At 62.8% G+C, this 56,102-nt stretch carries 54 protein-coding genes (2 of these 54 running past the window's edge); 32 read left to right on the forward strand and 22 right to left on the reverse strand.

Going from position 1 to position 56,102, the window contains the following annotated elements; all coding sequences use genetic code 11:
- A protein-coding gene (locus tag ACLEJW_RS02895; RefSeq protein ID WP_313455799.1) for an FdhF/YdeP family oxidoreductase crosses the window boundary here: on the forward strand, window positions 1–1,609 show its 3' portion. 722 nt of this gene lie to the left of the window's left edge; the window shows 1,609 of its 2,331 coding nt (coding positions 723–2,331); its start codon lies beyond the left edge, outside the window; the stop codon is at window positions 1,607–1,609.
- A gap of 52 nt (window positions 1,610–1,661) precedes the next feature.
- On the opposite strand, the gene ACLEJW_RS02900 is transcribed toward ACLEJW_RS02895, so the two are convergent.
- Entirely contained in the window at window positions 1,662–2,123 is a 462-nt protein-coding gene (locus ACLEJW_RS02900) for an Lrp/AsnC family transcriptional regulator (RefSeq protein ID WP_313296859.1), read from the reverse strand.
- 135 nt (window positions 2,124–2,258) lie between these two features.
- Between ACLEJW_RS02900 and ACLEJW_RS02905 the strand changes: the two genes are divergently transcribed.
- Complete coding sequence (locus ACLEJW_RS02905; RefSeq protein WP_313296990.1) at window positions 2,259–3,443, forward strand: trans-sulfuration enzyme family protein; 1,185 nt, start codon at window positions 2,259–2,261, stop codon at window positions 3,441–3,443.
- 72 nt (window positions 3,444–3,515) lie between these two features.
- Here the strand turns inward: ACLEJW_RS02905 and ACLEJW_RS02910 are convergent, their stop codons facing one another.
- Window positions 3,516–3,752 (reverse strand): YdcH family protein, encoded by a 237-nt coding sequence (locus ACLEJW_RS02910; protein ID WP_313296861.1) that lies wholly within the window; start codon window positions 3,750–3,752, stop codon window positions 3,516–3,518.
- A 262-nt stretch (window positions 3,753–4,014) separates the two neighbouring features.
- Between ACLEJW_RS02910 and ACLEJW_RS02915 the strand changes: the two genes are divergently transcribed.
- From ACLEJW_RS02915 to ACLEJW_RS02940, 6 genes are all read left to right on the forward strand, one after another.
- Entirely contained in the window at window positions 4,015–5,652 is a 1,638-nt protein-coding gene (locus tag ACLEJW_RS02915) for a phosphoethanolamine transferase (RefSeq protein ID WP_313296863.1), read from the forward strand.
- An 89-nt stretch (window positions 5,653–5,741) separates the two neighbouring features.
- Window positions 5,742–6,875: a ribonuclease D gene (gene rnd, locus ACLEJW_RS02920; protein WP_145186205.1), complete on the forward strand. Its 1,134-nt coding sequence runs from the start codon at window positions 5,742–5,744 to the stop codon at window positions 6,873–6,875.
- The gene (locus tag ACLEJW_RS02925; RefSeq protein ID WP_145186208.1) at window positions 6,872–7,165 is read left to right on the forward strand and encodes a YcgL domain-containing protein; all 294 of its coding nucleotides are present in this window, start codon (window positions 6,872–6,874) and stop codon (window positions 7,163–7,165) included. Before rnd ends, ACLEJW_RS02925 begins: the two co-directional genes overlap by 4 nt.
- A 2-nt stretch (window positions 7,166–7,167) precedes the next feature.
- Window positions 7,168–8,100 (forward strand): D-2-hydroxyacid dehydrogenase, encoded by a 933-nt coding sequence (locus ACLEJW_RS02930; RefSeq protein WP_313296872.1) that lies wholly within the window; start codon window positions 7,168–7,170, stop codon window positions 8,098–8,100.
- A 106-nt stretch (window positions 8,101–8,206) separates the two neighbouring features.
- Window positions 8,207–8,656 (forward strand): YcgN family cysteine cluster protein, encoded by a 450-nt coding sequence (locus ACLEJW_RS02935; protein ID WP_145186214.1) that lies wholly within the window; start codon window positions 8,207–8,209, stop codon window positions 8,654–8,656.
- 40 nt (window positions 8,657–8,696) lie between these two features.
- Complete coding sequence (locus tag ACLEJW_RS02940) at window positions 8,697–9,905, forward strand: hypothetical protein (protein ID WP_313296877.1); 1,209 nt, start codon at window positions 8,697–8,699, stop codon at window positions 9,903–9,905.
- 20 nt (window positions 9,906–9,925) lie between these two features.
- Here the strand turns inward: ACLEJW_RS02940 and ACLEJW_RS02945 are convergent, their stop codons facing one another.
- From ACLEJW_RS02945 to ACLEJW_RS02955, 3 genes are all read right to left on the reverse strand, one after another.
- Window positions 9,926–10,267, reverse strand: coding sequence for a DUF2892 domain-containing protein (locus ACLEJW_RS02945; protein ID WP_440776953.1), 342 nt, complete (start codon window positions 10,265–10,267; stop codon window positions 9,926–9,928).
- Window positions 10,268–10,360: 93 nt separating this feature from the next.
- Entirely contained in the window at window positions 10,361–10,831 is a 471-nt protein-coding gene (locus ACLEJW_RS02950) for an RNA methyltransferase (protein WP_145186223.1), read from the reverse strand.
- A 71-nt stretch (window positions 10,832–10,902) separates the two neighbouring features.
- Window positions 10,903–11,274 (reverse strand): YajD family HNH nuclease, encoded by a 372-nt coding sequence (locus ACLEJW_RS02955; protein WP_313296885.1) that lies wholly within the window; start codon window positions 11,272–11,274, stop codon window positions 10,903–10,905.
- Window positions 11,275–11,406: 132 nt separating this feature from the next.
- On the opposite strand from ACLEJW_RS02955, the gene ACLEJW_RS02960 reads away from it, so the two are divergent.
- The gene (locus ACLEJW_RS02960; RefSeq protein ID WP_313296888.1) at window positions 11,407–11,685 is read left to right on the forward strand and encodes a hypothetical protein; all 279 of its coding nucleotides are present in this window, start codon (window positions 11,407–11,409) and stop codon (window positions 11,683–11,685) included.
- Here the strand turns inward: ACLEJW_RS02960 and ACLEJW_RS02965 are convergent.
- Window positions 11,682–13,721 carry a S9 family peptidase gene (locus ACLEJW_RS02965; protein ID WP_313296891.1) on the reverse strand — a complete coding sequence of 680 codons (2,040 nt, stop codon included), beginning with the start codon at window positions 13,719–13,721 and terminating at the stop codon, window positions 11,682–11,684. The two genes, ACLEJW_RS02960 and ACLEJW_RS02965, sit on opposite strands and share 4 nt — an antisense overlap.
- 90 nt (window positions 13,722–13,811) lie before the next feature.
- Here ACLEJW_RS02965 and ACLEJW_RS02970 point away from each other — a divergent pair, with 90 nt between their 5' ends.
- The 6 genes from ACLEJW_RS02970 to ACLEJW_RS02995 all read left to right on the forward strand — a co-directional run bounded on the left by ACLEJW_RS02970 (window position 13,812) and on the right by ACLEJW_RS02995 (window position 18,006).
- Window positions 13,812–14,297 (forward strand): MFS transporter, encoded by a 486-nt coding sequence (locus ACLEJW_RS02970; protein WP_145186235.1) that lies wholly within the window; start codon window positions 13,812–13,814, stop codon window positions 14,295–14,297.
- 13 nt (window positions 14,298–14,310) lie between these two features.
- A complete protein-coding gene (locus ACLEJW_RS02975; protein ID WP_145186238.1) occupies window positions 14,311–15,084 on the forward strand; it encodes a class II glutamine amidotransferase in 774 nt (257 codons plus the stop codon).
- 9 nt (window positions 15,085–15,093) lie between these two features.
- Complete coding sequence (locus ACLEJW_RS02980; RefSeq protein WP_313296898.1) at window positions 15,094–15,615, forward strand: DUF2937 family protein; 522 nt, start codon at window positions 15,094–15,096, stop codon at window positions 15,613–15,615.
- 68 nt (window positions 15,616–15,683) lie between these two features.
- Complete coding sequence (locus ACLEJW_RS02985) at window positions 15,684–16,406, forward strand: 5-oxoprolinase subunit PxpA (protein ID WP_409520946.1); 723 nt, start codon at window positions 15,684–15,686, stop codon at window positions 16,404–16,406.
- A complete protein-coding gene (gene pxpB / locus ACLEJW_RS02990) occupies window positions 16,406–17,092 on the forward strand; it encodes a 5-oxoprolinase subunit PxpB (RefSeq protein WP_313296903.1) in 687 nt (228 codons plus the stop codon). The genes ACLEJW_RS02985 and pxpB overlap by 1 nt, the downstream gene beginning before the upstream one ends.
- Entirely contained in the window at window positions 17,089–18,006 is a 918-nt protein-coding gene (locus ACLEJW_RS02995) for a biotin-dependent carboxyltransferase family protein (RefSeq protein WP_313296906.1), read from the forward strand. Before pxpB ends, ACLEJW_RS02995 begins: the two co-directional genes overlap by 4 nt.
- 49 nt (window positions 18,007–18,055) lie before the next feature.
- Here the strand turns inward: ACLEJW_RS02995 and ACLEJW_RS03000 are convergent, their stop codons facing one another.
- From ACLEJW_RS03000 to ACLEJW_RS03010, 3 genes are all read right to left on the reverse strand, one after another.
- On the reverse strand, window positions 18,056–19,234 hold the full coding sequence (locus tag ACLEJW_RS03000; protein ID WP_145186253.1) for a vWA domain-containing protein: 1,179 nt from the start codon (window positions 19,232–19,234) through the stop codon (window positions 18,056–18,058).
- A gap of 13 nt (window positions 19,235–19,247) precedes the next feature.
- A complete protein-coding gene (locus ACLEJW_RS03005) occupies window positions 19,248–20,093 on the reverse strand; it encodes an AAA family ATPase (RefSeq protein WP_145186256.1) in 846 nt (281 codons plus the stop codon).
- A gap of 172 nt (window positions 20,094–20,265) precedes the next feature.
- A complete protein-coding gene (locus ACLEJW_RS03010; protein ID WP_313296913.1) occupies window positions 20,266–21,339 on the reverse strand; it encodes a DUF748 domain-containing protein in 1,074 nt (357 codons plus the stop codon).
- Window positions 21,340–21,470: 131 nt separating this feature from the next.
- Here ACLEJW_RS03010 and cysK point away from each other — a divergent pair, with 131 nt between their 5' ends.
- Together cysK and ACLEJW_RS03020 are read left to right on the forward strand one after the other, a co-directional pair.
- Complete coding sequence (cysK, locus tag ACLEJW_RS03015; protein ID WP_145186260.1) at window positions 21,471–22,445, forward strand: cysteine synthase A; 975 nt, start codon at window positions 21,471–21,473, stop codon at window positions 22,443–22,445.
- Window positions 22,446–22,629: 184 nt separating this feature from the next.
- On the forward strand, window positions 22,630–23,565 hold the full coding sequence (locus tag ACLEJW_RS03020; protein WP_145186263.1) for an aspartyl/asparaginyl beta-hydroxylase domain-containing protein: 936 nt from the start codon (window positions 22,630–22,632) through the stop codon (window positions 23,563–23,565).
- Window positions 23,566–23,583: 18 nt separating this feature from the next.
- Here the strand turns inward: ACLEJW_RS03020 and ACLEJW_RS03025 are convergent, their stop codons facing one another.
- The gene (locus ACLEJW_RS03025; RefSeq protein WP_440776954.1) at window positions 23,584–24,045 is read right to left on the reverse strand and encodes a DUF4265 domain-containing protein; all 462 of its coding nucleotides are present in this window, start codon (window positions 24,043–24,045) and stop codon (window positions 23,584–23,586) included.
- A 10-nt stretch (window positions 24,046–24,055) separates the two neighbouring features.
- Window positions 24,056–24,931 (reverse strand): DMT family transporter, encoded by an 876-nt coding sequence (locus ACLEJW_RS03030; RefSeq protein WP_313645297.1) that lies wholly within the window; start codon window positions 24,929–24,931, stop codon window positions 24,056–24,058.
- Window positions 24,932–25,042: 111 nt separating this feature from the next.
- Here ACLEJW_RS03030 and aceK point away from each other — a divergent pair, with 111 nt between their 5' ends.
- Window positions 25,043–26,758, forward strand: a complete 1,716-nt coding sequence (gene aceK / locus ACLEJW_RS03035; protein WP_440776955.1) for a bifunctional isocitrate dehydrogenase kinase/phosphatase — start codon at window positions 25,043–25,045, stop codon at window positions 26,756–26,758.
- Between the two features lie 25 nt (window positions 26,759–26,783).
- On the opposite strand, the gene ACLEJW_RS03040 is transcribed toward aceK, so the two are convergent.
- Window positions 26,784–27,644 (reverse strand): DUF6279 family lipoprotein, encoded by an 861-nt coding sequence (locus ACLEJW_RS03040; protein ID WP_440776956.1) that lies wholly within the window; start codon window positions 27,642–27,644, stop codon window positions 26,784–26,786.
- A gap of 131 nt (window positions 27,645–27,775) precedes the next feature.
- Between ACLEJW_RS03040 and ACLEJW_RS03045 the strand changes: the two genes are divergently transcribed.
- On the forward strand, window positions 27,776–28,612 hold the full coding sequence (locus ACLEJW_RS03045) for a CvfB family protein (RefSeq protein ID WP_440776957.1): 837 nt from the start codon (window positions 27,776–27,778) through the stop codon (window positions 28,610–28,612).
- Here the strand turns inward: ACLEJW_RS03045 and ACLEJW_RS03050 are convergent, their stop codons facing one another.
- On the reverse strand, window positions 28,613–28,993 hold the full coding sequence (locus ACLEJW_RS03050; protein WP_313296935.1) for a hypothetical protein: 381 nt from the start codon (window positions 28,991–28,993) through the stop codon (window positions 28,613–28,615).
- Between the two features lie 229 nt (window positions 28,994–29,222).
- On the opposite strand from ACLEJW_RS03050, the gene ACLEJW_RS03055 reads away from it, so the two are divergent.
- The 3 genes from ACLEJW_RS03055 to def all read left to right on the forward strand — a co-directional run bounded on the left by ACLEJW_RS03055 (window position 29,223) and on the right by def (window position 31,028).
- Window positions 29,223–29,402, forward strand: a complete 180-nt coding sequence (locus tag ACLEJW_RS03055) for a CsbD family protein (RefSeq protein WP_145186283.1) — start codon at window positions 29,223–29,225, stop codon at window positions 29,400–29,402.
- Between the two features lie 139 nt (window positions 29,403–29,541).
- Entirely contained in the window at window positions 29,542–30,495 is a 954-nt protein-coding gene (locus ACLEJW_RS03060; RefSeq protein WP_145186286.1) for a YihY/virulence factor BrkB family protein, read from the forward strand.
- Window positions 30,492–31,028, forward strand: a complete 537-nt coding sequence (gene def / locus ACLEJW_RS03065) for a peptide deformylase (RefSeq protein ID WP_145186288.1) — start codon at window positions 30,492–30,494, stop codon at window positions 31,026–31,028. Before ACLEJW_RS03060 ends, def begins: the two co-directional genes overlap by 4 nt.
- Here the strand turns inward: def and ACLEJW_RS03070 are convergent.
- Window positions 30,983–31,432, reverse strand: coding sequence for a GNAT family N-acetyltransferase (locus ACLEJW_RS03070; protein ID WP_440776974.1), 450 nt, complete (start codon window positions 31,430–31,432; stop codon window positions 30,983–30,985). The genes def and ACLEJW_RS03070 overlap by 46 nt on opposite strands.
- Before the next feature lie 275 nt (window positions 31,433–31,707).
- Between ACLEJW_RS03070 and ACLEJW_RS03075 the strand changes: the two genes are divergently transcribed.
- Both ACLEJW_RS03075 and ACLEJW_RS03080 read left to right on the forward strand, forming a co-directional pair.
- Entirely contained in the window at window positions 31,708–31,965 is a 258-nt protein-coding gene (locus tag ACLEJW_RS03075) for a DUF2790 domain-containing protein (protein ID WP_145186294.1), read from the forward strand.
- Window positions 31,966–32,075: 110 nt separating this feature from the next.
- Entirely contained in the window at window positions 32,076–33,032 is a 957-nt protein-coding gene (locus ACLEJW_RS03080) for a threonine dehydratase (protein ID WP_145186297.1), read from the forward strand.
- Window positions 33,033–33,045: 13 nt separating this feature from the next.
- On the opposite strand, the gene ACLEJW_RS03085 is transcribed toward ACLEJW_RS03080, so the two are convergent.
- Window positions 33,046–33,516, reverse strand: coding sequence for a MaoC family dehydratase (locus tag ACLEJW_RS03085; protein WP_145186300.1), 471 nt, complete (start codon window positions 33,514–33,516; stop codon window positions 33,046–33,048).
- A gap of 304 nt (window positions 33,517–33,820) precedes the next feature.
- Between ACLEJW_RS03085 and fadD2 the strand changes: the two genes are divergently transcribed.
- Window positions 33,821–35,509, forward strand: coding sequence for a long-chain-fatty-acid--CoA ligase FadD2 (fadD2, locus tag ACLEJW_RS03090; protein WP_313455766.1), 1,689 nt, complete (start codon window positions 33,821–33,823; stop codon window positions 35,507–35,509).
- Window positions 35,510–35,809: 300 nt separating this feature from the next.
- Window positions 35,810–37,507 carry a long-chain-fatty-acid--CoA ligase FadD1 gene (fadD1, locus tag ACLEJW_RS03095; RefSeq protein ID WP_145186306.1) on the forward strand — a complete coding sequence of 566 codons (1,698 nt, stop codon included), beginning with the start codon at window positions 35,810–35,812 and terminating at the stop codon, window positions 37,505–37,507.
- Between the two features lie 66 nt (window positions 37,508–37,573).
- Here the strand turns inward: fadD1 and ACLEJW_RS03100 are convergent, their stop codons facing one another.
- Both ACLEJW_RS03100 and ACLEJW_RS03105 read right to left on the reverse strand, forming a co-directional pair.
- Window positions 37,574–38,881, reverse strand: a complete 1,308-nt coding sequence (locus tag ACLEJW_RS03100) for an NAD(P)/FAD-dependent oxidoreductase (RefSeq protein WP_313296952.1) — start codon at window positions 38,879–38,881, stop codon at window positions 37,574–37,576.
- Between the two features lie 29 nt (window positions 38,882–38,910).
- The gene (locus tag ACLEJW_RS03105; protein ID WP_440776958.1) at window positions 38,911–40,275 is read right to left on the reverse strand and encodes a glutamine synthetase family protein; all 1,365 of its coding nucleotides are present in this window, start codon (window positions 40,273–40,275) and stop codon (window positions 38,911–38,913) included.
- 456 nt (window positions 40,276–40,731) lie between these two features.
- Here ACLEJW_RS03105 and hrpA point away from each other — a divergent pair, with 456 nt between their 5' ends.
- Together hrpA and ACLEJW_RS03115 are read left to right on the forward strand one after the other, a co-directional pair.
- The gene (gene hrpA / locus ACLEJW_RS03110) at window positions 40,732–44,637 is read left to right on the forward strand and encodes an ATP-dependent RNA helicase HrpA (RefSeq protein WP_313455761.1); all 3,906 of its coding nucleotides are present in this window, start codon (window positions 40,732–40,734) and stop codon (window positions 44,635–44,637) included.
- A gap of 175 nt (window positions 44,638–44,812) precedes the next feature.
- Entirely contained in the window at window positions 44,813–45,934 is a 1,122-nt protein-coding gene (locus ACLEJW_RS03115) for a beta-ketoacyl-ACP synthase III (RefSeq protein WP_440776959.1), read from the forward strand.
- A gap of 103 nt (window positions 45,935–46,037) precedes the next feature.
- Here ACLEJW_RS03115 and ACLEJW_RS03120 read toward each other — a convergent pair whose 3' ends face one another.
- Window positions 46,038–47,282, reverse strand: a complete 1,245-nt coding sequence (locus ACLEJW_RS03120; protein ID WP_145186321.1) for a putative porin — start codon at window positions 47,280–47,282, stop codon at window positions 46,038–46,040.
- A 260-nt stretch (window positions 47,283–47,542) separates the two neighbouring features.
- Here ACLEJW_RS03120 and ACLEJW_RS03125 point away from each other — a divergent pair, with 260 nt between their 5' ends.
- Window positions 47,543–48,670, forward strand: a complete 1,128-nt coding sequence (locus ACLEJW_RS03125; protein ID WP_145186435.1) for a GNAT family N-acetyltransferase — start codon at window positions 47,543–47,545, stop codon at window positions 48,668–48,670.
- Window positions 48,671–48,721: 51 nt separating this feature from the next.
- Here the strand turns inward: ACLEJW_RS03125 and ACLEJW_RS03130 are convergent, their stop codons facing one another.
- From ACLEJW_RS03130 to ACLEJW_RS03145, 4 genes are all read right to left on the reverse strand, one after another.
- Window positions 48,722–50,554 carry an ABC transporter ATP-binding protein gene (locus ACLEJW_RS03130; protein ID WP_313296964.1) on the reverse strand — a complete coding sequence of 611 codons (1,833 nt, stop codon included), beginning with the start codon at window positions 50,552–50,554 and terminating at the stop codon, window positions 48,722–48,724.
- A gap of 62 nt (window positions 50,555–50,616) precedes the next feature.
- Window positions 50,617–51,174 carry a peptidylprolyl isomerase gene (locus ACLEJW_RS03135; RefSeq protein ID WP_145186327.1) on the reverse strand — a complete coding sequence of 186 codons (558 nt, stop codon included), beginning with the start codon at window positions 51,172–51,174 and terminating at the stop codon, window positions 50,617–50,619.
- Window positions 51,168–51,980, reverse strand: a complete 813-nt coding sequence (locus ACLEJW_RS03140; RefSeq protein ID WP_145186330.1) for an alpha/beta fold hydrolase — start codon at window positions 51,978–51,980, stop codon at window positions 51,168–51,170. The genes ACLEJW_RS03135 and ACLEJW_RS03140 overlap by 7 nt, the downstream gene beginning before the upstream one ends.
- Before the next feature lie 13 nt (window positions 51,981–51,993).
- Window positions 51,994–52,917, reverse strand: coding sequence for a LysR family transcriptional regulator (locus tag ACLEJW_RS03145; protein WP_440776960.1), 924 nt, complete (start codon window positions 52,915–52,917; stop codon window positions 51,994–51,996).
- Window positions 52,918–52,965: 48 nt separating this feature from the next.
- Here ACLEJW_RS03145 and ACLEJW_RS03150 point away from each other — a divergent pair, with 48 nt between their 5' ends.
- The 3 genes from ACLEJW_RS03150 to ACLEJW_RS03160 all read left to right on the forward strand — a co-directional run.
- Window positions 52,966–53,280, forward strand: coding sequence for a 3-phosphoglycerate kinase (locus tag ACLEJW_RS03150; protein WP_145186336.1), 315 nt, complete (start codon window positions 52,966–52,968; stop codon window positions 53,278–53,280).
- Between the two features lie 1,339 nt (window positions 53,281–54,619).
- The gene (locus ACLEJW_RS03155) at window positions 54,620–55,495 is read left to right on the forward strand and encodes a carboxylate/amino acid/amine transporter (protein WP_145186339.1); all 876 of its coding nucleotides are present in this window, start codon (window positions 54,620–54,622) and stop codon (window positions 55,493–55,495) included.
- Between the two features lies 1 nt (window position 55,496).
- On the forward strand, window positions 55,497–56,102 hold the 5' portion of the coding sequence (locus ACLEJW_RS03160) for an AEC family transporter (protein WP_440776961.1). The gene runs 330 nt beyond the window's last position; the window shows 606 of its 936 coding nt (coding positions 1–606); it begins with the start codon at window positions 55,497–55,499; its stop codon lies beyond the right edge, outside the window.

Consider the following 56,102-nt stretch of genomic DNA (forward strand, 5'->3'; position numbering starts at 1 on the left):
GGTGGTGTGTTTCAACCCGCTCAAGGAGCGCGGCCTGGAGCGTTTCCAGCACCCTCAGCACCCGCTGGAAATGCTCAGCAACGGCTCCGAACCGACCTCCAGTGCCTACTTCCGCCCAGCGTTGGGCGGCGATCTTGCTGCCATGCGCGGTATCGCCAAGTATCTGCTGCAGTGGGAACGCGAGGCCCAGGCCAACGGCGAACCTGCGGTGTTCGACCACGCTTTCATCGCCGAGCACACCAGTGGCCTGGACGATTACCTGGCGGCGCTGGATGCCACCTCGTGGGCGCACATCGTCGAACAGTCGGGGCTGACCCTGGCCGAGATCGAGTTGGCGGCGCGCATGTATCGCAAGGCCGAGCGGGTCATCATGTGCTGGGCCATGGGCGTTACCCAACACCGTCATTCGGTGGCGATCGTGCAGGAGATCGTCAACCTGCAGTTGCTGCGTGGCAATGTCGGCAAACCCGGGGCCGGGTTGTCGCCGGTGCGCGGCCACAGCAATGTGCAGGGCGATCGCACCATGGGCATCGATGAAAAGCCCAAGCCGGCGCTGCTCGATGCCCTGGAAAAACGCTTCAAGTTTCGCGTACCGCGTGCCGAGGGGCACAACGCGGTGCTGGCGATCAAGGCCATGGAGCAAGGCTTGGCCAAGGTGTTCATCGCCTTGGGCGGCAACTTCGCCCAAGCCACGCCTGACACGCCACGCACCCATGCGGCGCTGCGTAACTGCGCGCTGACGGTGCAAATCTCCACCAAGCTCAACCGCTCGCACCTGGTCACCGGCCGCGATGCGCTGATACTGCCGTGCCTGGGCCGTACCGAGATCGATCTGCAAGCCGAGGGGCCGCAGGGCGTCACCGTCGAAGACACCTTCAGCATGGTGCACATTTCCAATGGCCAGCTGCGCCCGCGCTCGCCGCACATGCGTTCGGAGCCATGGATCGTTGCCGGCATGGCCAAGGCGGTGCTGGGTAACCAGCCGATCGACTGGGAGTACGCGGTGGCCGACTACGACCGCATCCGCAGCATGATCGCCGATGTCATTCCCGGCTTCGCCGACTTCAACCAGCGCCTGCAACAGCCCGGTGGCTTCCACCTGGGCAACAGCGCCGCCGATCGGCAGTTCCGCACCGCCACCGGCAAAGCTCGGTTCATGCCGCTGACGCTGCCGGACACGCTGATCAATGCCAAGGTGCTGGAGCGCGGCGACAAGCCGGATCTAATCTTGCAGACCATGCGTTCGCACGATCAGTACAACACCACCTTGTATGGGCTCGATGACCGCTATCGTGGCGTGTTCGGCCTGCGTGAGGTGGTGTTCGTGAGCGCAGCCGACATCCGTCGCCTGGGCTTCGAACCTGATGAGCTGGTGGACATCGTGTCGTTGTGGGAAGACGGTATCGAACGGCGCGTCTCAGGCTTTCGTCTGGTCGCCTACGACATTCCGGACGGGCAAGCGGCAGCCTATTACCCGGAAACCAATCCGCTGGTGCCGTTGGAGAGTTATGGCGAAGGGACGTACACGCCGACATCCAAATTCATCGCCATCAAGTTACAGAAAGCCAAAGCCGGCAACCGCATCCAGGCGGTGCAGGCTGGCGATTGAGCCGCAGCGGGGCTGGTCCTGGGTAGTCAATGCCAGCCATGTCCAGCCCCGCTCAGGTTCGATGCACCGGAAACGCCGTGGTGTATTTCATTTGCTCCATGGCGAAACTCGAGGTGATGTTCGATAACCCTTCTGTTCGGGTGATGAGCTTCTTGTAGAAGCGGTCGTAAGCGGCGATGTCAGCGACTACCACCCGCAGCATGTAGTCCCAATCGCCCGACATGCGATAGAACTCCATGACTTCTTCGAATCCGTTGACCGTCGCGGCAAATTGCTCGAGCCACGTGCTGTCGTGGCGCTGGGTTTTCAGCTGGACGAAAACCGTCAGCCCCAGGCCCAGCCTTACGGGGTCCAGTAGGGCCACCCGGCCGATGATGTAGCCGTCTTCTTCGAGGCGTTTGACCCGTTTCCAGCACGGCGTGGTCGAGAGATTCACGGCTTCAGCCAGGTCTTTGAGCGACATTGAGGCATCGCGCTGCAGCAGGGTAAGGATGTGCTGGTCGAAGGTGTCCATCGAGAGGCGAACCGTTTGGAAAAATCTTCTCCGGACTATACCTCTTTTAGAAAACTATTCCTTCATGGCCAGACATTGCCGCCGCGCAGGGTTTATTGCCATAGTGGCAGGCCCAAACCCCGCGCTATCCTGCCCATAGGCCCGCCCATGTCCGACAAGCCGCGTAACTTCGCCACCCGCACCATCCACGCTGGCGAGCAGTTCGGTGTCGCCGATAACGCCATCTTTCCTCCCATCTACACCGCCAGCTCGTATATCAAGCGCAGCCTCGACGATCATCCGGAATATGCCTACAGCCGTGTCGGCAACCCGACCCGACATGCCTACGAGAGCTGCGTGGCTGCGCTGGAGGAGGGGGTCGGCGCAGTCGCCTGTGCCTCGGGGGTCAATGCCACGGCCACGGTGCTGGAGCTGCTGCCCAAGGACGCCCACGTGGTGGTGATGAACGGGGTGTATGGCGGCACGTTTCGTCTCCTCGAGGACTACCGCTCACGGACCTCGGGCCTGACCACCACCTACGTCGACCTCAATGATACCGAGGCCGTGGCGGCAGCGATCACCGCCCAGACCCAATTGATCTGGATCGAATCGCCGACCAATCCCTTGCTGCACCTGGTCGATATCAAGGCAGTGTGCGACTTGGCGCGCGAGCGCGGCATTCTCACCTGTATCGACAACACCTTCTGCTCGCCTTGGAATCAACGCCCGATCACCCTCGGGGTTGACCTGGTGATGCACTCGGCGAGCAAGTACATCGGCGGCCATTCGGACTTGACCGGTGGCGTGGTGGTGGCGGCCAACGAGGCGTTGCTGGCGCGCCTGCGCAAGATCAGCATGGCCGTAGGGGCGATCCAGGGGCCGTTCGATTGCTACCTGGCACTGCGCGGCTTGAAGACCCTGGACGTACGCATGGAACGCCAGTGCGCCAACGCCCTGCACGTGGCGCGTTTTCTCCAAGGCCATCCACAGGTCGAGCAGGTGTTCTATCCGGGGCTCGAAAACCATCCACAGCATGCGCTGTGCCAGCGGCAGATGCGCAGTGGCGGGGCAGTGGTGGCGATGAAGGTCAAAAATGGCGATCGCGCAGCGCTCAACCGCCTGATCGAGGCCCTGCAGATCTTCGTGCTGGCGGATTCGCTGGGCGGGGTCGAGAGCATGATCAACCACTCCTGGAGCATGTCGCACAATTCGCTCAGCGCGCAGCAAAAAAGCGAGATGGGCATCAGCGAAAACCTGCTGCGCCTGTCGGTGGGGCTTGAGGACTACCGCGACCTGATCGACGACCTCGACGGTGCGTTGCGGGCGGCGGCGGGGCAGTGACGGCGACGCTGCGCGCCGTGCGGGCCGGCCGGTGGTCCGGCACGCCCGCACGGCGGATGAATTCAGGGGGGATCAGGCTTTCGGGGGGTGGAGGATCCGTTCGATCTTGTCCTTGATCAGCAAGCGTTCCTTGCGCAGACGGTTGACCGTGTCATCGTTGGTGCCGTTGCCTTCTGCCGCCAGGACCTCTTTGTCCTTGGCGTTGTACTCCTTGTGCAGCGCGTGCAGCGTCTGGTCCTTGTCTATCAGCGCCTGAAAGTTTTCGGCGGTCACGTGCAGGTCAGCGAGTAAATCGTGCGGAACTGGCATTTCTTCACCTCGGTTGGGGTATCGATAAAGGCCTGACCCTGAGGATAGCCCTGTTTGCCCCCGGTTGAAATGCATGCTGTTCTCTGGCGCCGACTGAATGGCAGCTGAATGACCGGTGAAAAATTGTAAACAGCTGCGCTATCACGAATTTGTTAGCGTCTTTTTCACGAAAAATTGATGGCGCGCTTTTTACAGTCTCGCCAACTTGCCCAGGTGCTGATTTGCCTGCGGCGCTAACCTTCATTTTCGACTGCGAATGCCCATGCTCACCTTAAAACCGCTGCGGACCGAATGGGTCACGTTGTTGGCCAGCTTGTACCTGCTACTTGGCCTGAATGTGTTCTTGTGGGAACACCTTGAACAACTGGTTGCGCCCGGCCTGCCGGGGCTTTGGCTGGTCCTGGCATTCGCGGTGATCATGCTGTTCGCGTTCAACTTGGTGTTAACCCTGGTTGCCTTTCGCTATGTATTGAAACCGCTATTGATTGTGCTGTTCATGAGCGGTGCAAGTGCGGCCTATTTCATGAATCAATACGGCGTACTTATCGATGCCGGCATGTTTAGAAACATCGCTGAAACCAATCTGGCGGAAGTACGCGATTTACTCTCATTGAAGTTTGCCGGCTATCTCTTGCTGCTCGGCGTACTGCCTTCGGTGCTGTTATGGCGGGCGCCTATCGCCTACCGATCCTGGCACCGCGAGATCCTCGGCAAGCTGGTGGTCGGCGGCGCCTGTGTGGTTGCCGTGGGTTCGGTGGCCCTGGTCAATTATCAAGGGTTATCGTCGCTGTTTCGCAATCACCACGAACTGCGCTTGATGCTCACGCCGAGCAATATCGTCGGTGCCTCGTTCAGTTATGTCAGTGAGCGGGTCGGCACGGCAGCGCGGCCGTTCCAGTCCTATGGCGAGGATGCCAAGCGCGATGTGGCCTGGCAGAAACATCAGCGCAAGTCCTTGACCGTACTGGTGGTGGGTGAAAGTGCCCGCGCCGATCATTTCGGCGTGCTGGGTTATACCCGCGATACCACGCCGAATCTGGCCAAGGAACAAGGCCTGTTGAGCTTTACCGATGTGCATTCGTGCGGTACCGAAACCGCAGTATCGGTGCCTTGCATGTTTTCCGGCATGCCGCGCAAGGATTACGACCCTCGAGTGGCCAAGAACCGCGAGGGGCTGCTGGATATCTTGCAGCGCGCAGGGCTTGCCGTGCAGTGGCGTGACAACCAATCGGGCTGCAAAGGCACCTGCGACCGCGTGCAGTTCATCGATGTCGGCAAGCTCAAGGACGCGCAATGGTGCGCCAGCGGCGAATGCCATGATGAAATTCTGCTGCAGGGCCTGGATGCATTGATCGACCACCTCGACCAGGACACCGTGCTGGTGCTGCACCAGATGGGCAGCCACGGCCCTGAGTACTACAAGCGCTACCCGGCCGGCAGCGAGCGCTTCACCCCGGTGTGCCGCAGCAATGCGCTGAACCAGTGCAGCGAGGAGCAGATCATCAATGGCTACGACAACACCCTGGCCTACACCGACCAGGTGCTGGCAGGGCTGATCGACACCTTGCGCAGCAAACAGGCCGAGGTCGATACCGCGCTGATCTACCTGTCCGACCACGGCGAATCGCTGGGCGAGTACAACCTGTTCCTGCACGGCACGCCGTACGCCATCGCCCCTGAGCAGCAAAAGCATGTGCCCTTGCTGCTGTGGTTCTCCGACAGCTACAAGGCCGACTTCGCCGTGGACACCGATTGCCTTGGCAAGCTGCGCGATGCGCCGCTGTCTCAGGACAACCTGTTTCACTCCATGCTCGGCCTGCTGCAAGTGCGCAGCGCGGTCTACCAGCCGTCGCTGGACCTGTTCGCCAGCTGCCGGCCGTGGTTGGCTGCCCAGCGCTGAGGCGGTTGATTTCCTACATACAGGGTGCGGGTTTCACCCGCAAGGCCCGCGCCGTATATACTGCGCGCCAACGTTAGCGGGAGAGCCTTGTGGCCATCGACATTCACTGGATCCTAGACGACCAGACCCTGGCCGAGCATTGCCGCAGCTGGCGAGAATTGCCGTTCGTGGCACTCGACACGGAATTCATGCGGGTCGATACCTTCTACCCCAAGGCCGGCCTGATCCAGGTCGGGGACGGGCAGCGGGCTTTCCTGATCGATCCGTTGCGGGTCGGCAACTGGCAGCCATTGGCTGACTTGCTCGAGGACAAGCGCGTGGTCAAGGTGCTGCATGCCTGCAGCGAAGACCTGGAGGTGCTGCTGCGCCTGACCGGCAAGCTGCCGCAGCCGTTGTTCGACACCCAGTTGGCCGCCGGCTATCTGAACCTGGGCTTCTCCATGGGCTATTCGCGTCTGGTCCAGGAGGTGCTCGGGATCGAGCTGCCCAAAGGTGAAACGCGCTCCGACTGGCTGCAACGACCGTTGTCCGACACCCAGGTCAGCTATGCCGCCGAAGATGCCGTGCACTTGGCAGAGCTGTTCGCCGCTCTGCGCCCGCGGCTATCCGAGGACAAATACGCTTGGGTACTCGACGATGGCGCCGAGCTGGTGGCCGCGCTGCGCCGCGAAGTGGAGCCGCAGGCACTGTACCGCGACGTCAAGCTCGCCTGGAAGCTCGGCCGCCAGCAACTGGCCGTGTTGCGCGAGCTGTGTGCCTGGCGCGAACGCGAAGCACGCAGCCGCGACGTGCCGCGCAACCGTATCCTCAAGGAACACTCGCTGTGGCCCATGGCCAAGAGCCAACCCGACAACCTCACGGCGCTGGCCAAGATCGATGAAATGCACCCGCGTACCATTCGCCAGGACGGTGCCACGCTGCTCGAATTGATCAAGCGCGCCGCCAGCCTGCCGCCCGAGCAATGGCCAGAGCCGTTGCCCGAACCGCTGCCGATCGAGGCCGCAGGCGTGCTCAAGCGGCTGCGCGCGATCGGCCAGGCCGAAGGCGAGCGCCTGGGGATCGCCCCCGAACTGATGCTGCGCAAGAAAGCCCTGGAAGCACTGCTCAAGAGCGGCTATCCCAATGGCCCCTATAAACTGCCCGATTCGCTGCGCGGCTGGCGCCGTGAGCGTATGGGCCAGGCCCTGCTGGACGATCTGGCAGGCGCCGGAGACAAGCAATGAAACGTATCTGCTCGATCTACAAGAGCCCGCGCAAGAACGAAATGTACCTCTACGTGCTCAAGTCCGAAGGACTGGAGCGGGTGCCCGAAGCGCTGCTGCCGTTTTTCGGCACGCCGATCCACGCCTTCGACCTGGTGCTGACACCCGAGCGCAAGCTGGCCCGCGAGGATATCGTCAAGGTCCTGGACAACCTCGACAAGCAAGGTTACCACCTGCAGATGCCGCCGCCGGATGACGACTACATCGAGCATCTGCCTGAAGAACTGCTCCGCCGTAACGACCCGGCCTGAGCGTGCGCGTCCTGATCGCCGAGCACGACCACGCTCGCTATTGCCAGCTCCTGCACGAAACCCTGCCCGAGCTGTCTGTGCTCACCAGCGACGACTCTGCCGTGCTGGCCCGCCAGGCGCCGCAATGCGATATCTGGCTTGGGCAGCCAGACCTGCTGGCCAGTCTGCTGCGCCAGGGTCACACGCCGCAGTGGATGCAGTCGACCTGGGCCGGCATCACGCCATTGCTGGCAGCGGGCTTGCCACGCGACTACCGCTTGACCCGCGCCGTGGGCATCTTTGGTCAGGTCATGGCCGAGTACATGCTGACCTACATGCTCGGCCATGAGCGCGAGGTACTGCCGCGCCTGGTCAGCCAGGTCGAACGACGCTGGGACGAGCGCCCCGGGCGCAGCCTGCAAGGGCGCAAGGTACTGATCGTCGGCACCGGCGACATCGGCCAGCGGGTGGCCGAGCTGCTCGTGCCGTTCGGCGTGACGCTGTACGGCATCGCCAGCAGCGCCCGTACCCAGGCACCGTTCGTTGAAGTGGCGGGCCTGGCCGAGCTGTCGCGTCTGGTGGCTGAGGTGGATTATGTGCTCAACCTGCTGCCGGACACCCCAGCGACCCATGATCTCTACGACGCTGCGCTGTTTCAGCGCTTTCAGCCGACGGCGCTGTTCATCAACGCCGGTCGCGGCGCTGCGGTGGTCGATGCCGACCTGGTCGAGGCGCTCAAGCTCGGTCATCTGGCCGGGGCGGTGATCGATGTCTGCCGCCAGGAACCACTGCCACCGCGCCACCCGTTCTGGACCGCCTGGGGCCTGCTGCTGACCGGGCACAGTTCGGCGCCGACCTCGCCGCTGGCGATGGTGCAGTTGTTCGCCGAGAACGTGCGGGCCTACGCGAGCGGGCAAGGCTTGCGCGGCGAAGTGGATTTCCAGCGCGGCTATTGACGGCACCGGCCTGGCCCTGACAAGCGGTCTGGCATTGCCGCAGGCCAGGCTCTAGACTGGCGCCGCCGCGCGCCGTGGCATGAAATTGATAGCAGGAACCTGTGTAATGACCGCTGACAGTGCGCCGTTCTGGCGGCGCAAGACCCTCGAACAACTCAGCCCGCACGAGTGGGAGTCGCTGTGCGACGGCTGCGGCCTGTGCTGCCTGCAGAAACTCGAGGATGAGGACGACAACAGCGTCTATTACACGCGCATCGCCTGCAAACTGCTCGACCTGAACACCTGCCAGTGCAGCGACTATCCCAACCGTTTTGCCCAGGTGCCCGACTGCATTCAGCTCACCCCGGGCAAGGCCGATCAGTTCAAGTGGCTGCCCAGCACCTGCGGCTACCGCCTGGTCAGCGAGGGCAAGGACTTGCCACAGTGGCATCCGCTGGTCTGTGGCGACCGCAAGCAGGTGCATGAACAGCGCATCTCGCAGTCGGGGCGGATGCTCAGCGAGCTCGACGTCGACGAAGACGACTGGGAAGACCACCTGATTTTTCGCGCCAGCTGACCACAGGCTCAGGCGCCTCTGAGGAACAAGGAGTTTCTGTATGCGTTGCCCATTGTGGATGCTCCTCGCTGTTGCCGTGTGCCCGCCGGTGTGGGCGAAGAAGGTCGACCTCGATTACCAGGTCCGCCTGTTGCCCGCCACGGGCCAGGCTGAGGTGCGCTTGACCCTGGCCGAGGGCAGTGCCGTGCGCAGCCTGGACTTCGACCTGGGCAGCGCCGGCCTCTACAGCGGCTTTCACGCCGACGGCCAGTGGCAGCAGCAGGGCGCGCGCGGGGTATGGCGCCCCGCCGCCGGCACGACCCACCTCAGTTACCGGGTCAAGCTGGACCAGCAATTGCGCAGTGGCACCTACACCTCGCGTATCACGCCCCAGTGGGCCTTGTTTCTGGGTGATCAACTGGTGCCCCCGGCCCGCCTCGACCAGCAGGATGGCACCGAGCTGGTCGCGCGCATGAGCGTCGATCTGCCCGAAGGCTGGAAGAGTGTCGAGACGCGCTGGCCGCGCATCGGTAAAGACACGTTTCGCATCGACAATGTATCGCGCCTGTTCGACCGCCCCACCGGTTGGATACTGGCAGGTGAACTGGGCAGCCGCCGCGCGCGCCTGGGTGAAACCGACGTCACTGTGGCAGCGCCGGTGGGGCAGGGCATGCGGCGCATGGACAACCTGACCTTGTTGACCTTCGTCTGGCCGCATCTGCAGGCGGTATTCCCGAGAAACCCAAGCAAACTGCTGCTGGTCGGCGCCCGTGACGGCATGGCCCGTGGGGTAACGGCTGGCGACGGTTCGATCTACCTGCACAGCAGCCGGCCGCTGGTCAGCGAGAGCGGGAGCAGCCCATTGCTGCGCGAACTGGTGCAACTGTTCGCACAGATTCGCGTGCGTGATGACAGCGACTGGCTGGCGCAAAGCCTTACCGAATATTACGCGACCGAGCTGTTGCGCCGCGCTGGCGGCATCAGCGACGACCGCTACGAGGTATGGCAGGCACGGCTGCAGAAGCAAGGCAGCAAGGTGACGCAACTGCGCGCCGAGCATGCCACTGGGGCGCAGACGGCCCGGGCAGTGTTGCTGCTGCAGGCACTGGACAAGGAAATTCGCATTCACACCCAGTCCAAGCGTTCGCTGGACGATGTCACGCGCGCGCTGATGCGCCTGCCGAGCGTGAACACCGAAGAATTCGTGCAGATCAGTGAAAGCGTACTGGAGCGCAGGTCCGAGGTGCTACAGAGCAAAGTCCTGCGCTGACCAGTACGACGCCTGGTGTCTCAGAGGCCCGTCACCGGATCCTTACCAGTCACGGTCACCCCTTCGGTGGCCGCTTGCGCGCTGGATTTGAGCGCCTTCAGGTCGGCGGCGCTGCGTTGAATATCAGTACGCAGGCGTTGGTATTCCTGACGATGGCGCTCCAGCCAGGCCTTGGTCGCGCAGTGGCCCTTGACCCCGCGCACCACGGCCAGGCCACCGACCGCCATTTGCACCAGCCCGATCAGGCCGCCGCGGCGCAGGCCTTTGGTGAACATCAGCGCACCGCCGGCCAACGAGCCGGCACGTTCCAGACCCTGGACATTGTGTTCCTGCGCCGCAGTGGCGCGATGTTTATCGAGCATGGCAAGCCCTCCTTATGGAATGTAAGCAGCTGACCTGCTTGCCGCGATCAGCGTTCACTCCAGTGCACTGGAAGGTCTTGTCGGGTAGCGCGACTACTTGAATTTTGGCCCTGAGCGGGTATTGAGGCCCTTGGCCATACGGTCGTACAGCACCACATTCACCGTGGCGGCAAGGTTCATGCACCCTTCGGTGGGGATATAGATGGTTTCTTCGCACCATCCCCGGACCTCTTCGCTCAGCGAACCGTCTTCAGGGCCAAAGATGTAGATCGCCCGATCCGGGTGGGTGTAGTCAGGCAGCGGCCTTGCGCCGTCCACCAGTTCCACCGCCACTGGCGTGCAGCCCAGTGGGATGATGCGCTGCAGGTCGTCGATGCCGATCAGCGGGATATCGTAGTGCACGCGCTTGGTGTCGGTGACGAAATCGCGCGCCCGTTCATAGCGCTTGCCGGTATAGAACACCGAGCTGACGCCATAGCAACCCGCGGCGCGCATCACCGAACCGACATTTTCGGCCGACTTGGGGTTGAACAGGCCGATGCAGCTGTATCGTTTGTTTGCCACGTACCGGGGCCCTTGGCGAAAAAACCGAGATTATACGGGCTTGCCGGCAGTGGTGGGTGAGCAATCGCGGCTCAGTCTTTCTTCAGCAGCCCAGCGAGCCCGGCAAACGGGTTGTGGGTGGCCTTGGCGATGCTTGGGGTGATGGTCGAGCCTTCACTGAAATACTGCTGGTCGGTGTAGCGCGAGTGCTCGTTGTCGTGGCAGTACAGGCACAGCAGCTCCCAATTGGAGCCGTCCTGCGGGTTGTTGTCGTGATTGTGGTCACGGTGGTGCACGGTCAGCTCGCTCAGGCGCTTGCCGGCGAATTCGCGGGCGCAGCGGCCGCAGACGTGCGGGTACATCTTCAGGGCCTTGTCGCGGTAGCCCATCTCTTTGTCGCGCTTGGCGTCGGCGAGGATGCGGTCGAGGCGGGCAGTGGCCGCGGCGGAGGAAGACGAACTCATGGTGTTTCCTTTGTTCTGATCAGGCAGGTGACGGTTATGCCATCGAGTCTAGCGCGCTTGCAGGGGCAGCGGACAGGCGCAAAGACGAATATCGGCGTAGCCTGTACAGAGGTTTTCGACCGGAGGTTGCCGATGTATCACGCGCTCCTCACCGCCGTGCTGCTCGCCGCTGCGCCTGGGGCGCTGGCGGCCGACGCGCCGCCCAGGCTCACTACCCCGGTGCCCGGCGCACCTGGCACTGCCACGCCCACGCCGTATCCGCAGATTACCCCGAGCGCGCCACCCAAGGCCTACGACCGCCATCCGGGCGCGCCGCTGTTGCCGCCGATGCCGCGCCCCGGTCCACCCAGGGACCAGCCGCTGCCCGGGCTGCGCCAGGACGCGCCGAAGGCGGTCGGGCAGGATGACTAGGCGTTCAGCTCGCCCAGTACGAAGGCGTATTCCAGGGCCACGTCCTTGAGCCCCTGATAGCGCCCGCTCATGCCGCCATGCCCGGCACCCATCTCGGTCTTGAGCAGCAGCAGGTTGTCGTCGGTCTTGAGCGTGCGCAGCCGAGCCACCCACTTGGCCGCTTCCCAGTACTGCACGCGGCTGTCGTTGTAGCCGGCCACTACCAGCATCGCCGGGTAGGCCTGGGCGCTCACGTTCTCGTAGGGCGCATAGGCCTTGATACGTTCGTATACTTCAGGCTCTTCAGGGTTGCCCCATTCGTCGTATTCGGTGACGGTCAACGGCAGCTCGGGGTCGAGCATGGTGTTGAGCACATCGACGAACGGCACCTCGGCAATGGCGCAGCGGAACAGCGCCGGGCGCAGGTTGAGGACCGCGCCGATCAACAGCCCGCCCGCGCTGCCACCGCTGATGGCCAGGCGCTCTGGCGTGGTCACGCCTTGCTCGATCAGGTGTTCGGCACAGGCGATGAAGTCGCTGAACGTGTTGGCCTTGTGCGCCTGTTTACCGGCCCGGTACCAGGCTTCGCCGAGCTCTCCGCCGCCGCGCACGTGGGCGATGGCGAAGGCCACGCCACGCTCGAGCAGGCTCAGGCGTGCATGCGAGAACCACGGGTCGAGGCTCTCGCCGTAGGCGCCGTAACCGTACAGGTACAGCGGCACGCAGCGGCCTTGGTCTTGCCGACGGCGGACCAGGCTGATCGGCACCTGCGTGCCATCGGCCGCGCGCGCCCACAAGCGCTCGCTGATGTAGGCGTCGGCGTCGAAGTCGCCGAGCACCGGCGTCTGCTTGAGCACCTGCTGGGCGCCACTGGCCAGCTCCAGCTGACGCACCTGGGCGGGGCGGTTGAGGGCCTCGTAGCGCAGGCGCACACGGGTGCTGGTGAATTCCAGGCTGTCCTGCACGTACAGGCTGTAGGCTGCATCGGGCAACTCCACGCGGTAGCTCGGCTGGTCCTGCGGACGCACTTCGATGATCGGCAGGCCGCCTTCGCGCAGGCTCAGGGTCAGGGCACTGGCATTGAGGCTCAGGCCTTCGAGCATGCTGTCGTGGCGATGCGGTACCAGCACTTGCCAGTGCTCTCGGCTCGGTACGGGCGTCGCCTGTGCGTGATAGAGGGCGAAGTTGATGCCGTCCTGGTTACTGCGGATGAACCAGCGCCACTCACCGTCGAGCTGACCATGGTCGGGAAAGTACTCATGGTCCTCGACCCGCGGCGCCAGGCAGGTGAACGCTGCCTGGGGCGTGTGCGCATCCAGCACCCAGGCTTCGCTGGTGGTCTTGCTGCTCAGCAGCAGCACTAGCTGGCGCTCGGAGCTGGTGCGGTAGCAATGCAGGAAAAAGCGCCCGTCGGGCTCTTCGAACACCGTGGCGGCGCCTTGCTGGGCCAGGGTGTGGCGGCGCAGGCGCCACGGGCGATGAGTATCGTCGAGCTCGGCGAAGAACAGCGTCTGGCTGTCGTTGGCCCAGGTCATGCTGCCGTCGCAGTCGTCGAAGGGCAGGGCGGTCACGGCACCGCTGGTCAGGTCCTTGACATAGAGGGTGTAGATTTCATCGCCGCTGCTATCGACGCTGTAGGCCAGCAGCTGATGGTCGGGGCTCACGCTGAATGCCCCCAGCGACAGGAAACCGCCGCCTGCCAAGGCGTTGGGGTCGAGCAATAGCTGTTCCTGCTGCGGGTCGACGTCGTTGCTGTCATCGCTCGGGCGCGGGCAGCGATAGTGACGCGGGTACTCATCGCCCGCGGTGGTGCGCGTGTAGTACAGATACGGGCCCCAAGGCGTGGGCAGCGACAGGTCGGTTTCGAGAATGCGGCCCTTGATCTCTTCGAACAGCTGCTCGCGCAGCGGCGCCTGGTCGGCCAGGCAGGCCTGCTGGTAGGCGTTCTCGGCGTGCAGGTACTCGAGCACCTCGGGGCTGTCGCGCTGTTGCAGCCAGGCGTAGGGATCGGCGCCTTGGGCCTGGCGGGCGAGGGGAGGCTGGGGCTTGGTAGGCATCGGGGATCCTTGAGCGGAACAGGGAGACGCTGTCTGCGCCCTGAAAAGTGTTTATCATAGGCATCTCTTCGCCTGGCTTGCACGAACACCATGATCGAGAACGAATACACCTTCGCCTGGGGCCTTTATGTAGTCGCGGCGCTCGGCTGCCTGCTGGTGGGCTTCAAAATCACCGGGTGGATGTGGCGCTGGCTGCGCGAACCGCTGCGAGTGATCATTGCCGTGCTGCTGCTGACGCCGACCATCGTCGACCCGGTCAAGGACAGCTTCGCCCCGGCCATCGCCATCACTGCCCTGGATCTGGCCTTCAAGGTCGGCAGCAATGCCTGGCGGGCGATCTCCGATATCGCCATGTACGGCATGATCGCCTTCGCCCTGTATATCGTCTTCGTGCTGGTTCGCTGGCCGTTGGAAAAGCGCGCCCGCGAGCGTCGCGCCCAGGCCGACGCCGCCGCACAGCGCCGCGCCGCCGAGGACCACGCGGTGGTGGTCGATGCGCCGCTGGCGGCCGAGCGCCAGGATCGCTACCGCAGTGCTCCGGCGCCTGTCGGCGGCCGGGTCGAGCCACGCTTGTAAGCGGAGATAGCGCATGTGTGAACTGCTGGGCATGAGTGCCAACGTCCCCACCGACATCGTCTTCAGTTTCACCGGGCTGATGCAGCGCGGCGGGCGCACTGGCCCGCACCGCGACGGTTGGGGTATCGGTTTCTACGAGGGGCGCGGCCTGCGTCTGTTCCAGGACCCGGCGGCCAGCAGCGAATCGGAAGTGGCCAACCTGGTGCAGCGCTATCCGATCAAGAGCGAGGTGGTGATCGGGCACATTCGCCAGGCCAACGTTGGCCGGGTGTGCCTGTCCAATACCCATCCGTTCGTGCGCGAGATGTGGGGCCGCAACTGGTGCTTCGCGCACAATGGCCAGCTTGGTGCGTTCAGTGGCGAGGCGACGTTCTATCGCCCGGTAGGCGACACTGACAGCGAAGCGGCATTCTGCGACTTGCTCAACCGCATTCGCGCGGCCTTCCCCGAGCCTGTTGAAGTCGAACAGCTGCTGCCGGTGCTGGTCGAAGCCTGTGCCGGCTACCGCAGCAAGGGCGTCTTCAATTGCCTGCTGTCAGACGGCGACTGGCTGTTCTGCTTCTGCTCGACCAAGCTGGTTCACATCACCCGACGCGCCCCGTTCGGCCCGGCACGCCTGAAGGATGTCGACCTGATCGTTGATTTTCATACCCAAACCACACCCAATGATGTGGTGACGGTGATCGCCACCGAGGCCTTGACCGAGAACGAGACCTGGCGGCGCTACGAACCGGGCCAATGGGGCCTGTGGCGCCACGGAGAGTGCGTTTCGCAAGGCCAGAGCTAAGGATGCTGCATGTTCAGAAGTTACCTGCGGTTGCTGCTGTTCACGGTCGGCCTGTTGGCCGGTATCCAGGTGCCCGGGCTGGTCAAGGACTACAGCCAGCGGGTCGAGGCGCACCTGTTCGAGTCGCGCCAGGCGCTCGACGGCTTCAAGCAGACCGCCGAGCGCTTCTTCAACGGCGACCTGCAAGCCCTGGTGCGTCACTACCGCACCAGCGATGACCCGGTCTTCAACAGCGACGCTAACAGCATCGAGAGCCTGCTGATCCGCAATCAGCTTCTCGAAGACGAATGGCAGGCCCTGCAAGGCGGCTGGTTGAGCCGTACCTGGCATGTCCTGGTACAGCCGGATCGGCAACTGCGTGAAGAAACCCTCAACGCCTACAGCTACCAGATCCTGCTGGTACCCGAAGCCATCGCCTGGGGTATCGGCACAGGGTTCGTGCTGGCCCTTGTGGTCGAGAGCCTGCTGCTGGGGCTGGGTTGGGTGATACTGGGCGGACGCCGCGCGGCGGTCAAAGAGAGCTGGCGCTGATCGCCAAGGTCCTGCCGGCGCAGACACAGGAGCATGTTCAGTTGAAACCCCTGCTACTCAATTGCGACATGGGCGAGAGCTACGGCAGCTGGCGCATGGGCCTGGATGCCGAGGTAATGCCCTACATCGATTGCGCCAACATCGCCTGTGGCTATCACGCCGGCGACCCGAGCATCATGCGTCGCACGGTGGCCCTGGCGCTGGAGCACGGCGTGACCATCGGCGCGCACCCCGCCTACCCGGACCTGGTCGGTTTCGGGCGTCGCGCCATGGCCTGCAGCGCCGACGAAATTCGCGACCTGCTGCATTACCAGATTGGCGCCCTGGATGGCATCAGCAAGGTGCTGGGCGCCCAAGTGGCCTATGTGAAGCCCCATGGCGCGCTGTACAACGACATGATGGCTGACCCGTTGAAACTGCGCACCGTGCTCGAGGCCGTCGCCAGCTACGGCAGCGGTCTGCCACTGATGCTGATGGCCACTGCCGACGACAGCGCCGCCCAAGCGCTAGGCGATGAGATCGGGGTGCCGCTGTGGTTCGAGGCCTTCGCCGATCGCGCCTATACCGCCAGCGGTCATCTGCTCTCGCGGCGCCTGCCCGGCGCGGTGCACCATGACTCGGCCCTGGTGGTAGCGCAGGCGCTGCGCCTGGCCCGCGGGGAAGCACTGGTGGCAGTCGAAGGCAGTGCGCTGAACCTTTCCGCCAGCACCCTCTGCGTGCACGGCGACAACGACAGCTCGGTGGCGGCCGTGCGGCAGATCCGTCAAGCCCTCGATGCGCTGGAAAGCTGATGGACATGCGTATCGAAGTCGTCGCCATCGACAGCCTGATGGTGCGCTTGTTCGACCGTATCGATGAAGCCAACATGCCTTGGATCCTCGCGGCGAACCAGCGCTTGCGTGCCGCGTTCGGCGCTCATCTGATCGACCTGGTGCCTTCCTACACCACGCTGATGCTGCAGTCTGACCTTGCGCCAAGCCAAGCCAGGGCGTTGATCGGCGCAGCGCTGCAACACCTGCAGCCCGACGCCAGCAGCAGCGGGCGTCGTCACGAAATCCCGGTGTGGTATGACCCAAGCGTGGGGCCAGAACTACCCTTGCTGGCAGCTCGCAGCGGGTTGGACATGGCGCAGGTGGTGCGCCTGCACACTGAACGCGAATACCCGGTGTTCGCCCTGGGCTTCGCGCCCGGGTTTGGCTTCATGGGGCTGGTCGACGAACGCCTGGCCAGCCCGCGCCTGAGCACCCCGCGCAAGCGCGTGGCGGCCGGCAGCGTGGGCATCGCTGAACGGCAGACGGCCGCTTATCCAGCGGCGTCGCCGGGGGGCTGGAACCTGATCGGGCGAACGCCTGCGCGTTTGTTCGACCGCGCCCGCGAGAACTATAGTTTGCTGCAGCCAGGCGATCGGGTGCGGTTCGTGGCTGTGTCGCGTGACGAATTCGTGGCGTTGGGTGGGGATGTGGAGGCCCAGGCATGAAGCGATTGCAGGTCGAGGCCAGCACCGCGCTGTGCCAATTGCAGGATGCCGGGCGATTCGGTGTGCGGCACCTGGGGGTTACCCAAGGCGGCGCCCTGGATTGGGTCGCCATGCAGTGGGCCAACTGGCTGCTTGGCAATGCGTTGACGGTGCCGGTGATCGAAGTGGCACTGGGTGGTTTCGCGTTGCTGGCCGAGGATGATTGCGTGCTGGCACTGGCAGGCGCCGATCTGCAGGCGCATGTCGACGACCAGCCCGTGCGACCTTGGCGCAGTTTCAGGGTCAGCGCCGGTCAGCGCCTGACCTTGAAGCAGCCCAGCCAAAGCGTGCGTGCCTACCTGGCCGCCCCCGGGGGTTGGCTGGCCGAATCAGTGCTGGGCAGTTGTGCGACGGTGATGCGCGAAGCCTTGGGCGGTGTCGATGGTCAGGGTACAGCGTTAGGCAAGGGCCAGCGGCTTGGCTTCGTGGGTGGTACACCTGCGCTGCGCGAAGTCCCGGCGGCCCTGCGCCCAAGCTGTGAGGCCAAGCCGGTGCTCGACCTGGTGATGGGCGCACAGCTTGGTGATTTCAGCGGGCTCAGCGTGTTCGACGTGTTCAATCGTGACTGGACCTTGGACAGCCGAGCCGACCGCATGGGCATTCGCCTGTTGGGCCCTGAGCTGGTTTACCAAGGCACACCCATGATTTCCGAAGGCATTGCGCTGGGCGCGGTGCAGGTGCCTCCCGACGGGCAGCCCATCGTGCTGCTCAACGATCGACAGACCATCGGCGGGTATCCGCGGCTGGGGGCATTGGCGCCGTTGGCGCTGGCACAGCTGGCGCAGTGCATGCCGGGTTCGAAGGTCCGCTTCAGGCCGGTGGTACAAGAGCAAGCCTGGCAACAGCACCAGGCCTACTTGGAGCGTTGGCGTTGAAGGCGCCGAGCGCCTGACGGGCTACTGAGCAGCGTTGCACCCGGCAGCGTCACTTGGACAGATAGCGCATCCCTTCTTCCAGGCCTTGCAGGGTCAGCGGATACATCCTGTCCTCGATCAGGTCGCGCACCAGGTGGGTCGAGGCGGTGTATTCCCAGGCGTGCTTGGGATACGGGTTGATCCAGATGATTTTCTTGAATTTCTCCATGAAGCGCTGCATCCACACATACCCGGCTTCTTCGTTCCAGTGCTCGACGCTACCGCCTGGCTGAGTGATCTCATAGGGCGCCATGGCCGCGTCGCCGACGAAGATCACTTTGTAGTCGTCCCCGTACTTGTGCAGCAGATCGAACGTGGAAAACCGCTCTGAGGTACGACGCAGGTTGTTCTTCCACACTGACTCGTACACGAAGTTGTGGAAGTAGTAGTACTCCAGGTGCTTGAACTCGGTCTTGCAGGCCGAAAACAGTTCCTCGCAGACCTTGATATGCGCGTCCATGGAGCCGCCAATGTCGAACAGCAACAGCAGTTTGACGGTGTTGCGCCGCTCAGGGCGCATCTGGATGTTCAGCAGGCCGGCGTCACGCGCGGTGTGATCGATGGTGCCATCGATATCCAGTTCCTCGGCGGCGCCTTCGCGGGCGAACTTGCGCAGACGACGCAGCGCCAGCTTGATGTTGCGCGTGCCCAGCTCGACCTGGTCATCGAGGTTCTTGTATTCCCGCTGATCCCAGACCTTGACCGCCTTGCCCTGACGCTTGCCAGCCTCGCCAACGCGAATACCCTCTGGGTTGAAACCGCCCGAGCCGAACGGGCTGGTGCCGCCGGTACCGATCCATTTATTACCGCCGGCGTGGCGCTCTTTCTGCTCTTCGAGGCGCTGCTTGAATGCCTCGATCAGCTTGTCCAGGCCACCCAGAGACTGGATCTGCGCGCGTTCCTCATCGCTCAGCGAGCGCTCGAATTCCTTGCGCAGCCAGTCTTCCGGGATCATCGCCTCAATCTGCTGATCAAGGTTTTCCAGGCCCTTGAAGTAGGCGGCGAAGGCGCGGTCGAACTTGTCGAAATGGCGTTCGTCCTTGACCAGGATGGCCCGGGCCAGGTAATAGAACGCGTCCATGTCGGCGAACACCACGCCCTTTTGCAGGGCATGGTGCAGGTCGAGCAGCTCGCGCACCGACACCGGCACCTTGGCCGCGCGCATTTCGTTGAACAGGTTAAGCAGCATCGCCCGCCTCCTGTCAGCGGTTAGCGCGCCGGCTCATGAAGGCCAGGCGCTCGAGCAACTGCACATCCTGCTCGTTCTTGACCAGGGCGCCTGCCAGCGGCGGTATGGCCTTGGTCGGGTCGCGTTCACGCAGTACCGCCTCGCCGATGTTGTCAGCCATCAGCAATTTCAGCCAGTCGACCAGCTCGGACGTGGACGGCTTCTTCTTCAGGCCCGGTACCTTGCGCACGTCGAAGAACACGTCCAATGCCTCGCTCACCAGGCTCTGGCTGATAGTGGGGTAGTGCACATCGACGATCTGCTGCAGGGTGTTGCGGTCTGGGAAAGCGATGTAGTGGAAAAAGCAGCGGCGCAGGAAAGCGTCGGGCAGTTCCTTCTCGTTGTTCGAGGTGATGATGATGATCGGGCGCTGCTTGGCCTTGATGGTTTCATCGATTTCGTAAACGTAGAACTCCATCTTGTCGAGTTCCTGCAACAGGTCGTTGGGGAACTCGATATCGGCCTTGTCGATTTCGTCGATCAGCAGAATGACACGCTCCTGCGCCTCGAAAGCCTCCCACAACTTGCCTTTCTTCAGGTAGTTGCGCACGTCGTGAACCTTGTCCACGCCCAGCTGCGAATCGCGCAGGCGGCTTACGGCGTCATACTCGTAGAGACCCTGGTGGGCTTTGGTGGTGGATTTGATGTGCCAGGTGATCAGGCGTGCGCCGAACGAGGCGGCGAGCTGCTCGGCCAGCATGGTCTTGCCAGTGCCAGGCTCACCCTTGACCAGCAACGGACGTTCGAGGGTGATGGCCGCGTTGACCGCCAGTTTCAGGTCGTCTGTGGCGACGTAGTCGCGGGTGCCTTCGAACTTCATGACGCATTCCTCTGCAGGCCTGCCTGGGTCACAGGTCCCGGCCTGCAGGTGCAGGCAGCTCAAGGACCGACGCAAGCGACAGTTGATTGATGTGCACCGGACTATAACGCGCGGCTTCGGCGCTGAAAACGCAGACCGGGTATTCAGTCCCTGAATGGCCCGTCACGTTCATTCAGTCGGAATCAGGCGCCGGCTGCTCGTAGCGTGCGCTGAAGGCCTGCACGAAGCCATTGCGCAGGATCTGCAGAAACGCCTCGAAGCCGCTGATGTTCTGCTGATGGACGCTGCCACTGAGTTCGACACGGGTTGCGAACTGGTTTTTCGGCTGGTTCTTGAGCACGGTTTCTGTAGCACCGACCACCGCTTCCCAGATTGAGCGGAACAAGCCCTTGTCTTTGTTTTCGACGTCCTGCTGCCAATCGAACACATCGACATCGCGCAGCAAAGGTTTGATGTAGCCATGCAATCGACCATTTTCGGCCTGGGCTTCGATCACCACGTCGCCGTGGCCTGCATTGAAGTCGAACTTGCCGTAGGCACTGGCGAAATCATTGAGTCTGCGCAACTCGATGCCGGTAGCGCGCAAGCGGAATTCAAAATCGTCGAAGTCACTGAAGGGGTCGAAGGTAGCACGACTTTCGACCTTGGCATCCCCGGCAATCAGCGCGGTGCCGTCGAAACTGGCATCGCGCCGGCCTTGCTGATCGCGCACGTTGGTCAAGTTGCGGATGTCGGCGGTCAATTGCGTGGCCTTGAGGTTGACCGGCGGCTTGGAATTGAAGTTGCGAAAGGTCAGCGTGCCGTTTTCGATGTGCAACTCGTTGAGGGTGATGGGCAGCAGTTTGTCCAGCTGCTGGCGCCAGTCGGTGCCTTGGCCGGTCTGCGAGGCCTGTTTGCTGCCACCATCGACAAAGTTGAGTTCGGGTCGATCGAACACCACCTTGGCCACCACGGCGCGATCATGGATCAAGGCATACCAACTGACCGACAGGTCGATCAATGGCGCATCGAGCAGCGGCACTGGCACTTTGCCGGTAGTCTTGACGATTTTCAGGCCATGTATCTGATAGGCACCGCGCCACCAGGCGAGATCCACGTCGGTCACCTGGCCACGGTATTCGCCCATGTCGGCCAGTTTTTCATTCAGGTAATTGCGCACCAGATGCGGCAAGGCCAGGTGCAGCGCCACTATCAGCAGCACCAGGGTGGCCAGGGCAATCAGCGGCCGGCGATATCGCGCTTTCATCGCAAGGCTCTCCAGGGTCGATTGTGGGTTGACCACGGGCCGCGGCCTGCGGTTCGAATGCTTTACTGGCCAGCGAGGCGGGCTTACCCTTGGGGTCTTTCCTGTTGTTTTTCATGTTCAAGGACCCTGCCATGAGCCGTATCTTTGCAGACAACGCCCACTCCATCGGCAACACGCCGCTGGTGCAGATCAATCGCATCGCGCCACGCGGGGTGACGATTCTGGCCAAGATCGAAGGCCGCAATCCAGGCTATTCGGTCAAGTGCCGGATCGGCGCGAACATGGTCTGGGACGCCGAAAGCAGCGGCAAGCTCAAGCCGGGCATGACCATCGTCGAGCCGACCTCGGGCAACACCGGCATCGGCCTGGCCTTCGTCGCCGCTGCCCGTGGCTACAAGCTGATGCTGACCATGCCAGCTTCGATGAGCCTGGAGCGGCGCAAGGTCCTCAAGGCGCTGGGCGCCGAGCTGGTGCTCACCGACCCTGCCAAGGGCATGAAGGGGGCTATCGAAAAGGCCAACGAAATCGTGGCTGCCGCGCCGGAGCAGTACTTCCTGCCGGGCCAGTTCGAGAACCCGGCCAACCCTGCCATCCACGAAAAGACCACTGGCCCGGAAATCTGGAATGACACCGACGGTGCGGTCGATGTGCTGGTCGCTGGCGTCGGTACCGGCGGCACCATCACGGGTGTGTCGCGCTACATCAAGCATACCCAGGGCAAGTCGATCATTTCCGTGGCAGTGGAGCCGCTGGCATCGCCGCTGATCAGCCAGACCCTGGCGGGCCACGAACTGCAACCCAGCCCGCACAAGATCCAGGGCATCGGCGCAGGCTTCGTGCCGAAAAACCTCGATCTGTCGATCATCGACCAGGTCGAGACCGTCACCGACGAAGAATCGAAGGCGATGGCCATTCGCTTGATGCAGGAGGAGGGCATCCTCTGCGGTATCTCATGCGGTGCAGCGATGGCAGCGGCGGTGCGCTTGGCGGAAAAGCCTGAAATGCAAGGCAAGACCATCGTCGTCATCCTGCCCGACTCGGGCGAACGCTACCTGTCGAGCATGCTCTTCAGCGACTTGTTCAGCGACCTGGAGAACCAGCCCTGAAGCGACGAGCTGCCTGGCGGCAAGCCTCAAGCTTCAAGCTTCAAGTAAGAGCAACGGCGTGGCCCATGCGGACGCGCTTTTGCTTTTGCTTGCCGCTAGGCAGCCCGCAGCTTGCGGCTTATGATGGCGGGATGATTTTTTCGGGGCGGGCAGCGCTGGACTGTGCCCCACCTAGGAGTGTTGCATGACCTTTTCCTTTCTCGCCAAGGCGGGTGTCCTGCTGGTATTTTTCCTCAGCGTGCTCTATGTGCACCTGCGCGGTAAGGCGCGGTTGCCGGTGTTGCGTCAGTTCGTCAATCATTCGGCGCTGTTCGCACCTTATAACAGCCTGATGTACCTGTTCTCCGCGGTGCCGTCCAAGCCTTACCTGGACCGCCAGCGCTTTCCGGAACTCGACGTGCTCAAGGACAACTGGCAGGTGATTCGTGAAGAGGCGATGCGCCTGTTCGATGAGGGGTATATCCGCGCCGCCGAAAAGGACAACGACGCAGGCTTCGGTTCATTCTTCAAGAAAGGTTGGAAACGCTTTTACCTGAAGTGGTACGACAAGCCGCTGCCGTCGGCCGAGGCACTGTGCCCCAGGACCGTCGAGCTGGTCAGCCGCATTCCCAACGTCAAGGGCGCGATGTTTGCGTTGCTGCCTGGCGGTAGCCACCTGAATCCGCACCGCGACCCGTTCGCCGGCTCGCTGCGCTATCACCTGGGCCTGTCGACGCCCAACTCCGACGCCTGCCGCATCTATGTCGATGGGCAGGAGTATGCCTGGCGCGACGGTGAAGACGTGATGTTCGACGAGACCTATGTGCATTGGGTCAAGAACGAAACCGACGTGACCCGGGTAATCCTGTTCTGCGATATCGAACGCCCGTTGAGCAGCCGCTTGATGACCCGCCTGAACCGCAGTGTCAGCGCCTTCCTCGGCCGCGCCACGGCGCCGCAGAACACCGACGACGAACGCGTGGGCGGAATCAACCAGGCGTACGCCTGGAGCAAGCGCTTCAGCAACAAGATCAGCACTCACGTCAAACAGTTCAAGCGTGCCAATCCCAAGGCCTACCGTGTTCTGCGGCCGGTCCTGGCGGTCGTGGTGGCCTATCTGCTGGTGCGCTGGCTGTTCTGATTTTTCTACGCAAAACGCCTAGCGCAGCTCCGCGGGGATTGGGTGGCGCAGTACACCCTCCTCGAACTCCAATGTTCCCGCCTCGCGTTGGGTCAGCAGGTAGTAGATCAAGGTGTCGGCCGACCGCTCGGCTGGCACTGCGACGGCCAGCAACCTGATGGCTTTCTCCAGCTCGCAGATGCAACCGAATTCGACCAGCGCAGCCTGGACCTGCTCGACCGTCTCCGGCGGCTTGACCAGCACGCGAAACACCGATGCCCCCGCGCTGGCTTGCAGCGTGGCGAACCAAGCCTGCTCGCCCTCGTGGCTAACGCTCACCCGATCGCCTGGGGCAATGCCGTAGACGTGAAAGGGGATACTGTCGACGCGATATTCATCACCCTGTACCGAGTGCGCCCAGAGCCCTTCGACCGAAGCGGGCGGATAGCCGCTGGCATCCTGGGCCAGACGGAACAGGATCTTTCTGAACGAGCCGCTCACCCCTGGCGCCTCACCGCCGCGCTGGCCGCAGCACCAGCCACAGCGCCAGGCCGATCAACACCCCGCCATACAAGTGCGCCAGCGATAGCGGTTCATCCAGCAGCCAGGCGCCCCACAGCACGCCGAACACCGGGATCATGAAGGTCACGGTGCTGGCCTTGATCGGGCCAATCTCGGCCAGCAAACGGAAATAGAGGATGTAGGCGAAGGCTGTGCACAGCAGGCCCAGGCCCAGCAACGACAGCCACACCTGCCAACCACCCCAGCTGACCGGTGGCTGGGTCAGCGCGCTCCAGGCAAACAGCGGGCTGGTCATCAGGGTCGCGCCGAGCATGCTGCCCAACGCCGACAGGCGACTGTCCAGGCCGCTGATCCAGCGCCTTGCCAGGTAGCCGGCGAAGCCGTAGCAGGTGGTCGCCGCCAGGCACGCCAGCGCGCCCTGCACCAGCGCCCGGTCCAGCGCCACGGGGCCTGCGCCGCTCAAGATTCCGACACCCAACAGTCCGAGGAATATACCGGCCAGCTTGGGCAGGGTCATCGGCTCGCGGAAGAACAGCGCGCCGATCAGCACGCCCATTAGCGGGGTCGTGGCATTGAAGATCGCCGAATAGCCAGCGGGCAACAACTGCGCGGCCACCGAATAGAAGGTCGCCGGAATTCCCGAGTTGATCATCCCAAGCACCAGGCAGGCGCCGAGCTTGCCTTGAAAGTCCCAGCGCACACCGCTGGCAGCCAGGATGGCAATCAACCCCAGGCAGGCGATCGAGACCCGAAAGAACGCGGTCGGCACGGTGCCCAACTCTGGCGCGATGATGCGCATGAACAGAAAGCTCGCACCCCAGACAGCAGCAAGGGTCAGCAGGCGGGCAAAAGCGATGGGGCTCACAACGGTCTCCGGGAACAGGGCAGGGCGCGAGTGTACGTGAGTGGTCTGGGCGATTCTTGTGCTTTCTTGCGCTGCTAAGCTCAAGGGCTCAATCCGCTGGAGGTGATTTGCATGTCCACGCCTTGGCCCGCAACCGACATAGCCCGGCTGATCCTCGACGGATTCGACCGCTATCGCGAGCTGTTTCGCCAGATCACTCAAGGCGCACGCGAGCGTTTCGAGCAGGCGCGCTGGCACGACAGCCAGCACGCTGCCGCCGCGCGCATCCATCTCTACGAAGCCCAGGTTGGCGAGGTCAACAGCAGACTGCGCCAGGCATTCGCCCGTGAACGCCTGCTCGATGTCGAGCAATGGCCCCAGGTCAAGGCTGCCTATATCGAACTGATCGACCTGCGTCTGGACGATGAACTGGCCGAGACCTGGTACAACTCGCTGTTTTGCAGCTTGTTCAGCCACGATCTGATCAGCGACCGCTGCATGTTCATCCACTCCACCCGGCCCGCCGCCACCGCGCGCGAACGGGCTGCCCAGACCCGTAGCTACACGCTGCAGACCGACCTCCAGGCGCTGCTGCGCGCGATCCTTGCCGACTACCCCTTCGCCACGCCCTATGGCGATCTGCAAGGCGACCTGGCGCGGCTCGAAGCGCAGTTGCGCGAATGCCTGCCCGACTGGGTGTGCAAGGATCCGGCCTTGACCGTGGAGCTGTTCGTGCCGGTGCTGTACCGCAACAAAGGCGCTTACCTGGTCGGCCGTCTGTACACCGTGGATGAACAGTGGCCACTGGTGCTCGCCCTGCTGCATCGAGACGGCCACGGCATCGAAGCGGACGCGGCGATCACCGACGAGGCGCAGGTGTCGATCATCTTTTCCTTCACCCGCTCCTACTTCATGGCGGACGTCCCGGTGCCCGCGCAATTCGTGCACTTTCTCAAGGCCATCCTGCCGAGCAAGCACATCGCCGAGCTATACACCTCGATCGGCTTCTACAAGCAGGGTAAATCGGAGTTCTACCGCGCCTTGATCAATCATCTGGCCAGCAGCGACGACCGCTTCGTCATGGCTGCGGGGGTGCGCGGCATGGTCATGAGCGTGTTTACCCTGCCCGGCTTCACCACGGTGTTCAAGATCATCAAGGACCGTTTCTCGCCGGTGAAAACGGTTGACCGGGCCACGGTGATCGACAAATACCGGCTGGTGAAAAGCGTCGATCGGGTCGGGCGCATGGCCGATACCCAGGAATTCGCCGACTTTCGTTTTCCGCGCGACAGATTCGACCCGCAGTGCCTGGCCGAACTGCTCGACGTAGCGCCCTCCGCCGTAGAGGTACAGGGTGACACGGTGCTGATCCGCCACTGCTGGACCGAACGACGCATGACGCCGCTGAACCTGTACCTGGAGCAGGCCAGCGACGCGCAGGTGCTCGAAGCACTGGACGACTATGGGCTGGCCATCAAGCAATTGGCCGCGGCCAATATCTTTCCCGGAGACATGCTGCTGAAAAACTTCGGCGTGACCCGTCATGGCCGTGTGGTGTTCTATGACTACGACGAGATCTGTTGGCTCACCGAGGTGAACTTCCGAATCATTCCGCCGCCGCGTTACCCTGAAGACGAAATGTCCGGCGAGCCCTGGTATTCGATTGGGCCGCACGATGTCTTCCCCGAGGAGTTTCCGCCCTTCCTGTTCGCCGATAGCGGGCAGCGGCAGTTATTCAGCCGCTTGCATGGCGAGCTGTTCGATGCCAGGTATTGGCAGGGCCTGCAAACCGCAATCGGCGAGGGCAAGGTTATCGATGTCTTCCCCTACCGGCGCAAGGCGCGCTGAGGGCTAGGCTCAGCGCCCACGCGTATCAGCCATTGAGGCACTTGAGCTGGCTGAACTGGCTGCGCACCTTGGCCAGGCGCTGGAGCAGATAGTCACGCTGTGCCGGGGTGCTCGATTGCACCAGGTCGATCAGCAAGCTGCGGGCCTGCTGCTCGGTGTTGTGAAAGGCCGCGCGGTAGGCAGGGGTCCACAGGCTTTCCTTGTGCTGCAACAAGGTCGCCATGCGGCCGTCGAAGTTTGGGTCGTTGCGCTGAGACATTGCCAACAGCAACTGTTGCTGCCAGTGTTGGCGATTGGCGATCCATTCGCGGTTCTGCTCACCCAGCGCTTGCGACCACGCCTGCACCCGTTGGCGTTGCGCCGGGCTAAGCTCGCCGAACCAGCTGCTCAGACGTTTTTCCATGCGTTCGGCGCGCCGCTCGATCTGCTTGGGCAGCGGGGTATCGACGTATTTCTTCTGCCGCTCAGCGATGTCTTCGGCAAAGGCTTCGCGCATTTCCGATACTTGCTGATCATTCATGCCGCGCAGCAGCTCGATGGCCGAGGGCGTGATCGCTGCGGCGACCCGGCCGATCGCTTCACGCGCTTCGACGGTGCGCTGCTGCAGGGCCTGGTCGGTCACCTGGTCCTGGGCGACCATGTCGCGGATGCGGTCGAGCCACTCGAGATAACCCGGCAGTTGGGTTTTGCAGTGCCATGCCAGGTGCTGTTTAAGCCGTTCGTCGAGCAGCGTCTTCTGCTCGCGGTTCATGGCCAGGTAGTCGTCGAGCGACCACGGCACCAGTCGGTCAAGGTTGCGATAGGCCAGGTCCATGCGGCTGCAGGCGTTCAGTGCCAGGGCGCAGGCGATGAGGACGAGCAGCGTTTTGGACAGGCGTGCGAGCATGTGCGGGTCCTTGCAATGGCTGGCCAGTCGGTAGACGCGAGAGGGCGCCCAGCGGTTCCACCCAATCAGCGACCGGGCAGTGCGGTGGCTTCAGGTGTAGAATAGTCGCCTTGTCACGAGGAACATCGGAAATGGCTCTGCTTGGGCGTTACAACAGTTTGCAAATCGTTAAACACGTGGAATTCGGCCTGTACCTGGACGGCGGCGCCGATGGCGAGATTCTGCTGCCGGGGCGATACATCCCAAAGGACGCAGAAACCGAAATCGACGATTGGCTGAACGTGTTCATCTACCTGGACAGCGAAGACCAGCTGATCGCCACCACCGAAAAGCCCAAGCTGCAGGTCGGTGAGTTCGCCAGTCTCAAGGTCAAGGATATCAATGGCGCCGGTATCTTCCTCGACTGGGGCCTGTCCAAGGACTTGCTGATGCCTTATTCCGAAGAAGCGCGGCCGCTGAAGATCGGCGATTACTGCGTGGTGCACGCTTACCTGGACAAACGCACCCGGCGCATCACCGCCACTTCGCGCCTGGACCGCTACCTCGACCTCAGCCCGGCCAACTACCAGGTCGGCCAGCCGGTGCAATTGCTGGTGGCCGGCGAGACACCCATGGGCTTCAAGGCCATCATCAACAACCGCCACTGGGGCTTGATCCACAAGAATGAGGTGTTCAAGTTCCTGCGTTCAGGCATGCACGTCGATGGCTTCATCAAGGAGCTGCGGCACGACGGCAAGATCTCCCTGAGCCTGCAGCCGATCGGCAAGGCCCTGGGTGACGAGCTTCAGGAGCGCATCATGACGCGCCTGGAGGCCGAAGGTGGCGTGCTGGCAGTGAGCGACAAAAGCGCGCCAGAGGTGATCAGCCAGCTGTTCAACGTCAGCAAGGGCAACTTCAAGAAAGCCATTGGTGGCTTGTTCAAGCAGGGCCGCATCGTCATCCATGACGATCGCATCGAGAAAGCCTGATCAGCGCTGCACGAAGGTGGTGAAGTCCAGTTGCTCGCCACCTGGGCGCGTATCGCGCAGCAGTGAGTCGCGGTCCGCGCTCAATGCCAGGCTGATGGTCGAGCGGCGCTTGCCGGGGTTACGCACCTCCATCTGTTCCTGATGGGCGCGCAGAAAGTTGACCGGCACCTTCAAATGCTGCAGCTCGTCACCTTCGGGCGTATGCAGCAGCAGGTTGACCCAGTCGGGCTGGCCTTTGCGCAGCAGCGCCACCGGTACGTCGAACCACCACAGGTTGCGCTTGCGGTCGAGACTGGCGAACAGGGTGTTGGCGCTGGTGAGCACCGGATTGGCCAGCGCCTGATTGCGGCGGGCGATGGCAGCGGGTTTATCGAGTTTCATGCAGGTTCCTGCGGGTTTGACGCTTGATTAGGCGTGCATTGTGCGGGCTTGCACCAAGGCCGGCAACACATGCCGCCGCCCCGCTCGGCAAGCGCAGCGGATTACGGCAGAAAATCCGCTGGAGAGAACCGTTTGGCTTGTTCGAAAAAAATCGATGAAACTCCTGCATCAAGCGGCGGGTCCACCTACTGTCGACACAGTTACGTGTCCCCTTTGCAGGAGATTTGCCATGAGCGGCACCAAAGACAAGATCAAAGGTATGGCCAATGAAGCAGTCGGCAACGTCAAGCAAGGCGTCGGCAAAGTGACCGACAACGACAAGCTGCGTGCCGAAGGCAAAGCCCAGGAAATCAAGGGTGAAGGCCAGCAGGTCAAAGGTGATGTGAAAGACGCTGTGAAGAAGCCATGATCCATGCTCACCCGCACCGGTTGCCGCCAGTGCGGGTGAGTCGATTTCGCTTCAGGCATGGCTGGGATCAGTGCAGCGCCGTCAGGGTCTAGTAGACTTGCTCGTTGTACTCAAGAATCAAGCGGCGAAAGGAGACGCTATGATTTTCCCCGCTCTGCAGGGCCTGCCTCTGCACCGCGTGCTGATACGCACCGTCAAAGAGTTCGTCGACGATGAGATGTCGACCTACGCCTCGGCACTGGCTTACCAGATGCTGTTCTCGTTGTTCCCCTTCCTGTTGTTCCTGATCGCCTTGATCGGTTTCTTGCATCTCCCCGATTTCTTCTCCTGGTTGCGCCTGCAATCGGAGCTGGTATTGCCCCCGCAAGCGCTGGATCTGGTCAACCCGGTGATCGACCAGCTGCAGCAGTCCAAGGGCGGCCTGTTGTCGATTGGTATCGTCATCGCCCTGTGGACGGCGTCGGCGGGCGTGCGCTTGATGATGAGCGCCATGAACGCGGCCTACGACGTCACCGAAGGCCGGCCGGTGTGGAAGCTCTTTCCGTTGTCGATCGTCTATACCATCGGCATTGCCGGCATGCTGTTGGTGTCAGCCGCGCTGATGGTGCTCGGGCCGCAGGTCATGGAATGGATCGCCGCCCAGGTTGGCCTCGAAGAAATGATCGTGGTGGTCTGGACCATCCTGCGCTGGCCGGCGATCATCCTGTTGATGATGGTGGCGGTGGCGCTGATGTACTACGTGATGCCTGACGTCAAACAGAAATTCCGTTTCATCACCCCAGGCTCGGTACTGGCGGTGGTGGTGTGGATCATCGCTTCACTGGGCTTTGCCTATTACGTCAAGACCTTCGCCGACTACAACGCCATGTATGGCAGCATCGGTGCGATCATCGTGCTGCTGCTGTACTTCTACATTTCGGCGGCAGTGCTGCTGCTCGGCGCTGAAATGAACGCGGTGATCGAGCACATGTCGGCCGAAGGCAAGGACCCGGGCGAGAAAGACTTCGAAGATGAACCGGCGAAACAGACCCACACCGTGCTCGGGCATGAGCGTCCGGTCGAGCCGCAGCCCACCGAGCCACAGCCACGATGATCCGCGACATCATCAAAATGGGCGATGAACGCTTGCTGCGCATTGCCCAGGCGGTGCCCGACGCCATGTTCGGTTCTGCCCAGTTGCAGCAGATCATCGACGATATGTTCGAGACCATGCACCACGTGGGCGGGGTGGGGCTTGCAGCTCCACAGGTCGGCATCGATTTGCAGCTGGTGATCTTTGGCTTCGAGCGCAGCGAGCGCTATCCCGACGCCGAGCCGGTGCCCCAGACCATCTTGCTCAACCCCGTGATCACAGCGCTGAACAGCGAAATCGAAGAAGGCTGGGAAGGGTGTCTGTCCGTGCCAGGTTTGCGCGGCGTAGTGCCGCGCTTCAAGCATATCCGCTACGAAGGCGTCGATCCGCAGGGCCAGGCAATCAATCGATTTGCCGATGGTTTCCATGCGCGGGTAGTGCAGCATGAGTGCGACCATTTGATCGGCCGCCTGTACCCATCGCGCATTCAGGACTTCGCCAAGTTCGGTTATACCGACGTGCTGTTCCCGGGGCTTGAAAGCAGCGACGACTGAGCGCGGACCATGGCGAGCAATGGCTTGCTGCGCAGGTAGCGCTGCAGGCGCGATGCCAGGGCTTCAGGCAGGTGCGGGGTGTTGTTGAACCCCAGCCTTTGGTAGTACGCCACAAGCTGCGGCTGGCAGAACAGCCAGGTCGGGCCGTGGTGAGCTGCCAGGGCAGCCTCGACCAGCTGCGCGGCGATACCTCCCCTACGCTGCGCTGGCGCCACGAAAAGCCCAGTCAACCAGTGCCCATCGGCGATCGGCGTCAGGCACAGACCAGCAACGATCTGCGGGCTGCGGGCGACCCAGCACTGCCCATCATTGGCAGGGCGCATGCGTGAGCCGTGTTGCTTGTAGAAGTGCTCGAGCAGTCGCCGCTCCGGGCCTGTGAGAAGGGTGCAGCACAGATTGGTCATGCTCATCATGCCTTGTGAGTCCAAGCGATCATCGTTCATGAGCGGCAGCCGCTGCGCTTTGTCGCAGACTGTTGCAAATTCTGCAAGGGTGAATATCCCACTTCAGGGTTCAACTATTGCCGGTCAAGCGTAGAATTTTAACCATTCCCCTGGCAGTACGATGAAGCGGGATCGGTACTTCGTGTCATCTCTTTGCGGTTGATGACAACTTCTCCGCGCCAGTGACGGCATTAGAAGTCTTGCGATCAGCTCGATAGATTTGAAGGCTATAACACATGAAATCACTACTGATTCTTGCATTGGTCGGTGTGTCCTCGTTCGCGCTCGCCGACGAGGCCAAGTCAGTACCGGGCGCACCTGCGGCCCAGCAGTACGACTACTCCATGAACCTTGACATCAAGCGGGTGATCAACCTGTCGACCATCCCCAATGTGTGTGAAGTGGTTCCGGCCACGATGACCTATGAAGACCATCAGGGCCAGGTGCACACCATTCAATACCGGGCCATGGGCGAAGGCTGTCAACAGGGCTGATGGGCCAGGGCCCTGGCACCGCGTTGAGGCGCTGACAGGGCCCGCACGTTTACCTGCACCCACCAAGGCGATTAGGATCGGTATGTACCCTACCGACAAGGACAATCGTCATGTTCGACCTCGCCGCCCTGCGCGAAGCCGCCGCTTTCGTACACCAGCACGTCCCGCCAACGCCGCAGCGAATCTGGCCACTGCTTGCCCAGAAGGCTGGCTGCGAGGTCTGGGTCAAGCACGAAAACCACAACCCGACCGGCGCCTTCAAGGTCCGTGGAGGGCTGGTCTACGTGCGCTCGCTGCTGGCCGCAGGCAAGCCGCCGCGCGGCCTGGTCACCGCCACCCGCGGCAATCATGGCCAGAGCATGGCGCTCGCTGCCAGCCAGGCCGGCGTGCCACTGGTGATCGTGGTGCCTGAGGGCAACTCCCGAGAAAAGAACGCCGCCATGCGCGCGCTGGGCGCCGAACTGGTCGAGCACGGTGTCGATTTCGACGTCGCCCGCGAAGAGGCCGCGCGCCTGGCGCAGCAGCTGGGCTATGACATGGTGCCGTCGTTTCACCCGGAGCTGGTGCGCGGCGTGGCCACCTATGCGCTGGAGCTGTTCGATGCGGTGGCTGCACTCGATTGCGTGTACGTGCCCATCGGCATGGGATCTGGCATCTGCGGCTTGATTCAGGCGCGCAACCTGTTGGGGCTGGAGACCGAGATCGTCGGCGTCGTTTCCAGCGCTGCCGACGCCTATGCGCAGAGCTTCGAGCAGGGGCGCATCGTTACCACTGCCAGCGCCGACACCTTCGCCGACGGTATGGCGTGCCGGGTGCCGCACCCCGAGGCGTTCGCGGTGGTGCACGAGCACGCCGCTCGCATCGTGCGGGTCAGCGACAGTGAGATCGCCCAGGCCATGCGCCTGTATCACGAAACCACTCACAATACTGCCGAAGGCGCCGGCGCCGCAGCGCTGGCGGCCTTGTTGCAGGAGCGCGAACGCCAGGCTGGCAAGCGCGTGGCGGTGATCCTGAGTGGTGCCAACGTGGACCGCGAGCGCTACGCGCAGGTGCTGGCCGGCGAATGAGCCGGCAACGCCATCAGCTGGCGATGAAGTTCGGTGGTGATACCAGCTCGACCGTCTGCTGCTTGCGTGGCGCAAGGATCTCGGCCTCGCCTTCGACCACCAGTTCGTCGTTCTGGTTGTAGACGTTGGTGGCGATGCGGACTTTGAATTTCGGCAGTTTTTCGAGAATTTCCAGGCGCACGGTCAGGGTGTCACCGATCTTCACCGGCTTCTGGAAGCTCATCTTCTGGCCCAGGTAGATGGTCCCGGGGCCGGGCAGGGTGCAGGCCACCGCAGCGCTGATCAAGGCACCGCTGAACATGCCGTGGGCAATGCGCTCGCGGAACATGCTCTTGGCAGCGAACTCGGCGTCTAGGTGCACTGGGTTATGGTCACCGGACATGGCGGCGAACAGCTGGATGTCGCGTTCTGCGACGGATTTTTCGTAAGTGGCCTTCTGGCCGACTTGCAGAGCTTCATAAGGCGTGTTGCTGACCTGGGTCATCTAGGCTTCCTTGAACGGGCGGCAGGGCGCCCGGTAACGGTTCGATTCGGGTGCCGTACGCGCAGGGCGCCGGCCTGATGGGTGAGACGCCTGCCCAGTGGCGGCCATCACATTGCTCGTCGGACAGTGTATGGGCAGCCGGTGAAATTGCGCCAAGGGCAGAAATAAGATTCACAATGTTAATGGCAGCGCTTGGCGTATAGGCCACCTCGGGCTTACCTGCTAACGTCGGTTCAACGCCTGTTTGCCGTCAGGCAACCAGGACAAGGACTCAGTGCAGGCGCAGGCAGAGGAACAATAATAAATGCAAGCCGACTTCTGGAACGACAAACGCCCCGCGGGCGTGCCTTCCACCATCGATATTCACGCATACGCTTCGGTCGTCGAGGTCTTCGAGCGCTCCTGCAAGCGCTTTGCCGACCGTCCGGCGTTCAGCAACCTTGGCGTCACCCTGACCTACGCCGAACTCGAGCGCCACTCGGCGGCCTTTGCCGCCTGGCTGCAGCAGCACACCGACCTCAAGCCGGGTGATCGCATCGCGGTGCAGATGCCCAATGTGCTGCAGTACCCCATCGCGGTGTTCGGCGCCCTGCGTGCCGGGCTGATCGTGGTCAATACCAACCCGCTGTACACCGAGCGCGAGATGCGCCACCAGTTCAAGGACTCCGGAGCGCGTGCGCTGGTGTACCTGAACATGTTCGGCAAGCGGGTGCAGGAGGTGTTGCCCGACACCGGCATCGAGTACCTGATCGAAGCGAAGATGGGCGACCTGCTGCCCGCGGCAAAGGGCTGGTTGGTCAACACCGTGGTCGACAAGCTCAAGAAGATGGTCCCGGCCTACCATCTACCCCAGGCCCATGCCTTCAAGCACGTGCTGCGCGCAGGTCGCAGCCTCACCGCGCAATCCGTTGCGCTAACGCTGGATGACATCGCAGTGCTGCAGTACACCGGCGGCACCACGGGCCTGGCCAAGGGCGCCATGCTCACCCACGCCAACCTGGTGGCCAACATGCTGCAGGTGCTGGCCTGCTTTTCCCAGCATGGCCCTGATGGCCAGCAACTGATCAAGGAAGGTCAGGAGGTCATGATTGCGCCGCTGCCGCTGTACCACATCTATGCCTTCACCGCGAACTGCATGTGCATGATGGTCACCGGCAATCACAACGTGCTGATCACCAATCCGCGTGACATACCAGGTTTCATCAAAGAGCTGAACAAATGGCGGTTTTCCGCGCTGCTGGGCTTGAACACCCTGTTCGTCGCCCTGATGGACCATCCAGGTTTTCGCCAGCTCGACTTCTCGGCGCTGAAAGTGACCAACTCCGGCGGCACCGCGCTGGTCAAGGCCACCGCCGAACGCTGGGAGCAGTTGACGGGCTGCCGCATCGTCGAGGGCTATGGCCTGACCGAGACGTCCCCGGTCGCCAGCACCAACCCCTACGGCTCACTGGCGCGGCTGGGCACGGTGGGGATCCCGGTGGCGGGTACGGCATTCAAGGTCATCGACGATGACGGCAACGCGCTGCCGCTGGGCGAGCGCGGTGAACTGTGCATCAAGGGGCCGCAGGTCATGAAAGGCTACTGGCAGCAACCTGAAGCCACTGCGCAGGCGCTGGATGCCGAGGGCTGGTTCAAGACGGGCGATATCGCGGTGATCGACCCGGACGGCTTCACCCGAATCGTCGACCGTAAAAAGGACATGATCATCGTCTCGGGCTTCAATGTGTACCCCAACGAGATCGAAGAGGTCGTCATGGCCCATCCCCAGGTCGCCAGCTGCGCCGCCATCGGTGTCCCGGACGAGCGTTCGGGCGAGGCGGTGAAACTGTTCGTGGTCGCCCGCGAAGGCGGGGTGAGTGTGGAGGACCTGAAAACCTACTGCAAAGCCAACTTCACCGGTTACAAGGTGCCCAAGCACATCGTCGTGCGTGAGTCCCTGCCCATGACCCCGGTTGGCAAGATCCTGCGCCGAGAACTGCGCGACATCGCCTGAAGCGCGCCGCAAAGATCCGGCCGCAAGCTGCAGGAATCAGCGGCACAGCCGCTCTAACGTGCAGCTTGCCGCTGGAAACTCGGAACTTTAAGTTAAATACTCTAAATATGACTTAAAGCGTTCATTGAGTCATTATTGTGACCGCAAAGCCCGCTTTAGGCTCTAGGCGACCCCAATCAAAGCTGTTACTCTCGGCCCGCTTTCAGATGATTCGGTTTGCAACGAGCCGGCATCTCATATCAATAATAAACGCATCGACGCGTAAATCGAACTTCGCTGTTGCTGAAGGAGTGGGCTTCCATGATCGAACATTTTTGGAAGGATAAGTACCCAGCCGGGATTACGGCGGAGATCAATCCTGACGAATTCCCCAACATCCAGGCGGTACTCAAGCAATCCTGCCAACGCTTTGCCGACAAACCGGCCTTTAGCAACCTGGGCAAGACCCTGACCTACGGTGAGCTCTATGCGCTTTCCGGTGCGTTCGCCGCATGGCTGCAACAGCACACCGACCTCAAACCCGGTGATCGGATTGCCGTCCAGCTGCCCAACGTCCTGCAGTACCCGGTAGCGGTCTTCGGTGCCATGCGCGCCGGCCTGATCGTGGTCAACACCAACCCGCTGTACACCGTGCGGGAGATGGAGCACCAATTCAACGACTCTGGTGCCAAGGCCTTGGTATGCCTGGCCAACATGGCGCACCTGGCTGAAAAAGTCGTGCCCAAGACCCAGGTCAAGCACGTCATCGTCACCGAGGTGGCCGACCTGCTGCCGCCGCTCAAGCGCCTGTTGATCAACAGCGTGATCAAGTACGTGAAGAAGATGGTCCCGGCCTACCACCTGCCGCAGGCCGTACGCTTCAACGATACCCTGGCCCTGGGCAAGGGCCAGCCGGTCACCGAAGCCAATCCCCAGGCCAACGATGTCGCCGTGCTGCAATATACCGGCGGCACCACCGGCGTGGCCAAGGGCGCCATGCTGACCCACCGTAACCTGGTCGCCAACATGCTGCAGTGCCGCGCCTTGATGGGCTCGAACTTGCAGGAAGGCTGCGAAATCCTCATTACGCCGCTGCCGCTGTACCACATCTACGCTTTTACCTTCCATTGCATGGCGATGATGCTGATTGGCAACCACAACGTGCTGATCAGCAACCCGCGCGATCTGCCGGCGATGGTCAAGGAGCTGGGCAAATGGAAATTCAGTGGCTTCGTCGGCCTCAACACCTTGTTCGTCGCCTTGTGCAATAACGAGGCGTTCCGCGCCCTGGATTTCTCGGCCTTGAAAATCACCCTGTCAGGCGGCATGGCCTTGCAGCTCAGCGTCGCTGAGCGCTGGAAGAGCGTCACCGGCTGCGCGATCTGCGAAGGCTACGGCATGACCGAAACCAGCCCTGTGGCGGCGGTCAACCCGTCGGAAGCCAACCAGGTCGGGACCATCGGCATCCCCGTGCCCTCGACCTTGTGCAAGGTGATCGACGATGCTGGCAACGAGTTGCCGTTGGGCGAGGTGGGCGAGTTGTGCGTCAAAGGCCCACAAGTGATGAAGGGCTACTGGCAACGCGAGGATGCTACCACTGAGATCCTCGACAGCGAAGGCTGGTTGAAGACTGGTGACATTGCGCTGATTCAGGCCGACGGCTACATGCGGATCGTCGATCGCAAGAAGGACATGATTCTGGTTTCCGGCTTCAACGTGTACCCCAACGAGCTGGAGGATGTACTGGCAGGCTTGCCTGGGGTCCTGCAGTGTGCAGCCATCGGCGTACCGGACGAGAAGTCCGGGGAAGTGATCAAGGTGTTCATCGTGGTCAAGCCAGGCATGACCGTGACCAAAGAGCAGGTGATGGAGCATATGCGCGCCAATGTTACTGGCTACAAGGTGCCGCGCTTCATCGAGTTTCGTGATGGCTTGCCGACCACCAACGTCGGCAAGATCCTGCGCCGCGAGCTGCGCGACGAAGAGCTGAAGAAGCAGGGCCTGAAGAAGATCGCCTGATCCACAGGCCTGTACGGTCTGAGTGGGAGCGGCCTCGCCCGGGCGCTCCCACAGCAGCCAATCCGATCAGCGCAGTTTTTCCAGCATCTGGTAGTACCACATTCCCGCAGCCAGCAACGGATTGCCCAGCCAATCCCCCATCGGTACCTGCACATGCTTGCATTGGGCGAAGGTATCGAATTTCTCCAGCGTCCCCGTCAGCGCTTCGGCCATGATTTCGCCCATGATGTGACTGGTGGCGATGCCATGCCCGGAGTAGCCCTGGCAATACCAGACATTGTCCGAGAGCTTGCCCAATTGCGGGATGCGGTTGACCACGATGCCCATGGCGCAGCTCCATTGAAACTCGATCGGCACTCCCTTGAGCGCCGGGAAGGTGCGTTCGATGCATGGACGCAACTCGGCTTCGATATCGCGTGAATCCTTGCCTGAATAGTTGGCGCCGCCGCCGAACAGCAGGCGTTTGTCAGCCGTCAGCCGATAATAGTCGAGCACGAAGCGGCAGTCGTACACCGCCAGGTCCTGCGGGTTGATCTGCGCAGCCAGTTCGCCCAGTGGGGCGGTGGTGACGATACCGCCCATGGCCGGGAATATCTTGCCCTTGAGTTGTTTCTGCTCAAGCTTGTGGTACACATCGCCCGCCAGCATGACCTGACGCGCCTCGACCCGACCGTGGGCGGTGATCACCGCAGGGCGTGGGCCATGGACGATGTCCAGCACCTCGGAGTTCTCGAACAGGCCCGCTCCCAGGGCATGGGCTGCGCGTGCTTCACCCAGGCACAGGTTCAACGGGTGCAGGTGCAGGTTGCGCAGGTTCTTCAAGGCGCCCAGGTACAGCGGGCTCTGCAGGTGTTCGGCAACCCCGTTGCGGTCGAGCAATTGCACCTGCTCGCCCATGCCGCGGCGTTCGGCCTCCGCCTGGAATCCGCGTAGCTCGTTCATGTGCGAGGGTTTCATCGCCGCGTGCAAATGGCCGTGCTTGAGGTCGCAGGCAATGCCATAGCGTTGCACGCGCTGCTCGATGATCTGGTGACCGCGCCAGCGCAACTGCCAGATGAAGTCGTCCACCTCACTGCCCAGGCGGCTGCGCATTTGCCCGCGCATGGCCTCGTCGCCGGACAGGCTGCCGGTCACCTGGCCGCCATTGCGGCCGCTGGCGCCCCAGCCGATGCGGTGGGTTTCGATGAGCGCGACCTTCAGGCCCCGCTCGGCCAGCTCCACCGCCGTGGCGATACCGGTGAAGCCGCCACCGATGATGGCCACGTCAGCCTGTACGGTGCCGCGCAGTTGCGGATAGCTGCTGTGGTCGTTCACGGTGGCGCTGTAGTAGGACGATACGCGCTGGGCCGTGGGGTTTTTCGCTGCTGCGTTCATGGGTGTTCCTTGTTCTGAAAAGAGACGGCTCAGGCCTGGTGCAGGTACCAACGCCAGTCCTGTTCGCTGACTTCGGCCATGAACTGGCGGTACTCGGCGCGTTTGACCTTGAGGTAGACGCCCAGAAACGCCTCGCCCAGGGTTTCGCGCGCCCATTCGGAACGCTCGAGGGCCTCGAGCGCGGTCAGCCAGTCGGTCGGCAGGTGCTCGCAGGCTTGGGCGTAGCCATTGCCCTGTACCGCAGGGCCTGGATCGAGTTGCCCGCGAATACCGCTGTGGCTGGCAGCGAGAATGGCGGCAGCGGCCAGGTAAGGGTTGGCATCGGCGCCGCAGATCCGATGTTCGACATGGCGGCTGCTGGCCGGTCCACCGGGTACGCGCAGGCTGACGGTGCGGTTGTCGACACCCCAGGTCGGCGCCAGCGGTGCATAACTGTTGGCCTGGAAGCGGCGGAAGGAGTTGGCGTTGGGGCAGAACAGCAACAGCGACTCGCGCAGGTGACGCAACATACCGGCCACTGCCTGGCGCAGCAGTGCGGTACCGGCTGGGTCGTCGCTGGCGAACAGGTTGTGGCCGGCGCTATCCGCCAGGCTCAAATGCATGTGCATGCCGGTGCCGGCCAACTGCGCGAACGGCTTGGCCATGAAGCAGGCCTGCATGCCATGGGCATGGGCCACGCCTTTGACCAGGCGTTTGTAGCGCACCGCCTGGTCCATGGCGGCCAGCGCAGGGCCGTGCTCCAAGGTGATTTCCACCTGGCCGGGCGCGTATTCGGAGATCGCCGTGCGCGCTGGAATGCCCTGGGCCTTGCACGCGGCATACACGTCAGCGAGAAACGGCTCGATCTGCTCCAATTCGCGCAGGCCGTAGACCTGGGTGCTGCGCGGTCGTCCGCCGTCGTTGTCCAGTGCCGGTTGCGGGCGGCCCAGGGCATCACGTTGCTGGTCGAGCAGGAAGAACTCCAGCTCGCAGGCCATCACCGGGTGGTAACCGTCGGCCTCGAGCGCCGCGATGGTGCGCAGCAACACATGGCGCGGATCGGCGACACTGGCCGGCATGCCTTCACTGGGGTGCATGCTGACCTGCACGGCAGCGGTCGGCACACGCCGCCATGGCAGGCGCACCAGGCTGCCGTGAAGCGGGTAGGCGCGGCAGTCGATGTCGCCGACATCCCAGACCAGTCCTGAGTTTTCCACGTCATCGCCATCGAGGGTCAGGCCGAGGATGGTGCTGGGCAGCGGTCGTCCGCTCTCATACACCGCGAGCAGCTCATCGCGGTGCAGCAGCTTGCCACGTGGCACGCCATTGGCGTCGAGGATGAACAGCTCGAACAGTTCGATATCCGGGTGGTGTTCGAGAAAACGGCGGGCGTGTTCCATGGGTGCAAAATGCATGATCTATTCGCTCACAAACGCTCGGAACCTGCGCGTGCGCGCGGTTCACTCGAGACAGGCGGCCAGATGGCGGCCGGAGAGTGTCACAGGGGCGGGAGCGAGGCATCCGGCGGGCGTGCATGGCGGCAATGCCACAGGGCCCAGAAGGCGATGATGCGATTGACCAACGGATTTTCACCGGCACGCGACCGAGCCTTCGCCGGCGAAGGGCGTGACACCGGTGGAACGAGGGTCGGGGCGCAAGTCATGCCGTCGATACTCACATGCGGCGTAATGTTGATTAAAGCAGTGAATGGCAACCTTCACGTTGCGCCTGGCTAAACATTCAGCCTGACATGTCGCCGCTCGCCGCGCCCGCCAGCAGCTCCAGCAGAAACCCGGCAAATCTGCGACAATCGCGCATCATTCGAATGCCGATCAGGACATAGCAGGCTCACCTGCACCCTCAAAAGCCCCATGACCGACCAAGCCATCGACAAACTGCTGCAAAACCTCGACCACGCCATGATCGCCGAGCGCCACCGTTTGCGCCGGCAATTGCACGAGCTGCGCAAGCGCCCCGACGAGGCGAAGCTGGCGCAGTGGGTGCAAAAGGTCGAGGCTTCCTTCGCCCAGGTCAGCGCACGACAGAACAGCGTGCCGCCGATCCGCTACGACGACAGCCTGCCGATCGCGGCCAAGCGTGACGAGATCAAAAAGGCACTGGCCGAGCACCAGGTGCTGGTCATCGCCGGCGAGACCGGCTCCGGCAAGACCACGCAGCTGCCCAAGATCTGCCTGGAAATGGGCCGTGGCAGCCATGGCCTGATCGCCCACACCCAGCCCCGGCGGATCGCCGCGCGCAGCGTGGCCGCGCGGGTTGCCGAAGAACTCGGCACGCCGTTGGGGGCGTTGGTCGGTTACCAGGTACGCTTTGAAGACCAAAGCGATGCCAACACCTTGGTCAAGCTGATGACCGACGGTATTCTGCTCGCCGAAACCCAGCATGATCGCTTTCTCGAGCGTTACGACACGATCATCGTCGACGAAGCCCACGAGCGCAGCCTGAACATCGATTTTTTGCTCGGTTACCTGAAGACGCTGCTGCACCGTCGCCCCGAGCTCAAGCTGATCATCACCTCGGCGACCATCGACCTCGAGCGCTTCTCCAAGCACTTCGACAATGCGCCGATCATCGAGGTGTCCGGGCGGACCTTCCCGGTGGAAACCTGGTACCGCCCGCTGACCAGCGAGCAGGACGAGGAGGGCAACCAGGTCGAGGACGATCTCACCGTCGACCAGGCCATCCTTGCCACGCTCGACGAAATTGCCCAGCACGAACGCAGCGTTGGCAAAGGCCCGGGCGATGTGCTGGTGTTCCTGCCGGGCGAACGGGAAATTCGCGATGCCGCCGAAATCCTGCGCAAGGCGCAGCTGCGCCATACCGAAATCCTGCCGTTGTATGCACGCCTGTCGCCGGCCGAACAGCAGCGGATTTTCCAGCCTCATCCGGGGCGTCGCGTGGTGCTCGCGACCAACGTTGCGGAAACCTCGCTGACCGTACCGGGCATCCGTTACGTGATCGACAGCGGCACGGCGCGCATCAGCCGCTACAGCTACCGCGCCAAGGTCCAGCGTCTGCCGATCGAGGCGGTGTCCCAGGCCAGTGCCAACCAGCGCAAAGGCCGCTGCGGGCGGGTCGAGCCTGGCATCTGCGTGCGCCTGTACAGCGAAGAGGACTTCAATAGCCGACCAGCCTTCACCGACCCCGAAATCCTGCGGACCAACCTGGCGGCAGTGATCCTGCAGATGCTGCACCTGCGCCTGGGGGCGATCGATGCGTTCCCGTTCATCGAGCCACCAGATGGCAAGGCCATCAGCGACGGCTTCAACCTGCTGCAGGAACTGTCGGCGGTCAATCGGGAAAACCAGCTGACGCCCATTGGTCGCCAGCTCGCGCGCCTGCCGATCGACCCACGCCTGGGGCGCATGCTGCTCGAGGGGGCACGCCTGGGCAGCCTGCAGGAAGTGCTGATCGTCACCAGTGCGCTGTCGGTGCAGGATCCACGCGAACGACCGCCCGAGCGTCAGCAGGCCGCTGACCAGGCGCACGCACAGTGGAAGGACGTGGACTCCGACTTCGCTGCCTTGGTCAACCTGTGGCGCGGTTTCGAGGAGCAGCGCCAGGCGTTGACCGCCAACCCATTGCGCAACTGGTGCCGCAAGCAGTTCCTCAATTACCTGCGCCTGCGCGAGTGGCGCGATGCCCATCGCCAACTGGCGTTGATCTGCCGCGACCTGCAGTTGGCGGTGAACAAGGACGCCTGCGACTACCAGAAAATGCACAAGGCCATCCTCAGTGGCCTGCTCAGCCAGATCGGCCACAAGACCGAGGACGGCGATTATCAAGGTGCCCGCCAGCGCCGCTTCTGGGTCCATCCCTCGTCAGGCTTGGGCCGCAAGCGCCCGCAGTGGGTCATGGCCGCCGAACTGGTCGAGACCACCAAGCTCTACGCGCGCATGGTGGCCAAGATCGAACCGGACTGGATCGAGCCGCTGGCCGGGCATCTGGTGAAGAAGAACCACTTCGAGCCGCACTGGGAGAAAAAACGCGGGCAAGTGGTGGCGTACGAGCAGATCACCTTGTACGGCTTGATCCTGGTCGGTCGCCGGCCGGTGCATTTCGGGCCGATCGACCCGGTCACCTCGCGTGAGCTGTTCATTCGCGAAGGCCTGGTCGGCGGTGAAATACAATCGCGCGCCAAGTGCCTGGCAGCCAACAAGCGCCTGCTCGAAGAGCTCGACGAGCTCGAAGCCAAGGCCCGACGTCGCGACATCCTGGCCGATGAAGAGACGCTCTACGCCTTCTACGAAGCGCGCCTGCCTGCTGAAATCCACCAGACCGCGACCTTCGATAGCTGGTACCGCATGGGCAGCCAGAAGGACGCCAGCCTGCTGATCATGCGCGAAGAGGACGTGCTGGCCCGTGAAGCCAGCGAGGTCACCGCCGCGCAGTACCCCGACAGCCTGCAGGTCGGCGACCTGCGGCTGCCGCTGACCTATCACTTCGAGCCGGGGCATGCCCGCGACGGCGTCACCGTGCGCGTGCCGGCGCCGCTGTTGCCCAGCCTGCCGGGCGAACGCCTGGAATGGCTGGTGCCGGGTTTGCTCGAGGCCAAGTGCATCGCCCTGGTGCGTAACCTGCCCAAGGCCTTGCGCAAGAACTTCGTGCCGGTGCCGGACTTCGTCAAGGCCTCGTTGTCGCGCCTGAGCTTCGGCCAGGGCGCATTGCCTCAGGCGCTGGGCCAGCAATTGCTGCGCATGACCGGCGCGCGCGTGCCCGATGAAGCCTGGGCCGAGGCAGTGGCCCTGTTGGAGGGCCACCTGCGCATGAACATCGAGGTGGTCGACGGTCAGGGCAAGTTCCTCGGCGAAGGGCGCGATCTTGACGCACTCACCGCCCGCTTTGCCGCAGCCAGCCAGGCCGCCCTGGCGGTGCCGCGCGACCAACACAGCGAACAGCCGGTGCAAGCCAAGGCGTTCAGCGAGGTCAAGCAGACCGCTCAGCAGAAGATCGCCGGGCTGTCGATGACCGTCTACCCAGCATTGGTGGAAGAGGGTGGCACCGTGCGTGAGGGGCGTTTCTCGACCCCGGCCGAAGCGCAGTTCCAGCACCGTCGGGCGTTGCAGCGCCTGCTGCTGCAACAGTTGGCCGAGCCTGCCAAGTTCCTGCGCAGCAAACTCCCTGGGCTGACCGAAATGGGCTTGTTGTATCGAGAGCTGGGCCGCGTCGAGGCGTTGGTCGAAGACATTCTGCTGGCCAGCCTTGACAGTTGCATCCTCGATGGCGAAGCCGCCTTGCCGCGCGACGGTGCGGCGCTGGCCGCGCTGGCCGAACGCAAGCGCGGCAGCTGGGCCGAGCATGCCGAGCGCCTGGCGCGCCAGACGCTGGAGGTGCTCAAGCTCTGGCATGGTTTGCAAAAACGCTTCAAGGGCAAGATCGACCTGAGCCAGGCGGTGGCGCTCAATGACATCAAGCAGCAGCTGGCCAACCTGGTGTACCCGGGCTTTGTTCGGGAAACGCCGGCGCCGTGGTTCAAGGAGCTGCCGCGCTACCTCAAGGCCGTGGAGTTGCGCCTCGAGAAGCTCGGCGCCCAGGTGCAGAAAGACCGGGTCTGGAGCGCTGAGCTGAGCACGCTGTGGGCGCAGTACAAGGCGCGCGCCGACAAGCATGCCCAGGAGGGCAAGCGCGATGAGCAACTGACCCTCTACCGCTGGTTGCTGGAAGAATACCGGGTGTCGTTGTTCGCCCAGCAGCTGGGTACCAAGCTGCCGATTTCCGACAAGCGATTGAGCAAACAGTGGAGCCAGGTGGAAGGTTAAACTTCCCCAGTTGTGGCACTATTGAGGCAATTTGGGCCGCATCGCGGCCCATGTGGGCAGGGGCAGCCCACACGCGAGGGATGCCCTCGCGATCAATCTGGTACTAAAGTGCCATTAGCCTGACCTATTCCCAGCCAGCGCCCTGTGGCGGTGGCCTTTGAACAGAGGATCGATCGTGCACAACGTCGTGATCAGCGGCACCGGCCTGTATACCCCGGCCCAGAGCATTACCAACGAAGAATTGGTGGCCTCCTTCAATGCGTGGTCCGAGCAGTACAACCACGACAACGCCGCCGCCATCGAGCGCGGCGAACTCGAAGCGGCGCCGCTGTCGGATGCCGCCTTCATCGAAAAGGCCTCGGGGATCAAAAGCCGCTTCGTCATGGACAAGGCCGGCATCCTCGACCCGCAGCGCATGAAGCCACGTTTGCCAGAGCGCTCCAACAACGAACCTTCGATTCTCTGTGAAATGGCCGTGGCGGCCGCTCGCCAGGCGCTGGAGCGTGCCGGTCGCAGCGCGGCGGATGTGGACGGGGTGATCGTCGCCTGTTCCAACCTGCAGCGGCCGTACCCGGCCATTGCCATCGAGGTCCAGCAGGCGCTGGGTATCCAAGGGTTTGCCTTCGACATGAACGTGGCCTGTTCTTCAGCCACCTTCGGCATCCAGACGGCGGCCAACAGCGTCCAGCTCGGGCAGGCGCGGGCAGTGTTGATGGTCAACCCGGAGGTGTGTACCGGGCACTTGAACTTCCGTGATCGCGACAGCCATTTCATCTTCGGCGACGCCGCTACCGCGGTGTTGCTCGAGCGGGCCGACAAGGCCAGCTCCGCGCATCAGTTCGAAATTGTCAGCAGCAAACTGTGGACCGAGTTCTCCAACAACATCCGCAACAACTTCGGCTTCCTCAACCGCGCTGCGGAGGAGGCGATGAGCGCCGCCGACAAGCTGTTCATCCAGGAAGGCCGCAAGGTGTTCCGCGAGGTGTGCCCGAAAGTGGCCGAACTGGTCGGCCAGCACCTGCAAGAAAACGGCCTGCAACCGTCTGACGTCCAACGCTTCTGGCTGCACCAGGCCAACCTCAGCATGAACCACCTGATCGTCAAGAAGCTGTTGGGGCGTGAGGTGAGCGAACAGGAAGCTCCGGTCATCCTCGATCGCTATGCCAATACCAGCTCGGCAGGTTCGGTGATTGCCTTCCACTTGTATCAGGACGATCTGCCCAAAGGCGCCCTGGGCGTGTTGAGCTCGTTCGGTGCCGGCTATTCGATCGGCAGCGTGATCCTGCGCAAGCGCTGATCGCCAGGGCGGCTTGGCAACTCGTTGCAGAGCGGAAAAAAAACGGGAACTGCCGGATGGGGATCGGCAGTTCCCGTTTTGCGTGAAGCAGGCTGCAGGTCGCTTAGAATTTGGCTTCCAGGTCCACTTGCAGGGTGTCTACGTCGGCATTGCTGTTGGGCAGGTTGGAATAGTCGGTCTTGGCCATCATGTAGGCTGCGCCCAGGGCGAAGTTCTTGTCGATCTCGTAACCGACCTTGAACTTGTGCCCGCGCGAGCCGGTGAAGCCGTTGCCGAAGTCCGAGTCGGTGAACAGGCTGACCACGCCGTTGCGTTGCACGTCCCGGTAGTTGTAGTCCAGGCTCCAGGCGCCGATCTTGCTCTTCAGGCCAGCCAGCCAGGCCTTGTCCTTGCCGTCGGTGCTCTCGGTGTTCTTGACGAACTGGCCATAGGCCGACAGTGGGATGGCGAAGCCGGTGAAATCGACCTGACCGAAGCCTTCGACCAGGTTGAATTCGTCGGTGGTGTTGCCCAGCGAGCGCAGCGCCGCCGAGGCCTTGTCATTGTCGTAGCCGTAGAGGCTGCCGCCGACGGTGACCTTGACGGTATCGGCTGCGTTGAACCTGGTGCCCAATTGCGCCGCGTACAGCTGCGCATCGTGCTTGAACTGCACGCCGTCGCCGTCGACGTTGTCCTTGAGGTTGTAGTGGCCGATGCTGCCGAATACCTCGGCAGGGCCTGCGTTGGTCTTGTAGGTGAGGGCAACGCCTTCAGGGTTGATGTCGCTGTCCCAGATGATGTCGCCCATGCTCACCCAAGGCTGCATCATCTTGCCGCCGATGATGTGCAGGTTCGGCACCGCTGTCGGGTGCCAGTCCAGGTAGGCCAGGTCGACCCACAGCGATTTCTTCTCGAAGTAGTTGTCCAGGCTCTGGTTGGTCGAGCGCGCATCGGCGCTGCTGCCGGTGGCCACGCGCACGCCGGCATCGACCTGCGGGTTGATCTCGCTGTAGAAGCCAACGCGGGCCCGCACCCGCTCACGGTCCTGGTTGCCGCTGCGGGAAATCGGGTTGTCGACGTTGACGTCTTCGTAACGCAGGCGCACATCGCCTTTGATCTGGGTCTTGGCGGCCCAGGCGACTTTCTGTTCGAACGAACTCATGCGCTCGGACTGGGCTTTCTGATCGGCCTTTTCCTTGGTCTCTTTTGCCAGATCGCCCTGCAGTTCGTTGTACTGCGCCTGGTTGATCGAGCCATTGGCGCGGAGCATTTCGAGCAGCTTGGCGTCGACAGCAGCACTGGCCGGAGTACTCAGAGCCAGCATCATGCCGGTGAGGCTCACTCCGGTAAGTGTGGAAACAAGACGCATAAGGTTCTCCCTACTTGAAAGATTCGGGGAGGCTCGGCGCCCACCCCCATGTTGGCATGTCTTCGGAAAGGGCCTGGCTAGACAGGTTCTGAGCTTCCGGAAAACAGGCGCAAGTATTGCGGGGGCGAATGACAGATTAATGTCTAATTAGTGGCACTGCTGTGAAGCCGTTACCCTGCGCCGGTATGCCGGTGCAATGTCATTTGAGTGACGGGGCCGTGTTCGCCGATACTGGCAGCCTTGCTCAGCGGGATGAAAACGTGACCAGTCTCTACAGCCTTGCCCACCTGCGTGACCTGCCAGCGGCGACCTGGGACGCCCTGGTGCCGCCGGGCCAACCGTTCCTGCGCCATGGCTTTCTCAGTGCCCTGGAAGACAGCGGCAGCGTCGCGCCGGCCACCGGCTGGGCCGCCGAACACCTGGTGCTGGAACATGAAGGACAGGTGCGCGCCTTGCTGCCGGCCTACCGCAAATGGCATTCCTATGGCGAGTATGTGTTCGACCATGGCTGGGCGGATGCTTGCGAACGCGCCGGCATCGCCTACTACCCCAAGCTGCTCGGCGGCGTGCCATTCAGTCCGGTGACAGGGCCGCGGCTATTGGCGCTCGACCCTGCCGATGCATCCTTGGTCCTGCAGGCGCTGCCGGAGTACTTGGGCAAAGCCGGGCTGTCCGGGGCGCACATCAATTTCACCGAGCCGCACTTCGATGCGCAGATCGCTGGGCAGCCCGGCTGGATGGAGCGTCTGGGCTGCCAGTTTCACTGGCGCAATCACGGCTACCGCGACTTCCAGGATTTTCTCGACAGCCTGAGCTCACGCAAGCGCAAGCAGATGCGCAAGGAGCGCGAGCAGGTGGCAGGGCAGGGTATCGATTTTCGCTGGTGCCGAGGCGATGAACTCGATGAAGCGCAATGGGACTTCGTCTACCTCTGCTACGCCAATACCTACGCCGTGCGTGGCCGCTCGCCATACCTTACGCGGGCATTCTTCAGCCTGCTGGCCGAACGCATGCCCGAGGCCGTGCGCGTGGTCATGGCGCGCCAAAGTGACCGTGATGTGGCCATGGCGCTGAGCCTGGTCGGCGGCGACAGTTTGTTTGGGCGCTACTGGGGCTGTCTGGCCGAATTCGACCGGCTGCATTTCGAAACCTGTTTCTACCAGGGCATGGATTTCGCCATCGCCGAGGGTCTGCAGCGGTTCGATGCCGGGGCGCAGGGCGAGCACAAGCTGATTCGCGGCTTCGAGCCCGTGCTCACCCGGTCCTGGCATTACCTGCTGCATCCGGGTTTGCGCCGGGCCGTGGACGAGTTTCTGCAACAGGAGCGCGACGGAGTACGGGCGTATGCCGAGCAGGCGCGGGAGATGCTGCCTTATCGCAAGGACTGATCGCGACGATTGTCCGTTCGGGCCTCCTGGGCAAAGAGGCCCGAACAGGTCTCAATCGACGCCGACGAACCCACCGGTCTGGTGATGCCATAAGCGAGCATACAGCCCCTGCTGCTCGAGCAATTGGCTGTGGCTACCACTTTCGACGATGCGCCCCTGGTCCAGCACCACCAGGCGATCCATGCGCGCGATGGTGGACAGGCGGTGGGCGATGGCGATCACGGTCTTGCCCTGCATCAGGGTCTCCAGGCTCTCCTGAATCGCCGCTTCCACTTCCGAATCCAGTGCCGAGGTCGCCTCGTCCATGATCAGGATCGGCGCGTTCTTGAGCAGTACCCGGGCGATCGCGATGCGCTGGCGCTGCCCACCCGACAGCTTGACCCCGCGCTCGCCGACGTGGGCGTCGAAACCAGTACGCCCTTGGGCGTCGGACAACTGCGGGATGAACACATCGGCGCGCGCCCGGCGCACGGCTTCGTGCAGTTGCGCTTCAGTGGCGTCGGGGCGGCCATACAGCAGGTTGTCGCGGATCGAGCGGTGCAGCAGCGAGGTGTCCTGGGTGATCATGCCGATCTGCGCGCGCAGGCTGGCCTGGCTGACCTCGGCGATGTCCTGGCCGTCGATCAGAATGCGCCCGCCCTGCACGTCGTACAGGCGCAGCAGCAGGTTGACCAAGGTCGACTTGCCGGCACCCGAGGGCCCGATCAGACCGATCTTCTCGCCGGGGCGGATGTCCAGCTCGAGCCCTTCGATGACGTTGCTGGCCTTGCCGTAATGGAAGTCCACGTCAGCGAAATGTACGGCGCCGCGGCTGACCTTGAGCGCTGGCGCGTTCGGCTTGTCGGTGACCGTGACCGGTTGGGCGATGGTCTGCAGGCCATCCTGGACCATGCCGATGTTTTCGAAAATGCCGTTGACCACCCACATGATCCACCCGGACATGTTGACGATGCGGATCACCAGGCCCGTGGCCAGGGCAATCGCGCCCACGCTGATCAGCGACTGGCTCCACAGCCACAGCGCAAGGCCGGTGGTGGTGACCACCAGCAGGCCGTTGAGGGTGGTGATGACCACGTCCATGCTGGTGACCACACGGGACGCCAGTTGGGTTTTCTCGGTCTGCTCACGGATCGCCTCACGGGCGTATTGCTGTTCGTGCTCGGTATGGGCGAATAGCTTGAGCGTGGCAATGTTGGTGTAGCCGTCGACGATGCGCCCCATCAGCTTGGAGCGCGCATCGGAAGAAATCACCGAGCGTTGCTTGACCCTTGGCACGAAATAACAGAGCGCGGCGATGTAGCCGAGGATCCATACCAGCAGCGGCAACATCAGCCGCCAGTCGGCCTCGGCGAACAGCACCAGCGAGGTGACCGCGTAGATCAACACATGCCACAGCGCATCGACTGCCTGCACGGCCGAATCGCGCAGCGAGTTGCCGGTTTGCATGATGCGCTGGGCGATGCGCCCGGCGAAATCGCTCTGGAAGAAGTTCAGGCTCTGCTTGAGCACGTAGGTATGGTTTTGCCAGCGAATCAGGCTGGTCATGCCCGGGTTGATGGTCTGGTGCACCAGCAAGTCGTGCAGGCCGAAGAACACCGGGCGCAGCAGCAGGACCACCACCAGCATCCAGATCAGTTCGCCGCCGTGGTCGCTGAAGAAGTTAGGGTTCGGCGCACCCTGGGCCAGGTCGATGATGCGGCTCAGGTAGCTGAACATCGCCACTTCGATCAACGAGGCAAACAGCCCCACCACCAGCAGCGCGACGAAGCTCGGCCAGACTTGGCGCAGGTAATACAGGTAGAACGGCCAGACCTGGCCCGGAGGCGACTCGCTGGGCGCGTCGCGAAAGATATCGATCAGTTGCTCGAAACGGCGATACAGCATGGGTGACAAGACTCCTGTGCTACCCGAACCCGGAAGGCTTCACGTCCCTGTGAGACCTGCCATCAGTCGATGCGTTTGGCCGATTTGATGAATACCGGGTCGGTGGGCACGTCGCGCATGCCTTTTTTGACGGTGGTCGGCGAATTGACGATCTGATCGACCACCTCCATGCCCTTGGTGACCTTGCCGAACACGGCGTAGCCGGCGTCACGGCCTGGGTTGAGGAAGTCGTTGTCAGCCACATTGATGAAGAACTGGCTGGTGGCCGAGTTCGGGTTGGAGGTGCGCGCCATGGCCAGGGTGCCACGGGTATTCTGCAGGCCGTTGCTGGCTTCGTTGCGGATCGGGTCCTTGGTGTCTTTCTGCACCATCTGCTCGGTGAAGCCGCCGCCCTGCACCATGAAGCCCGGGATCACCCGATGGAAGATGGTGTTGTTGTAGAAGCCGCTGTCGACGTAGGCCAGGAAGTTCTTGGTGCTGACCGGCGCCTTTTCGGCATTGAGCTCGATCTCGACTGGGCCGAAGCTGGTGTCCAGCAGAACGTGCGGGGTCTTGTCAGAGGCCATGACGCTGGCGGCGAAGGCAACCGAGCAGGCGGTGAGCAGAAGTTTTTTCAGCATGGGCTCAATGATCCTTGAGAGGTGGAAGCGGCTGCCAGGAACTGCAGCAGGGTCTGATTGAAGACCTCGGGTTGGTCCAGGGGCGTAGCGTGACGCGAATCGGCGATGACCACCAGCCTGGCGTTGGGCATCAGGGCGACATAGTGCTCTTTGAGTTGTATCGGGGTGTAATCCTGGTCAGCGGCGATTACCAGCGTGGGACAGCGAATGTCGTTGATGCGTTCCTGTACGCCCCAGTCGACGATGGCGTCGAAGCTCTTGAGGTAGGCGCGCTTGTCGTTGCGCGCCCAGCGTTCTGCCATCTTCTGCCGAAGTTCGGTTTGCCCAGGCTTGGGAAACAACCGTGCAGCCAGGCCCCTGCCGACGGTCTCGACGCTGAGCAGGCGCGCCAGGCTCCAGCGCTTGAACCACCATGACCAGTCGCGCAGAGTCCGCCGCTTGACCTGCGGGGCGCTGTTGACGATGCACAGGCTGCGCAGCCATTGCCGATGGTCGACGGCGAACTGAAAACCGACCATGCCGCCCATGGATAAACCGACGAAGTGCACAGGGCCAGTCTGCAGATGCTCGAGCAGGGCCAGCAGGTCTTCGCTGAACGTGGCGATGCTGTACCCGCCGCGGGGTTTCGCCGAGCGGCCATGGCCACGGATGTCCATGACGATGACCCGGTAGTGAAGGCTCAGTTCCGGCACTTGCAGCTCCCAGTCCTGGCTACTCGAGCCCAGGCCATGGAGCAGCACCAGCGGCTCGCCTTGACCATACTGTTGGTAGTGCAGCGAGCATCCTCGATGGTCGAAACTGGCCATGCACGCGGTCCTTTCAGGCTTGTGGGGGGGCTGCGAAGGGCGCGTCCAATGGCGCGGTGTCGAAATTGCGCAGCAGGTCGATGAGAATCTGCGTGGCTGGGCCCAGGGTCTTCTCTTTGCTTGAGTAAAGGTAGAACAGGGGATGGCGGCTGCCACCCTGATCCAGCGGCAGCGCCTTGAGCACGCCGTCACGCAGTTCGCGTTCGATCATGTGCCGGGGCAGCCAGGCAAAGCCCAGGCCGCTGCCCACGAAGGTGGCGGCAGTGCCCAGGCTACCGACCGTCCAGCGCTGCTCGGCGCCGAGCCAGCCGACATCGCGCGGCTGCGCCCGGCCTGAATCGCGAATCACCACCTGCAACTGGCTTTCCAGGTCCTGGAAAGTGATCTCCCGACCCAGGCGGTGCAGTGAGTGCTCGGGGTGGGCGACCGCAATGAATTCCACCGAGCTCAATTCCGTGCCCAGGTAACCGCCAATGCTGTAGCTGCTGATGGCAAGATCGGCGATGCCTTCATGCATCACTTCCTCGACACCGGACAACACCTCTTCGCGCAAACGCACCCGGCACCCGCGGCTCTGCGGCATGAAGGCGGCCAGGGCGCGCACCAGGCGTGCGCTGGGGTAGGCGGCATCGACCACCAGGCGGACTTCGGCTTCCCAGCCCTGCTCCATGTGGTGGGCCAGGTCTTCGAGCTGGCTGGCCTGCTTGACCAGGTGACGAGAGCGGCGCAGCAGCACATTGCCGGCCTCGGTCAGTACCGCCTTGCGTCCATCGATGCGCAGCAATGGTACGCCCAGTTGTTCCTGCATCCGCGCCACGGTGTAGCTGACCGAAGACTGCGATCGGTGCAAGGCTTCGGCTGCCTGGGCAAACCCGCCGTGATCGACCACTGCCTGCAGGGTCCGCCACTGATCCAGGGTTACGCGCGGCGCTTTCATGTTGGGCTCCTGTTGTCCTAAGCTGCGCTCTTTCAAGGAGAGCGCCCCATGAAGAAATGTTGTGCGGCATTGCTGTTGTGCCTGCCCCTTGGGGCCATGGCTTATCCCATCGATGTGCAGAAGGACCTCGACGGGGTCAAGCTGGACTACACCGCCTATGACACCGCCTATGACATCGGTGCCATCACCCTCAACAACTACGGCCAGGTGCCGGCAGCCTGCAGGGTGACCTTCCGCAATGGCCCTGAGGCGCCACGGGTACGCCGAATCAATGTGCCGGCTGGTAAAAGCGTCGATGTGACGGCCAAGTTCAATCGGCAGATCATCAAGCTGCGGATCGCGCTGGATTGCAAGGCGCAATAAACAGATTAATCGATAGATTGATCCCACTTTCTACGCTTTTTTATCGATAGGTCAAGGCTTAATCTCGCCTTGATTCACGATGTTTACTCCATCCAGGCCGGGGCCAAGTTGGCAGCGGTGGCTTGAGGTGCAACGAATCCTATCCCTGACACCTGGTCTGCTCCTTGGGTGTGTCTGCCCGGCCTGATGGCCGGGTTTTTCGCTCGCCTTGGCATTTTCTGCGCCTGTGGGATCGAGCGCCGCCCGCGCGGCGCATCGTGAGCTGCGCTCACTCCTACGGTTGTCTCGGGCCAATTATTTCTGGGATCTTTGTGCGCGACGCTTTGGCGCATCGCGCCTAGAATCCCCGTAGGAGTGAGCGCAGCTCACGATGCGCCGCGCAAGCGGCGCTCGATCTGCGCATCCCTTCATTACGCCAGCCAAACACCTGAATGAACCTTGGCAACGAATTCCCATCTCTGACCCCTGTTCTGCGCCTTGGGTATGTCCGCCCGGCCTGATGGCCGGGTTTTTCGCTCGCCACGGCATTTTTTGCGCCTGTGGGATCGAGCGCCGCGCAAGCGGCGCTCGATCTGCGCATCCCTTCATTACGCCAGCCAAACACCTGAATGAACCTTCGCAACGAATTCCCATCTCTGACCCCTGTTCTGCGCCTTGAGTATGTCCGCCTGGCCTGATGGCCGGGTTTTCGCTCGCCACGGCATTTTCTGCGCCTGTGGGATCGAGCGCCGCCCGCGCGGCGCATCGTGAGCTGCGCTCACTCCTACGGTTGTTTCGGGCCAATTATTTCTGGGATCTTTGCGCGCGACGCTTTGGCGCATCGCGCCTAGAATCCCCGTAGGAGTGAGCGCAGCTCACGATGCGCCGCGCAGGCGGCGCTCGGTCTGCGCATCCCTTCATTACGCCAGCCAAACACCTGAATGAACCTTCGCAACGAATTCCCATCTCTGACCCCTGTTCTGCGCCTTGGGTATGTCCGCCCGGCCTGATGGCCAGTTTTTGGCTCGCCACGGCATTTTCTGCGCCTGTGGGATCGAGCGCCGCCCGCGCGGCGCATCGTGAGCTGCGCTCACTCCTACGGTTGTTTCGGGCCAATTATTTCTGGGATCTTTGCGCGCGACGCCTTGGCGCATCGGGCCTAGAATCCCCGTAGGAGTGAGCGCAGCTCACGATGCGCCGCGCAGGCGGCGCTCGATCTGCGCATCACCTCAATGCGCCAGCCAAACACCTGAATGAACCTTCGCTATGGAAAACCCATACCGAGCCCGCACATTCCTCATGGTTGAACACTCAGGCCGCAACCCGCTAAGGTCGCGCCCTTGATTCACGAGAGACAACCATGGGCTACCTGATAATCGTCGCGCTGATCCAGGCGTTCTCCTTCAGCCTGATCGGCGAGTACCTGGCTGGGCACGTCGACAGCTATTTCGCTGTGCTCGCCCGCGTGCTGCTGGCCGGGCTGGTATTCCTGCCGCTGACGCGCTGGCGCCAGGTCGAGCCGGGCTTCCTGCGCTCGATGCTGCTGATCGGTGCTTTGCAATACGGCATCACTTACGTCTGCCTGTACCTGAGCTTTCGTGTACTCAGCGTGCCGGAAGTGCTGCTGTTCACCATCCTCACGCCGCTGCACGTTACCTTGATCGAAGATGCCTTGAACCGGCGCTTCAACCCCTGGGCGCTGGTCGCAGCCCTGGTGGCGGTGGCAGGCGCCGGGGTGATCCGCTTCGACAGCATCAGCGGCGACTTCTTCGTCGGCTTCCTGCTGCTGCAACTGGCCAACTTCACCTACGCTGCCGGCCAGGTGCTGTACCGCCATCTAGTGGCGCGCAACCCCAGTGACCTGCCGCACTACAAGCGCTTCGGCTACTTCTACTTGGGCGCATTGCTGATCGTGCTGCCGGCCTTCCTGCTGTTCGGCAATGCCCAGCACCTGCCGAGCAGCGCGCAGCAGTGGTGGGTGCTACTGTTCCTTGGCCTGTGCCCGACCGCGTTGGGGCTGTACTGGTGGAACAAAGGCGCCTGCCTGGTTTCGGGCGCTACATTGGCGGTGATGAACAACCTGCACGTGCCGGTAGGCTTGCTGCTCAACCTGCTGATCTGGAACCGCGACGAGCCGCTGGGCCGCCTGCTGCTGGGCGGCGCGATCATCCTGGCCTCGGTGTGGCTGAGCCGCCTGGGCAACCGCAGCCAGACGGCCGCGCTCGGCAAGGCCTGACATGCACTCCGTGCTGGTGATCGTTGCCCCGATCTTCGCCCTGATACTGGTCGGTTTTGCCTGCCGCAAGACCGATAAGCTCGGGGACAGGGCCGCTGCCGAAATCAACAAGATGGTGGTCTGGCTGTGCCTGCCGGCGCTGCTGTTCAAGGTCACCGCGACGGCGACCTGGAGCGAAATCTGGCACCCAGGCTTCATCGTCGCGTTTGGCGCAGGGGCGCTGGCAATGTTCGTCGTCACCTTGGCCTGGCGTCTCTGCTCCGGCCATGGCCTGGTGGCCGCCAGTATCGATGGGCTCAGCGCGGGCTACGCCAACACCGGCTATATCGGCATACCCCTGTGCCTGCTGCTGTTCGGCCAGCCAGGGCTGCAACCTGCGCTGATCTCATCGTTGATCGTCGTCTGCCTGGTGTTCGCGATCTCCCTGACTTTGATCGAAATCGGCCTGCAGCAGGAGCGGCACATCGGCCGTGCGGTCTGGCAGGTGGGCAAGGCGCTGGCCAAGAATCCGCTGGTCATCGCGCCGTTGGCAGGGGCGGGCTGGGCCATGGGCGGCCTGGGCCTGGCAGAGCCGGTGCTGCATTTTCTCGACATGCTGGCGCTTGCT

The organism is Pseudomonas sp. SMSB3 (assembly GCF_052041965.1).
Lineage (GTDB): Bacteria > Pseudomonadota > Gammaproteobacteria > Pseudomonadales > Pseudomonadaceae > Aquipseudomonas.

Coding starts and splice junctions, on each gene's coding strand:
- ACLEJW_RS02900 (WP_313296859.1), bottom strand. CDS start 2,123: ATGGACACCTTCGACCAGCACATCCTTACCCTGCTGCAGCGCGATGCC.
- ACLEJW_RS02910 (WP_313296861.1), bottom strand. CDS start 3,752: ATGCCAGTTCCGCACGATTTACTCGCTGACCTGCACGTGACCGCCGAA.
- ACLEJW_RS02915 (WP_313296863.1), top strand. CDS start 4,015: ATGCTCACCTTAAAACCGCTGCGGACCGAATGGGTCACGTTGTTGGCC.
- ACLEJW_RS02925 (WP_145186208.1), top strand. CDS start 6,872: ATGAAACGTATCTGCTCGATCTACAAGAGCCCGCGCAAGAACGAAATG.
- ACLEJW_RS02935 (WP_145186214.1), top strand. CDS start 8,207: ATGACCGCTGACAGTGCGCCGTTCTGGCGGCGCAAGACCCTCGAACAA.
- ACLEJW_RS02940 (WP_313296877.1), top strand. CDS start 8,697: ATGCGTTGCCCATTGTGGATGCTCCTCGCTGTTGCCGTGTGCCCGCCG.
- ACLEJW_RS02945 (WP_440776953.1), bottom strand. CDS start 10,267: ATGCTCGATAAACATCGCGCCACTGCGGCGCAGGAACACAATGTCCAG.
- ACLEJW_RS02955 (WP_313296885.1), bottom strand. CDS start 11,274: ATGAGTTCGTCTTCCTCCGCCGCGGCCACTGCCCGCCTCGACCGCATC.
- ACLEJW_RS02960 (WP_313296888.1), top strand. CDS start 11,407: ATGTATCACGCGCTCCTCACCGCCGTGCTGCTCGCCGCTGCGCCTGGG.
- ACLEJW_RS02965 (WP_313296891.1), bottom strand. CDS start 13,721: ATGCCTACCAAGCCCCAGCCTCCCCTCGCCCGCCAGGCCCAAGGCGCC.
- ACLEJW_RS02970 (WP_145186235.1), top strand. CDS start 13,812: ATGATCGAGAACGAATACACCTTCGCCTGGGGCCTTTATGTAGTCGCG.
- ACLEJW_RS02975 (WP_145186238.1), top strand. CDS start 14,311: ATGTGTGAACTGCTGGGCATGAGTGCCAACGTCCCCACCGACATCGTC.
- ACLEJW_RS02980 (WP_313296898.1), top strand. CDS start 15,094: ATGTTCAGAAGTTACCTGCGGTTGCTGCTGTTCACGGTCGGCCTGTTG.
- ACLEJW_RS02985 (WP_409520946.1), top strand. CDS start 15,684: ATGGGCGAGAGCTACGGCAGCTGGCGCATGGGCCTGGATGCCGAGGTA.
- pxpB (WP_313296903.1), top strand. CDS start 16,406: ATGGACATGCGTATCGAAGTCGTCGCCATCGACAGCCTGATGGTGCGC.
- ACLEJW_RS02995 (WP_313296906.1), top strand. CDS start 17,089: ATGAAGCGATTGCAGGTCGAGGCCAGCACCGCGCTGTGCCAATTGCAG.
- ACLEJW_RS03000 (WP_145186253.1), bottom strand. CDS start 19,234: ATGCTGCTTAACCTGTTCAACGAAATGCGCGCGGCCAAGGTGCCGGTG.
- ACLEJW_RS03005 (WP_145186256.1), bottom strand. CDS start 20,093: ATGAAGTTCGAAGGCACCCGCGACTACGTCGCCACAGACGACCTGAAA.
- ACLEJW_RS03010 (WP_313296913.1), bottom strand. CDS start 21,339: ATGAAAGCGCGATATCGCCGGCCGCTGATTGCCCTGGCCACCCTGGTG.
- cysK (WP_145186260.1), top strand. CDS start 21,471: ATGAGCCGTATCTTTGCAGACAACGCCCACTCCATCGGCAACACGCCG.
- ACLEJW_RS03020 (WP_145186263.1), top strand. CDS start 22,630: ATGACCTTTTCCTTTCTCGCCAAGGCGGGTGTCCTGCTGGTATTTTTC.
- aceK (WP_440776955.1), top strand. CDS start 25,043: ATGTCCACGCCTTGGCCCGCAACCGACATAGCCCGGCTGATCCTCGAC.
- ACLEJW_RS03040 (WP_440776956.1), bottom strand. CDS start 27,644: ATGCTCGCACGCCTGTCCAAAACGCTGCTCGTCCTCATCGCCTGCGCC.
- ACLEJW_RS03045 (WP_440776957.1), top strand. CDS start 27,776: ATGGCTCTGCTTGGGCGTTACAACAGTTTGCAAATCGTTAAACACGTG.
- ACLEJW_RS03050 (WP_313296935.1), bottom strand. CDS start 28,993: ATGAAACTCGATAAACCCGCTGCCATCGCCCGCCGCAATCAGGCGCTG.
- ACLEJW_RS03055 (WP_145186283.1), top strand. CDS start 29,223: ATGAGCGGCACCAAAGACAAGATCAAAGGTATGGCCAATGAAGCAGTC.
- ACLEJW_RS03060 (WP_145186286.1), top strand. CDS start 29,542: ATGATTTTCCCCGCTCTGCAGGGCCTGCCTCTGCACCGCGTGCTGATA.
- def (WP_145186288.1), top strand. CDS start 30,492: ATGATCCGCGACATCATCAAAATGGGCGATGAACGCTTGCTGCGCATT.
- ACLEJW_RS03070 (WP_440776974.1), bottom strand. CDS start 31,432: ATGACCAATCTGTGCTGCACCCTTCTCACAGGCCCGGAGCGGCGACTG.
- ACLEJW_RS03075 (WP_145186294.1), top strand. CDS start 31,708: ATGAAATCACTACTGATTCTTGCATTGGTCGGTGTGTCCTCGTTCGCG.
- ACLEJW_RS03080 (WP_145186297.1), top strand. CDS start 32,076: ATGTTCGACCTCGCCGCCCTGCGCGAAGCCGCCGCTTTCGTACACCAG.
- ACLEJW_RS03085 (WP_145186300.1), bottom strand. CDS start 33,516: ATGACCCAGGTCAGCAACACGCCTTATGAAGCTCTGCAAGTCGGCCAG.
- fadD2 (WP_313455766.1), top strand. CDS start 33,821: ATGCAAGCCGACTTCTGGAACGACAAACGCCCCGCGGGCGTGCCTTCC.
- fadD1 (WP_145186306.1), top strand. CDS start 35,810: ATGATCGAACATTTTTGGAAGGATAAGTACCCAGCCGGGATTACGGCG.
- ACLEJW_RS03100 (WP_313296952.1), bottom strand. CDS start 38,881: ATGAACGCAGCAGCGAAAAACCCCACGGCCCAGCGCGTATCGTCCTAC.
- ACLEJW_RS03105 (WP_440776958.1), bottom strand. CDS start 40,275: ATGCATTTTGCACCCATGGAACACGCCCGCCGTTTTCTCGAACACCAC.
- hrpA (WP_313455761.1), top strand. CDS start 40,732: ATGACCGACCAAGCCATCGACAAACTGCTGCAAAACCTCGACCACGCC.
- ACLEJW_RS03120 (WP_145186321.1), bottom strand. CDS start 47,282: ATGCGTCTTGTTTCCACACTTACCGGAGTGAGCCTCACCGGCATGATG.
- ACLEJW_RS03130 (WP_313296964.1), bottom strand. CDS start 50,554: ATGCTGTATCGCCGTTTCGAGCAACTGATCGATATCTTTCGCGACGCG.
- ACLEJW_RS03135 (WP_145186327.1), bottom strand. CDS start 51,174: ATGCTGAAAAAACTTCTGCTCACCGCCTGCTCGGTTGCCTTCGCCGCC.
- ACLEJW_RS03140 (WP_145186330.1), bottom strand. CDS start 51,980: ATGGCCAGTTTCGACCATCGAGGATGCTCGCTGCACTACCAACAGTAT.
- ACLEJW_RS03145 (WP_440776960.1), bottom strand. CDS start 52,917: ATGAAAGCGCCGCGCGTAACCCTGGATCAGTGGCGGACCCTGCAGGCA.
- ACLEJW_RS03150 (WP_145186336.1), top strand. CDS start 52,966: ATGAAGAAATGTTGTGCGGCATTGCTGTTGTGCCTGCCCCTTGGGGCC.
- ACLEJW_RS03155 (WP_145186339.1), top strand. CDS start 54,620: ATGGGCTACCTGATAATCGTCGCGCTGATCCAGGCGTTCTCCTTCAGC.